The sequence below is a fragment of the Schumannella sp. 10F1B-5-1 genome, from assembly GCF_006517535.1.
Lineage (GTDB): Bacteria > Actinomycetota > Actinomycetes > Actinomycetales > Microbacteriaceae > Schumannella.
In genome coordinates this window covers 220,474-275,345 of the sequence record NZ_VHQH01000040.1, presented here as the reverse complement: position 1 = coordinate 275,345, position 54,872 = coordinate 220,474, and the positions used below count along the sequence as shown (strand labels likewise).

Sequence of the window (54,872 nt, the reverse complement as noted above, 5' to 3'; positions counted from 1 at the left end):
GATCGTCGGTCGGTCAGAGGCTGTCGATCCAGTTGCGCAGCAGGCGGATGCCCGCCTGCCCCGACTTCTCGGGGTGGAACTGGGTCGCGGCCAGGGGCCCGTTCTCGACGGCCGCGAGGAAGCGGCCGCCGTGGTCGGACCAGGTCAGCTTCGGGCTCGTGTGCTGGGGCGAGGGCGGGAGGTCCCAGCTGCGGGCGCCATAGGAGTGCACGAAGTAGAAGCGCTCGTCGTCGAGGCCGTCGAACAGCACCGAGCCGACGTCGGGCTCGACCGTGTTCCAGCCCATGTGCGGCAGCACCGGGGCCTCGAGCTCGTCGACCGTGCCAGGCCACTCGCCCAGGCCCTCGCGCTCGACGCCGCGCTCGACCCCCTTCTCGAACAGCACCTGCATGCCGACGCAGATGCCGAGCACCGGTCGGCCGCCGGCCAGGCGACGCCCGATCAGCTCGCCGCCGCGCACCGTCTGCAGCGCATCCACGACCGCGGCGAAGGCGCCGACGCCCGGCACCAGCAGGCCGTCGGCCTCCATGACCGCGGTGCGATCGGCCGTGAGCGCGACGTCGGCGCCGGCGGCCTCCAGCGCCTTGACGGCGGAGTGGACGTTGCCGGAGCCGTAGTCGAGCACGACGACGGAGGGTCGGGTCACAGGGCGCCCTTGGTCGAGGGCACGCCGCTGACCCGCGGGTCGGGCTCGACGGCCTCGCGGAACGCGCGCGCGAAGGCCTTGAACTGCGCCTCGGCGATGTGGTGCGGGTCGCGGCCGGCGAGCACCGTCAGGTGCACGCTGAGCCCGGCGTGGAAGGTGATCGCCTCGACGACGTGGCGGATCATCGAGCCGGTGAAGTGACCGCCGATGAGGTGCAGCGCGAAGCCCTCGGGCTCGCCGCTGTGCACGAGGTACGGGCGGCCGGAGACGTCGACCACGGCGCGGGCGAGCGCCTCGTCGAGCGGCACGTGCGCATCCCCGAATCGGCCGATGCCGGTCTTGTCGCCGAGCGCCTGACGGATCGCCGTGCCCAGCGTGATGCCGGTGTCCTCGACCGTGTGGTGCACGTCGATGTCGATGTCACCCGTGGCCTTCACGGTCAGGTCGACCAGCGAGTGCTTCGCGAAGGCGGTGAGCAGGTGGTCGAAGAACGGCACCGTCGTGTGGATGTCGGACTGACCCGTGCCGTCGAGGTCGAGCGAGAGCTCGATGCTCGACTCGCTGGTCGTGCGGGTCAGCTGCGCGGTGCGGCCTGCGGTCATGCCTGCGATCCTACCGAGGCGCCGTCGCCCGCCCCGTCCGCGGCGCCGTGCGCCCCGCCGGCACCGAGCGCCGCGAGCTGCTCGAGGAAGTAGTCCGTCTCCTGCGCCGTCCCTGCCGTGACCCGCAGCGTGTTCGGGATGCCGACGTCGCGGATCAGGATGTCGCGCGCGAAGAGCGCCTCGAAGGTCGCGTTCGGGTCGTCGACGTCGCCGAAGAAGACGAAGTTGGCGCTCGAGGGATACGGCCGGTAGCCGAGCTCCGGCAGCGCGGCGACGAGACGGTCGCGCTGGGCGGCGATGTCGTCGACCATCGCGAGCATGGTCGGCGCGTGCTCGAGAGCCGCGACGGCCGCCGCCTGGGTCAGCGCCGACAGGTGGTAGGGCAGGCGGACCAGGCGCAGCGCGTCGATGACCGCCGGATCCGCGGCGAGATAGCCGACACGGGCACCGGCGAAGGCGAAGGCCTTGCTCATGGTGCGCGACACCAGCAGGCGCTCGCGCCCCGGCAGCAGGCTCAGCGCGCTCGGCTGGTCCTTCGGCATGAACTCGGCGTAGGCCTCGTCGACCAGCACGATGCCGGGCGCCGCGTCGTAGACCGCCTGAACCACATCCACACCCAGCGGCGTGCCCGTCGGGTTGTTCGGGGCGCAGAGGAAGACCACGTCGGGCTGCAGCTCGGCGACCTGGCGTGCCGCCGTCTCGGGCGACAGCTCGAAGTCGGCATCGCGCTCACCCGCGACCCACTGCGTTCCGGTGCCGCTCGCGATGATCGTGTGCATCGAGTAGGTGGGCGGGAACCCGAGCAGCGTGCGGCCCGGACCGCCGAAAGCCTGCAGAACGTGCTGCAGCACCTCGTTCGACCCGTTCGCGGCCCAGATCTGCTCGGGAGCGATGCCGTGGCCGAGGTACGCCGCGAGGTGCTCGCGCAGCTCGGTGAACTCCCGGTCGGGGTAGCGGTTGACGCCGAGCACGGCGCGGGCGACCGATTCGACCACGTGGCGCGCCACGTCTTCAGGCACGGGATGCGTGTTCTCGTTGACGTTGAGCTGGTAGCGCACGCTGGCCTGCGGCGCGCCATAGGGCGTCTTGCCGCGCAGGTCGTCTCGGATCGGGAGCTCGGAGAGCGATGTCACCCGGCGAGTCTAGAGCGGCTCCGCGTGCGGCTCCGCCCTGGCGTCGTCCGAGGTCGCGCTCCCGGAATCCGGCAGGGCGCGCAGGAACTCGTGCACCTGCTCGGCCGGGATCTCGCAGGGCTTGAGCAGCACGCCCGCCGCGGTGCGCCAGACGTTCGCGCTCAGGTACCCGCGCCCGCCGAGTCGCTCGGCGGCCAGCGTCGTCGAGCGGCCGCCCGCATGTTCGGTGCGGGTCACACCCCACGGCTCTCCGGCGATCTGGATGCGCGACCAGCCCAGCGGCAGGGCATCGAGCCGGGCGAGCTCGCCGGCATCGAGCACACCGGGATCGGGGTCGCCGACACCGAGCGCACCGAGATCGGGGTCGCCCGCATCGAGCGCGTCGGGATCACGGCGATCGGAGGGCGACTCGGGCACGAGCGCAGGCTAACGAAAGGCGGCCCGCCTCCGCGGGGGACGGAGGCGGGCCGGACAGCCGGCCGCGAGGGGTGCGGCGGCCACGAGCGCCGGTGGGAAACCGGCGGACGATCGGTGGAACCGGGTCAGTTGCTGTACTGCGTCGGGATCGCGAGCAGGTCGTTCGGCTCGAGGCTCGCCGAGTCGAGCTGGTTGAGGTTGATGATCGCGGCCGCGACGTCGCGCGGGTCGCTCTCGGGCGCGACGCGCTCGGCGATGCTCCAGAGCGTGTCGCCCGACTGCACGCGGATGTGCTCGAAGGTCGTCGACGAGCTCGTCGACGTGGCGACCGCGTCGCCGCCGCCGAGCACCAGCACCGCCGCGCCGAACACGAGCGGGATCGCGATGAGGGCGGAGAGCACCATCTGGCCGCGACGCGTGATGCGCAGGCGCGCTGCGCCCGGACGCGGAGCCGCCGTCGCGGGCGACGTGAACGACGCGGGTGCGAGGGAGATGGTGCTCATGGTGACCTCCTGAGGATGGACAGCTTCGCCGCCGGTGCTCGGCCGGGAGCACCGGCTGCGAAGCTGTGTTCCGAACATATCTTCTATCGAACGTATGTTCAAGTCGGACCTCCGAATCGGCCCGGAATCCCGGATCGGAACGGCGACACGCTCGAACAGATGTTTGAGCAGACCTCCCGAACCGGATACAGTTCCGAATGTCTGGAGACAGCTTCCCGACGACCACCGACATCCGCCGGTACCGGCCCGAGAACGCGGGCTCAGCGCCTCGCGCGGAGCCCCGCATCCCGAGCCGGCCGCGAGCCGGAACGACCGAGAGGACCGCGCGCATGAGCGACGCCACGACCGACAAGGGCGGCACCCGCCGGCGCAAGAGCCTGAGCGAGAAGCAGCTCGCGATCCTCGAGTTCATCGGCCAGCAGGTCGCCACCCGCGGCTACCCGCCGAGCATGCGCGAGATCGGCGATGCCGTCGGCCTGGCCTCGCTGTCGAGCGTCACGCACCAGCTCAACCAGCTTGAGCTGAGCGGCTATCTGCGCCGCGACCCCAACCGACCCCGTGCGCTCGAGGTGCTGATCGACCTGCCGTCGACGTCGTCGGCCGTCGACTCCGCTCCCCCGGTCGGCGACGCCGCGATGGTGCCGCTCGTCGGCCGTATCGCCGCGGGCGTGCCCATCACGGCCGATCAGCAGATCGACGAGGTGTTCCCCCTGCCGCGCCAGCTGGTCGGCAAGGGCGACCTCTTCATGCTCAAGGTCGTGGGCGAGTCGATGATCGACGCGGCCATCTGCGACGGCGACTGGGTCGTCGTGCGCACGCAGAACAACGCCGAGAACGGCGAGATCGTCGCCGCGATGCTCGACGGCGAGGCGACCGTCAAGGTGTTTCGCCAGCGCGACGGACACACCTGGCTGCTGCCGCGCAACTCGGCGTTCGAGCCGATCCTGGGCGACCAGGCCGAGGTGCTCGGCAAGGTCGTGGCGGTGCTGCGCGCGGTCTGACCCCGCCGGACGGCGCAGCGAGGGTGCCGCGACGCGGTCGAGCGACCGCGCCGCCGCACCTCAGGCGCGGGCGAGCGGCTCGGCCAGCATCGACTCCAGCTGCCGCGCCACCGGCTCCATCGCGAGCAGACGCACGCGCGTGCCCTCCTCGACGTACTCGGTGTCGACGATCCGCGCGTTCGCGTGAGCGAACGAGACCACGTCACCGCGGTCGTAGGGCACCAGCAGCTCGAGCTCGACGTCGGGCTGCGGCAGCAGCTGCGCGATGCGCTCCTGCAGCTCGGCGACGCCTTCGCCCGTGCGCGCCGACACGAAGATCGCACGCGGTTCCAGTCCGCGCAGCACAAGCCGCGCATCCTCGTCGATCAGGTCGGCCTTGTTGAAGACGACGATCTCGGGCAGGTCGCGCGCCTCGACCTCGCCGATCACATCGCGCACGGTCGTGAGCTGCGAGGCGGGGTCGGGATGCGCACCGTCGACGACGTGCACGATCACGTCGGAGTCGCGCACCTCCTCGAGGGTGGAGCGGAAGGCCTCGACGAGCTGGTGCGGCAGGTTGCGCACGAAGCCGACCGTGTCGGCCAGCGTGTAGAGACGTCCATCGGGGGTGCGGCTGCGGCGCACCGTCGGGTCGAGGGTCGCGAACAGGGCGTTCTCGACGAGCACGCCCGCCCGCGTGATGCGGTTGAGCAGACTCGACTTGCCCGCGTTCGTGTAGCCGGCGATCGCGACGCTCGGCACGGCGTAGCGGTTGCGGTTGGCGCGCTTCGCCTCACGGGCGGGCGCGAAGCCCTTGATCTGGCGGCGCAGACGCGCCATGCGGGTGTGGATGCGGCGGCGGTCGAGCTCGATCTTCGTCTCACCCGGTCCGCGGCTTCCCATGCCGTTGCCCGCGCCCACCTGGCCACCGGCCTGGCGGGACATCGACTCGCCCCATCCGCGCAGTCGCGGCAGCAGGTACTCGAGCTGCGCCAGCTCGACCTGGGCCTTGCCCTCGCGGCTCTTGGCGTGCTGGCTGAAGATGTCGAGGATCACGGCCGTGCGGTCGATGACCTTCACCTTGACCGCGTCTTCGAGCGCACGGCGCTGGCTCGGCGCCAGCTCGGCGTCGGCGACGACGGTGTCGGCGCCGCTGGCCGCGACGATCGCCGCCAGCTCCTCCGCCTTGCCGCGGCCGATGTAGGTCGCCGGGTCGGGATGCGGGCGCCGCTGCAGCAGTCCGTCGATCACGACCGCGCCGGCCGTCTCGGCGAGCGAGGCCAGCTCGCGCAGCGAGACCTCGGCATCCTCGAGCCCGCTGCCCGAGTAGACGCCGATCAGCACGACGTTCTCCAGTCGCAGCTGCCGGTACTCGACCTCGGTGACGTCGTCGAGCTCGGTCGAGAGGCCCTGGACGCGGCGCAGTGCCGCGCGCTCCTCGCGATCGAACTGGTCGCCGTCGCGGGAATCGTCGTAGTGGTCGTCGTCCTGCAGGCTCACCGAGCGCGCGCCGAAGCGCGCCACGGAGGCTCGGCTCTGCTCCGCGGCGAGCACGCGGTCGATGGCGGAGTCCGACGGACGCTCGATGGCGTCGTCGCCCCGCGATTCCTCGTCGTATCCGGTCATGATTCGGTCAACCCTAGTTCCTCGGCTCCGGTAGGTTTCCAGCATGTCCGGCGAGCACTACTTCTCCCCCCAGCCCGGGAGCGAATTCGTGCCGCGCACGATCCCCGTCACGCTCGCCGGTCGACGGGTCGAGGTGACCACCGCCGGCGGCGTGTTCAGCCCCGACCGGATCGATTCCGGCACCTCGGTGCTGCTGGGCGCCGTGCCCGCTCCCCCGCCCGGCGGGCACCTGCTCGACCTGGGCTGCGGATGGGGCCCGATCGCGCTCAGCCTCGCCCTCGACGCTCCTCGTGCGACCGTGTGGGCGGTCGACGTGAACGAGCGGGCGCTCGACCTGGTGCGGCGCAACGCGGAGTCGCTCGGACTCGACAACGTCAACGCCGTGACCCCGGATGCTGTTCCCGACGACGTGCGATTCCGCGCGATCTGGTCGAATCCGCCCATCCGCGTCGGCAAGAACGAGCTGCACGCGCTGCTGCTGCAGTGGCTGCCGCGACTCGACCGGGGCTCGGATGCCTGGCTCGTCGTGGCGAAGCAGCTCGGATCTGACTCGCTGCACCGCTGGCTCGAAGGCGAGCTCGGTCGCGACACGACCGTGCTGCGCGCCGCGACGAGCAAGGGATACCGCGTGCTGCGGGTGCGACGCCGCGCGGCCACGGGCGCGGACGCGACGACGGACTGACGCGCGCCGAGGGGCCTCGCCGCGTTCGATTCGCGCTGGCGGCCCTAGCCGAGCGTGCCGCGGTAGACCAGCTCGGCCGGGCCGCTGAGCTCGACGCGCGCGGCGCCGCCGCCGACCCCGCCGTCTCCCCCGTCGGCCGCAGCCCGGGTCACGCGCACGCCGACCGTGCCACCCGGCACGTCGACGAGCCAGCGGTCGATCGTGTCGCCGGCGAAGTGGCGCACGGCGAGGGCGGCCGCAGCCGCCCCGGTGCCGCACGACAGGGTCTCGCCGCTGCCGCGCTCGTGCACGCGCATCCGGATGCGACCCGTGCCGTCCTGCACGAGGGGCTCGGCCGGCACGACGAACTCGATGTTCGCCCCGTGCGGCGGGATCGGGGCCACGCGCGGGGCGCGGTGCAGGTCGAGCGCGTCGAGCTCGGCGTGATCGGCGAGCACGACCACGATGTGCGGGTTGCCGACGTCGATGCCGAGCCCCGGCCGGTCGACCTCGAGGCCGTCCGCGGCGACGGTGGGCTCCCCCTCCTCGACGCGGAAGACCCCGAGATCCACGGCCCAGCCGTCGACCTCGCGGCGCAGGCGGCGCACGCCGCTGCGGGTGCCGATCGAGACGGTCTCGCCCACCGCGATGTCGGCGAGGCCCTCGGTCACCAGGTACTCGCCGAAGACACGGATGCCGTTGCCGCACATCTCGGCGATGCTGCCGTCGGCGTTGCGGTAGTCCATGAACCACTCGGCGCTCGCGTCGTCGGCGAGCAGCGCACGGCCCTCGTCGAGCCGCTCGGAGCGGATCGCGCGGATGACGCCGTCGCCCCCGACGCCGAAGCGACGGTCGGCCAGGGCGGCGGCGTCGAAGGTCAGCTCGCCCTGCGGGTCATTGAGCAGCACGAAGTCGTTGCCGGTGCCGTGTCCCTTGGTGAAGGGCAGAGCGGTCGACGAGGCGGAGCCGGGTGCGGCGTCGGCGGGGAGGGTGCTGCTCACCTGCTCAGGCTACCGGCGGCATCCCGTGACCCGCTCCGGCCGGCATCCGCGTTCCGCTCCGGGCGGCGTGCTGCGTCGGCGGGCCGACGGTGGTGAGGCGGTGCGGTGGCGGTGGCGGTGGCGGGCCGAGTCAGCCGGCCGCGGGCGACGCAGCCGAGCGGATGCGATCGAGCGCGACCTCGACCCGGTCGGGGACCAGCGCGTCGATCCAGTGCGTGTCGGGGTAGCGGCGGAACCAGCTGACCTGACGCCGCGCGTAGCGCCGCGTGAGCGCCGCCGCATCGGCGATCGCCGTCCCCGCGTCGACCTCGCCGTCGAGCTGAGCGAGGGCCTGGGCGTAGCCGATCGCCCGCGCGGCGGTCACCCCGAGGCCGGTCGGGCGCAGCGCGGCGACCTCGTCGATCAGGCCGGCCGCCCACATCCGCTCGACGCGACGATCGAGACGCTCGACGAGGAGCGATCGGTCGAGCTCGAGGCCGATCGTCACGGCGGGGCGCCACAGGGACTCCGAACCGGGCTGGCCGGTGCGGAACGGCCGTCCGGTCAGCTCGATCACCTCGAGGGCGCGCACGAGCCGACGGCCGTTGCTCGCGCCGATCTCGCGCGCCGATTCGGGGTCGATCTCGAGCAGGCGGCGGTGCAGCATCCCGGGTCCACGCTCGTCGAGTTCGGCCTCGAGCCGCCCCCGGATCGCGGCGTCCGTTCCGGGGAAGTCGTAGTCGTACAGCACCGCCGACACGTAGAGGCCGCTGCCGCCCACCAGGATCGGCTGTGCGCCGCGCGCGCGGATGTCCTCGATCGCCGCCCGGGCATCGCGCTGGTAGGCGGCCACGCTCGCCTCGTCGCGCGGGTCGAGCACGTCGAGCAGGTGATGCGGAACGCCGCGGCGCTCGGAGGTGCTCAGCTTGGCAGTGCCGATGTCCATGCCGCGGTAGAGCTGCATGGCGTCGGCGTTGACGATCTCGGTAGGCACGCCCTGCGCCGCGAGCCGCTCGGCGAGATCGAGCGAGAGGTCGGACTTGCCGGTGCCGGTCGCGCCGATCACGGCGACGATCGGCGACGGATCGCCATCAGCGGCGCGTGGGCTCGACTCGGCGGATGCGGGGCTGGTCACGGGTGCGGAGGTCGCGGGAGTGCGGGTCGAGGCCGACCGCCGGCTCAGAGGCCGGGGCGCAGCGGGATGCCGTCGCGCAGCGACGGGAGGCCGAGGCTGACGCCGGCGCCGTTCGCGGCGGGCGCGTGGGCGGGCACGGCGCAGCTCTCGGCCTGGTCGCGATCCCAGGCGTCGCCGGCGCGCGTGCGACGCACGGGGATGGGCGATCCGTCGGCCGAGTCGGCGATCAGGTAGAACGGCGCGGCGCGGCTGATCACGACCGAGGCGACGTCGCCCGGGCGGGGCTCGACGCTGCCGGGCGTCATCTCGAAGTGCACGAGACGGCCGTCCTCGGCGCGGCCTGAGAGTCGGTGCGTGTCGGCGTCGCGGCGCCCCTCGGACGGCGCGACGAGCACCTCGACCGCGGTGCCGACGAGCTTCTGGTTCTCCTCGTGCGAGATGCGCTCCTGCAGCTCGATCAGGCGTTCGTAGCGCTCCTGCACGACCTGCTTGGGCAGCTGATCGGGCATGGTCGCCGCGGGCGTGCCCGGGCGGATCGAGTACTGGAACGTGAACGCCGACCCGAAGCGGGCCTGCTCGACGACCCGCATCGTGTCCTCGAAGTCCTCGTCCGTCTCGCCGGGGAAGCCGACGATGATGTCGGTGCTGATCGCGGCGTGCGGCAGCTTGGCGCGCACACGGTCGAGGATGCCGAGGAAGCGCTCGGAGCGGTACGACCGGCGCATCGCCTTGAGCACGCGGTCGGAGCCGGACTGCAGCGGCATGTGCAGCTGGGGCATCACGGCCGGCGTCTCGGCCATCGCGTCGATCACGTCGTCGGTGAAGGCGGCGGGGTGGGGACTGGTGAAGCGGATGCGTTCGAGTCCCTCGATCGCGCCGGCCGCCCGCAGCAGCTTGCCGAAGGCGAGACGGTCTCCGAACTCGACGCCGTAGCTGTTGACGTTCTGCCCGAGCAGGGTGACCTCGATCGCGCCGTCGTCGACGAGCAGTCCGATCTCGCTGAGGATGTCGCCCGGCCGCCGGTCGCGCTCCTTGCCGCGCAGGCTGGGCACGATGCAGAAGGTGCAGGTGTTGTTGCAGCCGACGGAGATGGAGACCCAGCCGCTGGCCGCGGACTCGCGCCGCGTGGGCAGCGTGGACGGGAAGACCTCGAGCGCCTCGAGGATCTCGAGCTGCGCATCCCCGTTGTGGCGGGCGCGCTCGAGCAGGGTGGGCAGCGAGCCCATGTTGTGGGTGCCGAAGACGACGTCCACCCACGGGGCCTTGTCGAGGATGACCGACTTGTCCTTCTGGGCGAGGCAGCCGCCGACGGCGATCTGCATGCCCTCGTGCTCGCGCTTCGCGGCGGCGAGGTGACCGAGCGTGCCGTAGAGCTTGTTGTCGGCGTTCTCGCGCACGGCGCAGGTGTTGATCACCACGACGTCGGCCTCGACCCCGTCGCCGGCCCGGGTGTAGCCCGCCGCCTCGAGCGAGCCGCTGAGCCGCTCGGAGTCGTGCACGTTCATCTGGCAGCCGAAGGTGCGCACCTCGTAGGTGCGGCTGCGGCTGCCCGCGGGCTCGGGGACGGTGTCGAGCAGGGTCATGGTGCGATGAGTCTAAGACGCCGGGATGACGGTGCTGTTTCGGCCGACCGGCTCGGCCCGGCCGGCCGGTTCGATCGGGCCGGCTCAGCTGAACCGCACGCCGGAACCGCGTCGACTCGGCGCGAGCGCCGCATCGACGGCCGTGCGCACCGTGCTGCCCGAGTACCCGCGGCGAGCGAGATACGACGACAGCCTCCGCACCGCGGTCTCGTGATCGAGGGACCGCAGCTGGGCCGCCCGCTTGATCGCGAGCTCGCGCGCGCGAGCGAGTTCGTCGCCGCTGTCGACCAGCTCGAGCGCGTACTCGATGGCGGCGGGCGAGAGCAGTCGGCGGGTGAGCTCGGCGGCGATGGCCGTGCGACCGAGGCCCTTGCGCTCCTGGAGCGTGCCGACGAGCTGCTGGGCCAGAGCCGCATCGTCGATCAGGCCGACGGATTCCAGCCGCGCGAGCTCGGACGCGACCGACTCCTCGTCGAGCTCGCGAGCGCCGAGCACCCGCTCCATCTCTCGGCGCGACATGCCGCGTCGCGTGAGCGCGTGCATCGCGACGTTCTCGGCGTTGCGCGCGGCCTTGGCGGCGGCGCGCTCGGCGGCCTGCTCCTCGCGCGCGAGCGGGCCTGAGCCGAGGGAGCCTCCCGACTCGTCGTCGGCGCCCTCGTCGTCGAACTCCGCGTCATCGAAGGAGCTGCGTCGCGAGGGCGTGACCTCGTGCTCGACTCCCGGCGTCGCCCACCCGCTCGCGGCATCGCCCTCCCGGCTCGTCGATGCGGCCGAACCGCGCGCCGGGTGGCGCGATGCGCCCATCCGCGCACGACGGCGCTCGAGCAGTTCGTCGACCTCGCCCAGCACGCTGCGCAGGGTCGGCAGGTCGTCGTCGCCCGCGGTACCGCGGGAGTCCCCGCTCGCCGGCGCGGACACGGCTTCGGCGCGGGCTCCGGGCAGCCAGGTCACCGGAGCGAGATGGCCCGGACCCGCGGCCGGCTGCTGCTGATCGTCGTTGTCGGATGCGCTCATGGCGAGTCCTCCCGTGCGGCTGACGTGATGGTGCGGCAGGCGGGGTGGTCGATTCCGCATCGGCATCGACCACCCGACCCTGTCAGGCGTTCGCGGCCTTGCGAGCCTTCAGCTCGTCCTGCAGCGAGGCGACGTTCTCGGCCGCGGCAGCCTGAGCCGCCTCGGCCTGAGCCGCCTTGCCGGCCTCGCCGACGCCGAGCTTGCCGAGGATCTTGGTCTCGATCTCCTGCGCCATGTCGGGGTTCTGCAGCAGGAAGTTGCGGGCGTTCTCTTTGCCCTGCCCCAGCTGGTCGCCGTCGTAGGTGTACCAGGCGCCCGACTTCTTGACGATGCTGTGCTCCACGCCGTAGTCGATCAGGCTGCCCTCGCGCGAGATGCCGACGCCGTAGAGGATGTCAAACTCGGCCTGCTTGAAGGGCGGAGCCATCTTGTTCTTGACGACCTTGACGCGGGTGCGGTTGCCGACGGCGTCGGCGCCGTCTTTCAGGGTCTCGATGCGACGGATGTCGAGTCGCACCGAGGCGTAGAACTTGAGCGCCTTGCCGCCCGCGGTGGTCTCGGGGCTGCCGAAGAACACGCCGATCTTCTCGCGCAGCTGGTTGATGAAGATCATCGTGGTCTGCGTCTGGTTCAGACCACCCGTGAGCTTGCGCAGCGCCTGGGACATGAGTCGGGCCTGGAGGCCGACGTGCGAGTCGCCCATCTCGCCCTCGATCTCGGCGCGCGGCACGAGCGCCGCCACCGAGTCGACGACGATGAGGTCGATCGAGCCCGAGCGCACGAGCATGTCGGCGATCTCGAGCGCCTGCTCCCCCGTGTCGGGCTGCGAGACGAGGAGGGCGTCGATGTCGACGCCGAGCTTCTTCGCGTACTCGGGGTCGAGCGCGTGCTCCGCGTCGATGAAGGCCGCGATGCCGCCGTTGCGCTGCGCGTTCGCGATGGCGTGCAGGGTCAGCGTGGTCTTACCCGACGACTCCGGGCCGTAGATCTCGATGATGCGGCCGCGGGGCAGACCCCCGATGCCGAGCGCGACATCCAGCGCGATGGAGCCGGTGGGGATGATCGCCACGGGTGCGCGCTCGTCGCTGCCGAGCCGCATGACCGTGCCCTTGCCGAACTGACGGTCGATCTGCGCGAGAGCGGTCTCGAGGGCCTTCTCGCGGTCTGCTGCTGTGGGCATGTGCCGGTACTCCTTCTGCTGGGCGAGCGTGCTGCTCGCGATCGGTGCGCCCGTCTTCTGTCGTCCCCGTCAGGCCGGTGATGCCAGGCCTTCTGCTTCCGACAGGGCTGTCGAGCCGTCTGACTTCGACGTGGTCGACGCTAGGCCCGCCCACCGACATCCCGAGGGATCGACGGGCGGAACCAGCACAACTCGTCTTCGAAAGAGGCTGTGGAGGAATGCTACCGAGAAGCGAACAGATGTTCGAGTGATCCGGCGTCGGCGTGTCGCGGCGTTCGAACGCCGAGTCGCCGGCGTCGCCGGAGGTACCGGATGTCCGGCACGCCGGAGCGGCTCAGTCGCGCGGGTCGGGAAGACCGACACCGTGCCAGCGCTCGCGCGGCACGTCCCGGGCCCGGCACAGCGCGAGCCACACATCGCGCGCGGGGACGCCGGCGGCCAACGCGGCGCGCGGGGTGCGGTCGCCGAGCTCGACCAGCTGGGAGTCGTCGATCAGCACGCGCCCGAAGCCCTCGCCGAACTCGTCGGCGACGGCGCGCTGGAACTCGCTGACCTTCATCCCCACCACGCTAGCCCGCACCGCCGACCGGCGCCGCCCCGCGATGCCGCGCACGCCCCCACGACACGACGAAGCCCCGGCCGATCCGGCCGGGGCTTCGTGATGTCTCGTGTGTCCGCTCGCGCGGATCCGGGTCAGCGGACCGCGAATCCCGCGTCGAACTCGGCGACCAGCTCGTCGGGCAGCGTGTCGGGCACGACCGGGGTCACGCCCTCGAGAACCGCCAGACGGTCGCCGACCTCGCGCATGATGGCCGAGATCGGGGTGTCGAGCGCCTCCGCCACCGAGGCGAGGATCTCGGAGCTGGCCTCCTTCTGGCCCCGCTCCACCTCGCTGAGGTAGCCGAGGGCCACACTGGCCTTGCTCGCGACCTGACGCAGGGTCATGGCCTTCTGCAGTCGCACGTCACGGAGGACATCGCCGATTTCCTGTCGAACCAGAACCATGGTGATCCTCCTTCACTGTCTCGCCTCACCGGGAGGCCCAAGATAGCGCTCTCGATGCGAGAACTCTAACCAGCCCGGGCTGTCAAAGCCGTGTGAGACCGTCACATGTAACGTGATCGAAACGGCGCTCATTCCCCAGACCCCAGTGCGGGGGCGGGATGCGCTCCGCCGGGTCAGCGCGAGCTCTCGAGCACCTCGTCGAGCAGGTCGAGAGCCGCCGCGACGGCGTCGGCGCGGATGCGTGCGCGGTCGCCGGCCAGCAGGAGCTCGCGCACCTCGACGCGCTCGTCGAGAGCGACCGCGACGAAGACCGAGCCGACCGCACGGCCGTCCTGCGGATCGGGCCCGGCGACGCCGGTGGTGCCGATCCCGAGGCGCGCGGCTCGGCCGTCGACCGCCAGCGCGCTCCGCACGCGCTGTGCGAGCTGGGCGGCGACCTCGGGATGCACGGCTCCGTGCCGCTCGAGCAGCCGCGCATCCACGCCGACGATGTCGCGCTTGAGCGGCGTCGCGTAGGCGACCGCTCCCCCGTGCAGCACGGCCGAGATGCCGGGCACCGTGACCAGCTCGGCGACCACGAGGCCGCCCGTGAGCGATTCGGCGACGGCGGTCGTGAGGCCGCGGGAGATCAGCTCGGCGCCGAGCTCGGCGACCGGACGGGTCACGCGCGCGGCTCGGTGCCCGCGTCGGCGCCCGACGCCGCGTCGCCCGTCGAGGCGGGTCCGGCGGGCTTGGCGGCGCGGCCGACGCGCGCGGCCTCGACCAGGTACTCGATGCCGCTGCCGACCGTGAGCAGCACGGCCAGCGTCATCAGCCCGGTGTTGACCCAGTGCATCCAATCGCCCAAGAGCGACCACAGCGGCACGAGCGCGAACGACACGGCCACCGCCTGCACGACGGTCTTGATCTTGCCCCAGATAGAGGCAGCGATCACCCGGTCGCGCAGCGCGATGAAGCGGAACACCGTGATGCCGAACTCGCGCACGAGGATCACGATCGTGACCCACCACGGCAGCTCGAGCAGGATCGAGAGGCCGACCAGCGCGCCGCCGACCAGGATCTTGTCGGCGATCGGATCGACCAGCTTGCCGAAGTCGGTGACGAGGTTCTGACGCCGGGCGAGGAAGCCGTCGACCGAGTCGGTGAGGATCGCGACGAGGAACAGAGCCGCGGCGACCCAGCGCAGCACGCCGTCGTCGCCGCCGTCGGCGAGCAGCAGCCAGATGAAGACCGGGGCGAGCAGGATGCGCACGACCGTGACGATGTTCGCCACGTTGCCGAGGCTGGCCTGGGTGTCGCCGTGCGAGGCGACGCGACCGCGCATCGGGTTCGTGCGGGGTGCGGAGGAACCGGGACCGCCGGCCGAGCCGCCCGTGGGCGAACCGCCCTGCGGGGAGGAGGAGAGAGCCACGCCTACCCCCTGCCGGTCAGATTCCAGGCATCCTCGTCCGAGTCGCCGTCGACCTCAGGATAGCCACTCGTCATCGCGGCCACGGGGTCGTCCAGGGGATCCCCGGCAGCGCTGCCGCCGGTCGCTCCGCCACCCGGACGCGACGGCGCCGACGCGGCAGCAGAGCCACCCGAACCCGAGCCGGGCGCCGGCTCGCCGCGCAGTCGCGCGAGCACCTCGGGAAGCTGGTCGGGCGTGACGAGCACGTCGCGGGCCTTCGATCCCTCGGACGGGCCGACGATCTCGCGCGACTCGAGCAGGTCCATGAGGCGGCCGGCCTTGGCGAAGCCGACGCGCAGCTTGCGCTGCAGCATCGAGGTCGAGCCGAACTGGGTGCTGATGATCTGCTCCGCGGCGGCCAGCAGCAGCTCGAGGTCGTCGCCGATGTCGGCGTCGATCTCGCGCTTCTCGACCACGGCGGCGACATCCTCGCGGTAGTCGGGCTGGGCCTGCTTCTTGACGAAGTCGACGACCTGCGCGATCTCCGACTCCTGCACCCAGGCGCCCTGCACGCGCACCGGCTTGCCGGCGCCCATCGGCAGGAAGAGCCCGTCGCCCTGGCCGATGAGCTTGTCGGCGCCGGGCTGGTCGAGGATGACGCGCGAGTCGGTCATGCTCGACACCGCGAAGGCGAGACGCGACGGAACGTTGGCCTTGATGAGACCAGTGACGACGTCGACCGACGGGCGCTGCGTGGCCAGCACGAGGTGGATGCCCGACGCCCGCGCCAGCTGGGTGATGCGCACGATCGAGTCCTCGACGTCGCGCGGCGCGACCATCATGAGGTCGGCGAGCTCGTCGACGACGACGAGCAGATAGGGATAGGGCTGCAGCACGCGTTCGCTGCCCGGCGGGAGCTGGATCTCGTTGGCGAGGATCGCGCGGTTGAAGTCGTCGACATGGCGGAACCCGAACGACGCGAGGTCGTCGTAGCGCATGTCCATCTCCTTCACGACCCACTGCAGCGCCTCGGCGGCCTTCTTGGGGTTCGTGATGATGGGCGTGATGAGGTGCGGCACGCCCTGGTAGATCGACAGCTCGACGCGCTTCGGGTCGATCAGCACGAGGCGCACCTCGGCCGGCTTCGCGCGCATGAGCAGCGAGGTGATCATCGAGTTGATGAAGCTCGACTTTCCTGAGCCGGTCGCGCCGGCCACGAGGATGTGCGGCATCTTCGCCAGGTTGGCGACGACGAAGCCGCCCTCGACGTCTTTGCCCAGGCCGATCGACATGGGGTGCGAGTTCTTGACCGCGTTGCCCGAACGCAGCACATCGCCGAGCGACACGATCTCGCGGTCGCGGTTCGGGATCTCGACGCCGATCGCGCTCTTGCCCGGGATCGGCGACAGGATGCTGACCTCGTTCGAGGCGACCGCGTAGGCCAGGTTCTTGGCGAGCGCCGTGACGCGCTCGACCTTCACCCCGTGGCCGAGCTCGATCTCGTAGCGCGTGACCGAGGGACCGCGCGTGAATCCGGTGACCTTCGCATCCACCTGGAACTGCCCGAGCACGCTCGTGATGGCCGCGATGATCTCGTCGTTCGCCGCCGTGCGCGCCTTCGGCGGCGTGCCGGCCGACAGCGCGGCGGGCGGGGGAAGACGGTAGGGGCGCTTCGGCGCGATCGGGCCTCGCGGGGGACGCGCCGCGACCTCGGGCTGCTCGCCCGTGTCGGCGTCGTCGCGGATGCCGACGGCGGTCGCGGGGACCTCGCCCGTGAAGCGCTGCACGGCCTCTTCGGCGCGCGCGAGCTCGTCGAGCAGGTCGAGGTCGATGCCGCCGTCGTGCGAGGTCGGCGTCGGCTCGATGACGTCGGTCGCGGCCGTTCCGCCGGCGCCGAAGCCCGCACCCGCGGGCGCGGCGGGCTCGTCGCCCTGCGCCGCATCCACGACCGGGGTGTCGAAGGCGTCGACATCTTTCTTCTTGCCGCGACGCCACCACGGCATCGAGGTCTCGTCCTCCATGTCGAGCCCGAGGTCGGAGAACACGCCGAACTCGCCGGTTCCGCTCGCGCCGCCCGCCGCGTCGGCGCCGTCGCCCTTCGCCGACTTCTCCTTCTCGGGCAGCGCCTCGCCGAACAGCCAGGCGTAGAGCTCGCGCAGACGGCGGCCGATGCGGTTCGGCGGCGTCTTGGTCATGATGAACAGCGAGATCACGAGCAGGAACCCGACGACGGGCGCCGAATACCAGGGCGACCCGAGCGAGGCGAGCGGCTGGGCGATCACCCAGCCGATGACGCCGCCGCCGGTCGCGAGCACGGGCATCCCCTCGGCCGGTTGCGGGAGGCCGCCGACCAGGTGGCAGATGCCGCTCACGCTGATGAGGAAGAGCACCAGGCCGATGCCGATGCGGGTGTTGTCGTGCACGCTCGACGGATGCCGGAACAGCCAGACGGCGAACAGCAGCATGATGACGGGCAGGGCGAACGCGACGCGGCCGAAGAGCCCGCCGAAGGTCCAGACCTCGATCGCCTGCGCGATCTCGTTGCGCTGCAGGAACCACTCGACCGCAGCGCCCGCGATCGCGAGCAGCAGGAGCAGGAACGGGACGCCGTCGCGGCGCTCCTCCTTCTCCAGGCCCTCCTTGCCGAAGAGGCGCGCGGCGCCGCCCGCGATGTGCGCGAGGCCGAGCCAGGCGCGGGACAGCAGCCCCTGCTCGGGAGCCTGCTTCGCGGCGGCCTTCGTCGCGGGGAGCTTCTTCGTCACCGCCTGGGTGCGCGAGGTTCCGCGCGCGCCCGAGCCGCTCTTCGCGCCGGAGCGCGCGCGGGAACCCGACCGGGTGCTGGTGGCCATGGGGTCACGGTAGCCGCGAGCACCGACGCGGCCAGGGAGGCGCGGCGGGGACGCGCCGTTCGGCATTCGGCGTGCGCCGCGCATCCACGATCACAGGCGGATCGCGTCGATCGGCTTGACCCGCACGGCCACGAGCGCCGGCACGAGCCCGGCGAGCGCGCCGACCGCGGCCGACGACCCGAGCCCGATCAGGGCGGCGGAGATCGGGAAGGGCGGAACGTCCTGCACGCTCGAGGTGATGAAGCCGATCACGGTCGGGTTCTTGAGCACGGCCACCGCGATGGCGACGCCGATCAGCCCCGCGACGACCGTCGCGACCACGCTCTCCATCATCACGCCGAAGAACACGCGCCCGGCTGTGGCGCCGAAGCTGCGCCGGATGCCGATCTCGCGCACCCGGTAGCGCACCGTGACGAGCGAGATGTTGACGAGTCCGAGCGCGCCGAGCAGCAGCACCAGACCGGCGATGCCGCCGACCGCGAGCTTGAGCGGCAGGTAGGGGTCGTATCCGCCCAGCTGCGCCGCGTAGTCCATGCGGCTCGGGTTGATCTGCCAGCCGTCGCCGAGGGCGAGCGACATCGCCGAGGCGATGCGCGGCATGAGCTTCTTCGCCGTCGACGGCGGCACCCAGGCCTCGTAGCTGGGCTGCGGGATGTAGGCGCCCGGCCCGTCGTCGATGCGGGTGAATCCGGTCTTCACGAAGTCGTCGTAGAGCATCGTCATCGACAGGCACTGGCCGTCGCACGTCTCGCCGGTGACGCCGATCACGACGGCGGTCGACGGGGAGGTCCCGCTGAGCTCGAAATGCGGATGCGTGCGCAGGTCGGGCGAGCCGAGCTCCTTCCAGAGGTCGGTGCTCACGATCACCGCCGGCGCGAAGCGGTCGGCGTCGTCGGCGTCGAACCAGCGGCCCTCGCGCACGGCAATGCGGTGCATCGTGCCGTAGTCGGGGTCGACGGCCATGATCGGCATCTCGGTGACGCCGCGCGGCAGCTCGACCGAGCCGGAATCCTGCAGCACCCGGCTGGTCCAGTCGATGCCGTAGCGATCGGCGGCGTCCTGGAACGCCGTCGTGGTGAGCGACGGGTCGGGGCTCTTCATGCCCGTCGAATCGCTCGGCATGAAGGTGAGCAGCGCCGGGCGGCCCTGGTAGCGCTCCTGCTGCTCACGCTGGGACTGCTCGGCGACCGCACCCAGCGCGGTCACCGCCGTGAGCGCCGCGACGGCGACGGCGACGCCGATCAGGCTCAGCATCACGCGCAGACGGCTGACGCGCAGCTCGCCCCACGCCTCGACGAGGGCGGCGGCGATCGAGGTGATGAAGCGCATCAGAGCCTCTCCCCCGGGAACGCCGACGGCATCGCGACCGGCGGCGAGGATGCGGCGGGCCACGCGGGCGCGACCGGCGACGGAGCCGCTGCGGCCGAGGTGCCGACCGGCACTGTCGCGCCGACCGCCACGTCGGCGTCCGTCGGGGTCAGCACTCCCGCATCCAGCCGGTAGTGCCGGCGCGCGAGCGCGGCGACGTTGCGATCGTGGGTGATCGTGATGAGCGCCGCGCCGGAGTCCTCGGCGACCTGGTCGAGCAGCGCCATGACGCGCTCCCCGGTCTCCACGTCGAGGGCGCCGGTCGGCTCGTCGGCGAGGATCAGCCGCGGACCGCGGACGAGAGCGCGGGCGATCGCCACGCGCTGCTGCTCGCCGCCCGAGAGCTGGGTGGGCAGCGCATCCAGTCGGCCGCCGAGCCCGACCCGGTCGAGCATGTCGGCGGCGAGACGCCGGCGACGCCAGAACTGCGCCGGCGGCGCGTAGAGCAGCGGGGTCACGACGTTCTCGATCGCGGACCGGCCGGGCAGCAGGTTGAACTGCTGGAAGATGAAGCCCACGTCGCGGCCGCGGCGGCGGTCGCGCTGACCCGAGCGCATGCGCTCGAGCGGCACGTCGTCGAACACGAGGCGGCCGGAGGTCGGCTCATCGAGCAGGCCGAGCAGGTTGAGCAGGGTCGACTTGCCCGAGCCCGAGCGGCCGACGATGCTCACGTGGTCGCCGACCTCGACCTCGAGGTCGACGCCGCGCAGGATGTGCAGGGGCTCGGCGTCGGGCAGTTCGACCGTGCGAGTGACCTGCTCGAGACGCAGCAGCGTCACAGCTCAGCCCTGCGCGCCGTCGGCGGGCGCGGCCGGCGCGCCGGGCACGAACTCGAGGATCTCGTCGCCCTCCGCCAGGCCCTCGGTGATCTCGACCTTCTTGCCGTCGCTCAGGCCCAGCTTGACCGGCTTCTCGACGGGGTCGCCGCCCTTCGGGTCGGGCACGTAGACGACGCCGCTGCCCGCGGAGCCCTGCACCGCGGTGGCGGGAACCGTCAGCACGTCGGACGCGACGCCGCCGGCGATCACGAGCTTCGCCGCGAGTCCGGTGAACACCGTCACGCCGGCCGGCACCGCGCACCGCACGGTCGTCGTGGCCGTGGATGCGGAGCCGTCGCCATCGGCACCGGATGCGCTCGACGCGGTCGACGCGCCGGCGCCGTTCAGCGGCGTCGTGATCGTCAGGTTCGTGCAGGTGAACGGGGCGGGGCCGTTCGTGATCGTCACGGTCGCCTCACTCGGGCGGTTGAGCAGACGGTACTGGTCGCTCGCGGCGAGGCTGCCGCTGACCGAGAAGGTCGGCGGCGCGACCTGGCCGATCGCATCCCCGACCTGCACCTGCTGGCCGACGATGATCGGCAGCGCCGACAGCGCTCCGGCCGCGCCGGCCGTCACCGTGACGGTCTTGCGCACGGGCTGGCCGTCGGGCGTGACGGTCTCCGAGCGGATCACCGCGACCGGGGTGTCGGCCGCGACCTGCGCCCCGACCGCCGCCGAGACCTTCGTGATCTCGCCGGCGAGCGTCGCCTTGACCGGAACGGCCGGATCGGCGGAGACCGTCGCATCCAGCTTGACCTCGTTGGTGATCGTGCCGCGGGCGACAGCGACAGTCGGATCGACGATCTGGCCCGTCGGCTGCGCGGAGTCGCCGCCGTCGTCGGAGAGCCCGTCGATGAAGGCGAGCTTGACGAGCGCGACCGCGATGATCGCGAAGACGAGGAGTCGGAGGATCGGGAAGACCCATTTCCGTGCGATGCCCATGGGACCTCCGGGGTGTGACGAATGCTCCGTTCACCCTATGCGGGGGCTGTGCGCAGAAGATCATCCGACAGGACGAGATGACGCGCGTGTCGCTCCTCCCCGAGAGCGAGAACGCCCGGTCCACGCCGGCGGGAGGCGGTGGACCGGGCGTCGGGCGCGTTCCGCGCTCGCTCCCGAGAATCCGGGAAGCGCGACCGCGGCGTCGCGGGGCCTCAGGCCTCGATGACGACCGGCACGATCATGGGCCGACGACGGTGCTGCGTGTTGACCCAGCGGCCGACCGTGCGCCGCACGACCTGGCTGAAGCCGTGCTGGTCGCGGGTGCCGTTCTGCGCGGCCTCGGTGAGCGCGGCGATGATCTTCGGCTTCACGTCGTCGAAGACGTTCTCGTCCTCCGCGAAGCCGCGCGACTGGATCTCAGGCCCCACGATGACACGGCCGGTCTGCTTGTCGATCGCGACGAAGATCGAGATGAACCCCTCCTCGGCGAGGATGCGGCGGTCCTTCAGGTCGGCGTCGGTGATCTCGCCGACGGTCGAGCCGTCGACGTAGACATAGCCCAGGTCGAGCTGGCCGACCACGTTCGCCAGGCCGTCCTTCAGGTCGAGAACGATGCCGTTCTCGCCGATGAAGGTGTTCAGCTCGGGCACACCCGTCTCGACCGCGAGCGCGGCCGACGCCGTCAGGTGACGCGCCTCGCCGTGCACCGGCAGCACGTTGCGCGGCTGCAGGATGTTGTAGCAGTAGAGCAGCTCGCCGGCGGCCGCGTGACCCGACACGTGCACCTTGGCGTTGCCCTTGTGCACGACCTTCGCGCCGAGCTTGGTGAGTCCGTTGATCACGCGGTAGACGGCGTTCTCGTTGCCCGGGATCAGGCTCGACGCGAGGATGACGGTGTCGCCCTCGCCGATCTCGATCTGGTGATCGAGGTTCGCCATGCGCGCCAGCACCGCCATCGGCTCGCCCTGCGACCCCGTGCTCATGAACACGACCTGATCGTCGGGCAGCTTCATCGCCTTCTTGGCGTCGATGAGGATGTCGTCGGGCATGCGCAGGTAGCCGAGGTCGGCCGCGATGCCCATGTTGCGCACCATCGACCGGCCGATCAGGGCGACCTTGCGGTTGTTCTTGGCCGCCGCATCCAGAACCTGCTGCACCCGGTGCACGTGGCTGGAGAAGCTCGCCACGATCACGCGGCGCTTCGCCTTGGCGATCACGCTCTCGATCACCGGGCCGATGTCGCGCTCGAGCGGGGTGAACCCGGGCACATCGGCGTTCGTCGAATCAGGCAGGAAGAGGTCCACGCCCTCCTCGCCGAGCCGCGCGAAGGCGCGCAGGTCGGTGATGCGCTCGTCCAGCGGCAGCTGGTCCATCTTGAAGTCGCCCGTGTGCAGCACGAGACCCGCGGGGGTGCGGATGGCGACCGCCAGCGCATCCGGGATCGAGTGGTTGACCGCCACGAACTCCGTCTCGAACGGACCCAGCTTCTCGATCTGGCCCTCGTGCACGACGTGCGTGTAGGGCTTGATGCGGTGCTCTTTGAGCTTCGCCTCGACGAGCGCCAGCGTCAGGTTCGAGCCGACCAGGGGGATGTCGGCGCGCAGGCGCAGCAGGTACGGCACGGCGCCGATGTGGTCCTCATGGCCGTGCGTGAGCACGACCGCGACGATGTCGTCGAGTCGATCACGGATCGGCGCGAAGTCGGGCAGGATCAGGTCGACTCCGGGCTGGTGCTCTTCGGGGAAGAGCACGCCGCAGTCGACGATGAGGATCTTGCCGTCGAACTCGTAGGCCGTCATGTTGCGGCCGATCTCGCCGAGACCGCCGATCGGGATGACTCGCAGGGTGCCCGGCTTCAGCGGGGCGGGATCGTAGACGTCGGTGGCGGGCATTCTGTCCTTGTGTTCGTGGCCGGAGCGCCCGGCCGGTTTCAGCGCGTGGTGCCGGCGACCTTGGGCAGCGCGCCGCCGGCGGCGGCGTTGCGGTCGGGCCGGAAGTTGGTGAAGTCGACGCCGTCGATGGCGCCGACGAGGGCGAGCTCGTCTTCGATCTGCGCGGCCTCCCACTCCTCCGGCCCCACGAGCGGCAGGCGCACGCGCGGGCTGGAGATGCGGCCGAGGCCGTGCAGGATGTACTTCGCCGCGACCGTGCCGGGCACGTGGGTCATGACGGCGCGCACGAGGGGCTCGAGAGCCTGGTGGGCGGCCGTCGCGGTGGCGAGGTCGCTCGCGTTCACGGCGTCGATGATCGTGCGGTACGGCGCCGAGGCGATGTTCGCGGTGACGCCGATGAGTCCGGTGGCGCCGATCGCCAGGTGCGGCAGCACGTTCGCGTCGTCGCCGGAGAAGTACATCAGGTCGGTCTGGTTCAGCACGCGGCTGACCTCGCTGAAGTCGCCCTTCGCATCCTTGATGGCGCGCACGTTGGGGTGCTTCGCGATGCGCACGATGGTCTCGTACTTGATCGGCACGCCCGTGCGACCCGGGATGTCGTAGAGGATCACCGGCAGGTCGGTCGCGCCGGCGACCATGCGGAAGTGGGTCAGGATGCCGGCCTGCGTGGGCTTGTTGTAGTACGGCGTGACGATCATCAGCCCATCGGCGCCGGCCTTCTCGCTGGCCTTGTAGAGCTCGATCGCGTGCGCGGTCTCGTTCGAGCCGCCGCCCGTGATGATCTTGGCGCGACCGCCGCTGACGCTCTTCGCGACCTCGACGAGCTTGATCTTCTCCGGGTCCGTCAGGGTGCTGGTCTCGCCGGTGGTGCCGGTCACGACGATGCCGTCGGCGCCATCCTGGATGCAGCGGTCGATGTGCTTCTCGACGTCGTTCCAGTCCACTTCGCCGTCGGCGGTGAACGGGGTCACCAGCGCGACGAGGACCTGACCGAACGGGTTCTCAGAAGTCGACACGAGTCCAGGCTAGCGGAGCGGGGCGTGCGCGCCCGCGCGGTGAACCGTCTCAAGGAGTTGCTGTAACTCGTGGGGCCGGTGTTGCTCGTCAGCCTCACGAGTTACAGCAACTCCTTGAGACGGTTCGGCCGCACGCGAGCAGAGGCGTGGCGGGGCATCTCAGTCAGATCCGGTGGTCGCCGCGACCGAGCGCCGACCGGAGCGCGGCCTCGACGGATGCCCAGTCGTGCATGACCTGACGGTAGGTGAAGCGCAGGATGCGGTAGCCGGCCGCGATGAGACGGGCATCCCGATCGGCGTCACGTTCCCGCTCGTGGAACTCGCGGCTGTCGATCTCGACGACGAGCCGGTCGCCGAGCACCGCATCCACCCGATCGGGACCGACCCAGACCTGCTGACGGATGCGGATGCCGAGCCTCGATGCCCGACGGACGAACAGCGTCTCGGTGCCGCTGCCGGCGAGCGGAGTCGCTCTCGAGAGCAGCGCCCGGAGGTGATCGGGCAGGTGACGAGTCAACTGATCGAGCTCGCGCTGTCGCAGCACCTTCTTCTCGAGGGCTGATTCGACCACGACCAGCGCGACTTCGGGTGTCTGACACCGCGCGACATCGACCAGCATCTGCACTCGTCCCGCGAGCAGGCGACTTCCGGATGCCGTCCGCAGCGTGGATTCAGTCGACCAGTGGATGACGGCCTCACCGGGGGTGAGGCGTCGCGTCGCATCGCGTGGGGATCGCAGCTGAGCGGCGCCGGTCGAGACTCCGACGTGCAGCACCGGCGGTGGTTCCGGAACCCAGAGCCCCCGATGCGCTGCGGCAGAGAGGCAGGTCAGCCGGCCGCCCACGCGCGCAGCCCGGACGAGCGGGGCGGGCGTTTCCGAGGCGGAGTACCAGCCCTTGCGGACGTGCGTGAGCTCATGACCGAGAACAAGTTCGCGGATCTGGAGACGCGTCAGCCCCGCGGCGTGAAGCTCTGCGGTGGAGATCAGGCCGCCTCGCCGGGCGATCTCGCGACGGATTCGGTCCACGGTCCGAATCTGGCGGGTGCTCGGACGACGCGACGCGGCAGAGCCTCGTCCGGGGACAACCCGTTCAGCGTCTCGGTTGTGGAGGAAGCCCGCTCGCGCTGCTCAGCATCCACTCGCCTGAACCGTCTCAAGGAGTTGCTGTAACTCGTGAGGCTGTTGAGCAACGTCAGCCACATGAGTTACAGCAACTCCTTGAGACGGTCAGGTCGGGATGCGGGGAGCCGGGCGCGAGGAGCGGACGCCGGGGATCAGGGGGCGACGCGGCCGTTGGCCTCGAACGCGGCGTGGGTGAGCGGCATGAGGGGCTTCCACAGCTCCTCCATCTTCTCGGCCGCCATCTCGATCTCGCGCTGCGGGAAGGAGGGGAAGTGCGAGTCCTCGCGCTTCGTGCGCAGCGACAGGAAGTTCATGAGCGATCGCGCATTCACCGTCACGTACATCGACGAGTAGATCGACAGCGGCAGCACGGCGCGGGCGACCTCACGGGCGACGCCGGCGGCGAGCATCCGCTGGTAGCTCTCGTAGGCGGCCGTGGCGACGCCGCGGCTCTCGGCGACGACGAGCTCGTGCTGCTCGGGCGTGCCCTCTTCGAAGACGTAGGCGCCGGGCTTGCCGACCTGCACGAGGCGGCGCTCGGGCGCGGGCACGTAGAAGACGGGGCGCAGCTCGCGGTAGCGACCGCTCTCCTCGTTGTAGGACGCGATGCGGTGGCGCATGAACTCGCGGAACACGAAGATCGGCGCCTGCACGTAGAAGGTGAGCGAGTTGTGCTCGAAGGGCGAGCCGTGGCGGTCGCGCATCAGGTAGTTGATGAGGCCTCGGTCGCGGTCGGTGGCCTCGGTTCCGGCTGCGGCCGCATCCAGGGTCTTCTCGCCCTGCGTCGAGACGCGGGCGGCGAACAGCACGTCGGAGTCGGCGGCGCTCGAGCGCACCAGCTCGACGGCGATGTCGGAGCGGAACACCGGCTCCGGCGCGGTCGTCGAGGGGGTGGATGCGGCGGCGGACGAGGCGGGGGCGGAAGCGTCGGACACGGCCATCACCCTAACGGTCGGTGCACCCGCGTAGGGTGAGGCGCACCCCGGCCGACCTCGGCCGACGGCGCCGACCGCGGCATCCCCCGAGCTCGCGCGAGCTCCGCATCGAGGAGGACCCCATGGCAGTGACCAGCGAGGCGACGACGCTCTGGTTCGGCGATCTGGCCGGCGGCAGCGGCACCACGAGCCTCGACAGCTCGGATGCGGCGGAGTTCCCCGTCACCTGGGCCGCCCGTGCCGAGGGCGTCGCCGGCAAGACGAACCCCGAGGAGCTGCTCGGCGCGGCGCACTCGGCCTGCTTCTCGATGGCGCTGTCGCACGCGCTCGGCGAGGCCGGCACCCCGCCGGAGAGCCTGCAGGTGACGGCCGCCGTCACCTTCGTTCCCGGCGAGGGCATCAGCGGCAGCCACCTGCTGGTCAGCGCGAAGATCCCGGGCATCACCGAGGCCGACTTCGCCGCCGCCGCGGAGGACGCCAAGAGGAACTGCCCGGTGTCGCAGGCGCTCGCCGGCATCCCGATCACGCTCGAAGCCAGCCTGGCCTGAGGTTCCGGATGCCCGCCTCACGTCGTGTCCTGATCTCCGGGGCGTCCGGCCTCGTCGGCTCGGAGCTCACCCGAGCGCTGCGCGCCGCCGGCGACGAGGCGCTGCAGCTCGTGCGGCGCCCGGCCCGCAACTCGGAGGAGCGGGAGTGGGATCCCGCCGCCGGACGTCTCGACGCCGCCGCCCTCGACGGGGTCGATGCGGTGGTCAACCTCTCGGGCGCCTCGATCGGCCGCATCCCGTGGACGCCCGCCTACCGCCGCGAGCTGCGCGACTCGCGGCTCGCGGCGACCCGCACGATCGCCGAGGCCCTCGCCGCGGCCGGTCGCGGGCCGTTGACGCTCATCAACGCCTCGGCGGTCGGCTTCTACGGCGATCGTCCGGGCGAGCGGCTGACCGAGGACTCGACGCCGGGATCGGGATTCCTGCCCGAGCTCGTGAAGGACTGGGAGGCCGCCGCGCACGGCGCCCCCGACCGCACGCGCGTCGTCACGATCCGCTCGGGCGTCGTCGTCGCGCACGGTGGCGGATTCGGTCCGGTGCGCCAGCTGACGCAGTTCGGCCTCGGCACGCGCTTCGGCTCGGGCGGGCAGTTCTGGCCGTGGATCTCGCTGCACGACGAGGTCGCGGCGATCATCCACCTGCTCGGCTCCGACATCGAGGGCCCCGTCAACCTGGTCGGCCCGACGCCGGCGACGAGCGACCGGGTCACGCGCGTCTACGCGCAGCAGCTGCACCGCCCGCGCGCGCTGCCCGCGCCGGAGTTCGCGGTGCGGATGCTCGGCGAGGCCGGGCAGCGTCTGCTGCTCGACAGCATGGAGGTCGTGCCGACGCGGCTGCGCGCCGACGGCTTCCGCTGGCGTGACAGCGAGATCGACGACGCTGTCGCGGCGGTCGTGCGCGGGGACGCGTAGGCGCCGGACTCCGGTACGCGGGCCGACGGCGCGCGCTCAGCGCGAGAAGCGGATGGCCTGCCGCGTCGCCCAGCGCGCGCGACGGCGGTCGCCGCTCGCGTCGTAGACCAGCCCGAGCCGGAACCACGCGCGCCAGTCATCGGGCGCCTGCTCGACGGCCTCGCGGTAGCGCGGGAACACGGCATCGGCGGCGTCGGGGTCGACGCGTCCGCTCGCGAGGACCGGCAGCGGCTCCGACGGCATGCCGCCCTCGGTCTCGAGCCGCGCCGCGAGCCGGTCGGCGCGCACGGCGAACAGCAGCTCGGCCGCGAGCGCCCAGATGCCGAGCAGCGGCAGCACGATCAGGGCGACGCCGAGCGCGATCGTGATGGGCTGCGCGATCGAGATGAGCAGCACGGCGTAGCCGATCGCGAACACCAGGTAGAGCAGCAGCAGCGCCGCCATGACGATCGCGGCGACACGGGCGCGCAGCAGGGCTCCGGGGCGCCGCGGTGCGCTGCCTGCCGAGGCCGCGGTCGACGGCTCGGATGCCGTGAGTGACTCCGCCGGCGAAGCGGGCTCGGGTTCGGGCGCGGTGCGGTCGTCGCCCGACTCAGGCATCCAGGCCCAGAACCGCGTCGAGTCCGACCGTGAGTCCGCGGGCGGCGGGCAGCGCGCGCAGCGCCGCCAGGATCCCCGCCTCGTAGGAGCTGGGCGAGATCGTCTGGTGGGTCAGCCGCAGCACCTCGCCGTCGCCGCCGAACACGACCTCCTGCTGGGCGACGATGCCGTTCATGCGCATGCTGTGCACCGGGATGCTCGCCACCTGCTGCCCGCGGGCGCGCTGATCGGCGTGCGGGGCGGCGACCGGACCGAGCTCGGCGCGGGCGGCCGTGATCAGCTCGGCCGTGCGGGTCGCGGTGCCCGAGGGCGAGTCGATCTTCGAGGAGGCGTGCGCCTCGATGATCTCGACCGAGTCGAAGAAGCGGCCGGCGATCGTGGCGAAGCGCGTGGCGAGCACCGAGCCGATCGAGAAGTTCGGCACGACGATGACGCCGAGGTCGGGCAGGTCGGCGAGGCGGCGGCCGAGCGATGCGAGCCGCTCCGCGTTCCAGCCCGAGGTGCCGACGAGCACCGGCTTGCCCGCGGTCAGCGCCGCGTCGACGATCGTGGGCGAGACGACGGGCACGGTCACGTCGAGCACGAGATCGGCGTCGGCCAGCGCATCCAGCGAGTCCTTCGACGACAGCGCGGCGGCGACCTCGAAGTCGTCGCTGCGCTCGATCAGCTCGATCGCGAGCCGCCCCATCCTGCCCGTGGCGCCGACGACGGCGACTGCTGCGCTCATGCCGCCAGCCTATCCGCGGTGGACTGCTCGATCCGGCGCGCGCGAGCCGCCCCCGCGCCTAGCCTGGGGAAGTGATCGCCTTCCGAACCGTGCCCGTCGACTCCCCCGAGGCGAACGAGCTGCTCACCGAGTACTTCTCGAGCCGCGAGCTCAGTTTTCCCACGAACCAGGGCGTCTACCGGGTGAAGCTGCCCGACCCGGCGGCGTTCACGGGCGACCGCGGCATCTTCCTGCTCGCCGACGACGACGAGCTCGGGCTGCTGGGATGCGGCGGGGTGCGTCGCATCGACGACGGACCCCTCGGCGCGCGGTGGGAGATCAAGCACCTCTACGTGCGGCCGGCGGCGCGCGGGCAGCGCCTGGGGCGTCGTCTGCTCGAGGAGCTCGAGCGCCGCGCCGTCGAGGCCGGCGCCGCCGAACTCGTGCTCGACACGAACGACAGCCTCGAGGCGGCCGGCGGCCTCTACCGCAGCTCGGGCTACGTCACGATCGAGCCCTACAACGACAACCCCAACGCGACGACCTGGTACGCGAAGCCGGTCACCGCGCCCGCCGCCGACTAGCGACTCAGTAGGGCTGGTCGACCGGCAGGCCCGTGCGCAGCTCGGCCGGCAGGTGGCCGAGGTCGTTATGGGTCAGCAGCACGGGCGGCTTCGCCGAGCGCACCCGGATGATCGTGAGCCCGCAGTTCGCCTGGTTCACGCCCATCCATCGCCAGGCGGCCGCCCCGAAGGCGTGCGCGACGAAGGCGGCGATGACGAAGTTGTGAGTGATCAGCAGCTCATGCCGGTCTTCACGCGAGGGGGTCATCCACTCGGCGAGGGCGTCGGACATCTGCGCCTCGCCGGCGTCGATCTCCTCGGGGGTCACACTGCGGAAGAAGGCCTCGAAGGCGTGCGGCATATCGGGCGAGGGGCCCGAGGGGATGCAGTCCATCAGCAGCGTCGACGGCTCGGCCTCGAGCGAGGGCAGCCGCTCGGTCATGATCTGAGCGGTCTCCTGCGCACGCTGCAGCGGCGAGGTGAAGGCGGCGTCGAAGGGCACGCCGCCGAGGCGCTCGGCGATCGCGCGCGCCTGGCGCACGCCGCGCGGGCTCAGCGGGCCGTCGGGCAGACCGAATTCGGCGTCGCGCTGCTCGCCGTGGCGCACGAGGTAGAGGAAGCGGGACAACTCGGGGCTCCTGGATGCGGTGGTCGGTCGGGCGGCTGGGGTCAGACGGCTGAGGGGCGGCTCAGGCGGCGGACTCGGCGGGCTCTCCCCCGCCGTCGATCCCGTCGATGCCGGTGAAGTCGGCGGCGGATACGGCGCCCACCGCGGCGAGGCTCAGCGGGCGATCGGCCAGCTCGGCCGCGAGGGCGCGCACGTCGTCGAGCTCGACCTCGTCGAGGCGGCGCAGGCTCTCGTCGAGGTCGACGAACTCCCCCGTGCCGAGCTCGCTGCGGCCGAGACGGCTCATGCGGGTGTCGCTGTCCTCGAGCGCGAGGGCGGCGCCGCCGGCCATCTGGCCGCGGGCGCGCCGCAGCTCCTCGGCCGTCACGCCGTCGTGGGCGATCGCGCGCAGTTGGCCGAGCATGAGGTCGACGACCTCGGGCGCGTTGCGCGGCGCGCAGCCGGCGTAGAGACCGAAGACGCCCGCATCCGAGTAGGCCGAGGCGTAGGAGTAGACCGAGTAGGCGAGGCCGCGCTTCTCGCGGATCTCCTGGAAGAGCCGCGACGACATCCCGCCGCCGAGCACCGCGTTGAGCACGCCGAGCTCGCTGCGACGGTCGTCGGCCGCGTTGATGCCGGTCGTGCCGACGTAGACGTTGACCTGCTCGAGCGGGCGGTCGACGACCACGAGGCCGGAGCCGCGCTGGATGCTCGCGAGGCCGTCGGCACGGCGCGCGGCCGGGGCGGCGGCGGCGTCGAGGTCCCAGCCGGCGGCGCGCAGGCCCTGCTCCACCCAGCCGACGAGGGCGACGTGGTCGACGGCGCCCGCGACGGTGATGACGAGCTCGCTCGGCGAGTAGTGGCAACGGTAGTGCTGCAGCACCGCATCCCGGCCGACGGCGCGGATCGAGTCGGGGCTGCCGCCGATGGGGCGGCCCAGCGGATGCGCGCCGAGCACGGCCTCGACGAAGCGCTCGCCGGCCACGTCGCCCGGGTCGTCGTCGGCCATCGCCAGCTCTTCGAGGATGACGCCGCGTTCGCTCTCGAACTCCTCGGCGTCGATCACGCTCGAGGTGACCATGTCGGCGAGCACGCCGACGGCCATCTCGAGGTCGAGGTCGCGCACCTTGGCGTAGTAGCAGGTGTGCTCTTTCGCGGTGAGGGCGTTGTTCTCGCCGCCGACCGCGTCGAAGGCGACCGCGATGTCGAGGGCGCTGCGCTCGGCCGTGCCCTTGAACAGCAGATGCTCGAGGAAGTGGGTGGAACCGAAGCCGCCCTCGGTCTCGTCGCGCGAGCCGACCGCGACCCAGAAGCCGACGGTGGCGCTCTGCGCGCCCGGCACGCTCTCGCTGAGGATGCGCACGCCGCTGGGCAGCACGGTGCGACGCACGCGGGAGCCGCCGGCGGCGGCCACATCGAGCTCGGGCAGATCGAGCGGGAGACGGACAGCTCTGTTCATGGCCCTGCGAGCCTACGTCACCCGTCCGACGCCCGACCTCGGGGCGAGCACGGTCGACCCGTCCCCCGAATTGGGGACCAGGAATTGCGGACAGACAGACTCGTCTGTCTGTCCGCATCGCTTATGCTCATCACGCGGACCGGCGGAGCGGCCCGTCGCACCGGCCGAGGCGAGCCGGGGTCGTCCCCTCGACCCGGAGCACCACGCCAGTCCCGATCGGCCGGACGGGAACCGCTCCGTCGCCCCCGCATGGTCGCGATCGTCTCCCCCGGAGGCGATCGTGACGCGCCCAGGATCAGGAAGTGGCCGGAACCGCGGCCCGTCAGAAGGACAGCCCGTGCCGATCACCTCGCCGCTCACCTCGAGCACCCGGCCCATCGCCCCGGCGAAGCTGCGCATCCTGCAGACCGCGGATGCGCTGTTCACCTCCGAGGGCATCCGCAACGTCGGAATCGACCGCCTCATCGGCGAGTCGAAGGTGACGAAGGCGACCTTCTACAAGCACTACGGCTCGAAGGACCGCCTGATCCTCGACTACCTCGGCTACCGCCACGAGCTCGAGAACGGGCGCATCGACGATCGCGCCGCCGGCAGCCCCGAGGGCGTCGTGCGCGCCGTCGTGGAGCTCGCGATCACCGACATCGAGGCCGAGGGCTTCCGCGGCGACCCCTTCACGAACGCCGCCGCCGAGTTCCCCGAGACCGGCCACCCCGCCCGCGCGATCGTGCGCGAGCACCGCGAGCTGCTGGCCGAGCGAATCGACGACGCGCTGCGCGAGCTCGGCCACCCGATGGCCGGCGAGGCCGCCGACGACCTCGTGCTGGCTCGCGACGGCGCGCTCAGCGGAGCGTTCTCGGGCGACGCGATCGCCGCGAAGAGCGCCCTGCAGCGCAGCCTCGACCGCACGCTGGCGGCCACCGCCTGAGACGGCGCACCTCGACTCCCGCACCGGCGGATGAGGTGAAGTCACAGCCCGCCGGTGCGGTGACCTCCCGCGCCGCTCGGCGGAGCTGACGCGGATGCGGCTCCGGGATGCGGTCGGCTAGAAGCCCTCGCTGGCGCGGTCGAGCCGCTCCACCTGCTGACGGGTCAGCTGTAGCGTCGCGGCCTGCGTCAGGTCGAACACCTGCTCGGGCGAGCTCGCCGAGACGACGGGTGCCGTCACGAGCGGCTTCGAGAGCAGCCAGGCCAGCGCGACCGTCGCGGGCGCCGCATCCCGCTCGCGACCGATGTCGCGCAGGGTGTTGACGACCCGCGCGGCGCTGCGCGAGAACAGCTGCGCCAGGCTGCGGCCGCGCGAGCCCTCGGGCAGTTCGCGGCGGCTGCGGTACTTGCCGCTCAGCGCGCCGCCGGCGAGCGGGAACCGCGGCATCATCGCGAGCCCCTGTTGCGCGGCGACCGGCGCGATGTCGCGCTCGAACTCGCGCCGGAACAGCAGGCTGTACTGGTTCTGCACCGCGATCATGGGCGCGACTCCGAGGTGAGCGCAGGCGACGCGCGCGAGGAACAGGCGCTCGCCCGTGTGGTCGGATCCGCCGAACCAGCGCACCTTGCCGGCCCGGATCAGGTCGTCGACCGCGAGCAGGGTCTCGTCGAACTCGACCTCGGGGTCGTCGATGTGCAGGTAGAGCAGGTCGATGCGGTCGGTCTGCAGCCGCTGCAGCGACGCCTCGACGGCGCGCACGATCGTCCGCCCCGACAGCCCCGGATGCTCGGCGCTCTTGCCCACTTTGGTCGCCAGCACCATCTCGTCGCGCACGCCGCGGTCGCGCATCCACTGCCCGATCATGGTCTCGCTGCGGCCGGCGGCGTAGGAGTCGGCCGTGTCGAGGAAGTTGCCGCCCTGCAGCCGGTAGGCGTCGAGCACGCCGTTCACGACGGGACCGTCGGCGGTCCAGCCGAAGACGTTGCCGCTGAGCGCGACCGGGAACACGCGCAGATCGGAGATGCCGACGCGACGGCGGCGCGCGGCGCCCTCGCCGACGATCGCGGCGGTCTGTGCCGTGGTGGGGACGGTGGGCACCGCGCCCGTGGAGAGCGCGGTCGCCGAGTGCGTCGAGGCGGGCGGGCGCGGCGCGGCGTCTGCGCGCTCCGACCCGTCGCTCATGCGCCTCTCCCCTGGCTCGCGAGCCGGGCCGAGCGCGGGATGCGCAGGGCCCGATTGCGATGCACATTAGCGCCGGCCGGCGACACGCCCGCGAACGCCGCGCGAATCGTTACCGATCCTCGATCTTCGTCTGGCCGAGACCGTCGGGCCGCCCGTCGTTCCCCGACATCTGAGGTCTGACTGTCAGTGCTGTGGATGCGCGGCGCCCGCCCCGGCCGGACCCCTAGCCTGACCGCGGGAGCGCCCGGCCGGGCGCCCGCGACGACGAGGAGAGCGCATGAACGACCCGAACTGGCGACTGCCCGAGGTCCCGTCCTTCGACCTGACCAGCACCGACGTGGAGCACGGCGGCGCGCTGCCGACGAGCGCCCGCTCGGGCATCATGGGCGCCGGCGGCGACGACCGCTCGCCCGCGCTCGCCTGGAGCGACGCCCCCGAGGGCACGCAGAGCTTCGTGCTCACCTGCTACGACCCCGACGCCCCGACCGGCAGCGGCTTCTGGCACTGGTCGGTGCGCGACATCCCGGCCTCGACGACGTCGCTGCCCGCCGACGCGGGGAACCCGGATGCGGGGCTGCTGCCCGCGGGCGCCGTCACCGGCCCGAACGAGGTGAAGCTGCAGCGCTTCCTCGGCGCCGCCCCGCCCTCGGGCCACGGCGAGCACCGGTACTTCTTCACTCTGACGGCGCTCGACGTGCCGACGCTCGAGGTCGACGCCGACGCGAGCCCCGCGGTGATCGGCTTCACGATGCTCGGGCACGTGCTCGGGCGCGCGCAGCTCGTCGGGGTGACGTCGACGCCGTAGGCGCGCATCCACGGACCGTCGGCCCCACGCCGACACGACGAAGGGCCCGGCCCCGCGCGAAGCGGAGCCGGGCCCTCTCGTGTGCGATCCGGAGATCAGCCCTCGGCCGGAGCCTCCGGGCCATCGGCCGACTGGGCCGAGCTGTCGGTGTCGGCAGCCTCGGTCTCCTCGATCACCGGGGCGAGCGAGAGCTTGCCGCGGTCGTCGATCTTGGTGATCTCGACCTGGATCTTCTGGCCCACGCCGAGCACGTCCTCGACGTTCTCGACGCGCTTGCCGCCGGCGAGCTTGCGCACCTCGCTGATGTGCAGCAGGCCGTCCTTGCCGGGCAGCAGCGAGACGAAGGCGCCGAAGGCGGCGATCTTGACGACCGTGCCCAGGTAGCGCTCGCCGATCTCGGGCTGCAGCGGGTTGCCGATCGCGAGCACCTGCGCGCGGGCCGCCTCGGCCGAGGGGCCGTCGACCGCGCCGATGTAGACGGTGCCGTCCTCCTCGATCGAGATGTCGGCGCCGGTCTCGTCCTGGATCGCGTTGATCGTCTTGCCCTTGGGGCCGATCAGCTCGCCGATCTTGTCCACCGGGATGTTGACCGAGATCACGCGGGGCGCGGTCGGGGCCATCTCGTCGGGGGCGTCGATCGCCTGGTTGATGACCGAGAGGATCGCGGTGCGCGCGTCCTTGGCCTGCTTGAGCGCGCCATCCAGAACCGACGACGGGATGCCGTCGAGCTTGGTGTCGAGCTGGATCGCGGTGACGAACTCGCTGGTTCCGGCGACCTTGAAGTCCATGTCGCCGAGGGCGTCCTCGGCTCCCAGGATGTCGGTCAGCGCGGCGTAGCGGGTCTCGCCGTCGACCTCGTCGGAGACGAGGCCCATCGCGATGCCGGCGACGGGGGCGCGCAGCGGCACACCCGCGTTGAGCAGCGACAGCGTCGAGGCGCAGACCGAGCCCATCGAGGTCGAGCCGTTCGAGCCCAGGGCCTCGGAGACCTGACGGATCGCGTAGGGGAACTCCTCGCGGCTCGGCAGCACCGGCACGAGGGCGCGCTCGGCGAGGAAGCCGTGCCCGATCTCGCGACGCTTCGGCGAGCCCACGCGGCCGGTCTCACCGGTCGAGTAGGGCGGGAAGTTGTAGTGGTGCAGGTAGCGCTTCTTGGTGACGGGCGACAGCGAGTCGATCTGCTGCTCCATCTTGAGCATGTTCAGCGTGGTGACGCCCAGGATCTGGGTCTCGCCGCGCTGAAAGATCGCCGAGCCGTGAACGCGCGGGATGACCTGCACCTCGGCGTCGAGCGCGCGGATGTCGGTCAGGCCGCGGCCGTCGATGCGCACGCCGTCCTTCAGGATGCGGCCGCGCACGATCTTCTTGGTGACCGACTTGTAGGCGGCGCTCACCTGGCCGTTGGCGTCGGCCGGCAGCTCGCCCGCCTCGACCTTGGCGGCGACGGTCGCCTTGACGCGGTCCTTGAGCGCGTCGTCGGCGTTCTGGCGCTCGAGCTTGTCGGCGATCTGGTAGATGCCGACGAGCTCGTCGTAGGCCTCGCCCGCGACGACGTCGTAGGTGGCCTGGTCGTAGGCGAGGAAGACCGGGTACTCCTGGATCTCCTTCGCCGACTGCGCGGCGAGCTCGGCCTGGGCCTTGACGAGCTGCTTGAGGAACGGCTTGGCGGCCTCGAGGCCCTGGGCGACGACGGCCTCGTCGGGCTTCGTGGCGCCGGCGCGGATGAGCTCCCAGCTGCCCTCGGTGGCCTCGGCCTCGACCATCATGATCGCGACGTCCTCGGTGCCGTCGGCGGCGGTGACGACACGACCGGCGACGGTCAGGTCGAAGACGGCCTCGGCGAGCTGCGAGTGCTTCGGGAACGCGACCCACTGGTCGTCGCCGCCGTTCGAGCCCGGCATGAGGGCCAGGCGGATGCCGGCGATCGGGCCGCTGAACGGCAGACCCGAGATCTGGGTCGAGGCCGAGGCGGCGTTGATCGCGAGGGCGTCGTAGAACTCGTCGGGCGCGATGCTGAGCACCGTGATGACGATCTGCACCTCGTTGCGCAGGCCGTCGACGAACGACGGGCGCAGCGGCCGGTCGATCAGACGGCAGACGAGGATCGCCTCGGTCGAGGGGCGGCCCTCGCGGCGGAAGAACGAGCCGGGGATCTTGCCGGCGGCGTAGGAGCGCTCCTCGACGTCGACGGTCAGGGGGAAGAAGTCGAAGCCCTCGCGCGGGTGCTTGCCGGCGCTCGTGGCGCTCAGCAGCATCGTCTCCTCGTCGAGGTACGCGGCGACCGCGCCCTGCGACTGCTGCGCGAGGCGTCCGGTCTCGAAGCGCACGGTGCGCTTTCCGAAGCGGCCGTTGTCGAGCACCGCCTCGGCGAACTTGATCTCGGGACCCTCCATGGGTCTCTCCTTTGCTTTCCGCGATGCGCGCGGAATACCTCAGGAGCAGGAGCGGGCGAAGAACGCCGGCACGCGCAGGAGTGCGCGTCACGGCCGGGCGTGGCTCTGGCCAACAGTAGAAGCGCTCCGAGCCTCAGACGCTCGGAAGACCACCACCGGTGACCAGCTTCGCGCCGGTCTGCTCCGATTGTGCGGCCACCGGACGGTGGCCACGGGAAGCGTAGCAGGTGAGGGTTTCCCGGGCCGGGAGGCTCAGGCGACGAGCGCGTCGACGGGGTGCTCGTGCCGGCCGAGGCCGCGGTAGTCCCAGCCCGCGGCACGCCAGGCGGTCGCGTCGAGGCAGTTGCGCGCATCCAGGATCAGTCGCGCGGGCGTCGCCGCGGCGAGCGCCGCCGGGTCGAGGTCGCGGTACTCGCGCCACTCGGTCAGCACGAGCACCGCATCCGCCCCCGCGACCGCGTCGACGGCCGCATCGACGCAGCGCAGCTCGGGTCGCGCGACGCGCACCTTCGCGACGGCGTGCGGGTCGTGCGCCACGACCTCGGCGCCGAGCAGAGCGAGCTCGGTCGCGACCGACAGCGCCGGCGAATCGCGGATGTCGTCGGAGTCGGGCTTGAAGGCGAGTCCCAGCACCGCGATGCGACGGCCGCGCAGCCCGCCACCCAGCGCGGTGCGCAGCAGCTCGACGGCCCGGTGGCGGCGGCCGAGGTTGATGCGGTCGGCCTCACGAAGAAGCGAACCGATCGAGTCCTCGCCCAGCTCGGCCGCGCGGGCGCCGAAGGCCCGGATGTCCTTGGGCAGGCAGCCGCCGCCGAAGCCGAGCCCGGCGCCCAGGAAGCGCCGGCCGATGCGCGCGTCGTGACCGATCGCATCCGCCAGCAGGGTGACGTCGGCGCCGGTCGCCGCGCACACGTCGGCGACGGCGTTGATGAACGAGATCTTGAGGGCGAGGAAGGAGTTCGCGCTGACCTTGACCAGCTCGGCGGTCTCGCGGTCGGCGACGATGCGCGGGACGCCGGCGGCGAGCTGGGGCGCGTAGACGGCGTCGAGCAGGGCGGTCGCGCGCTCGGCCGCGGCCGGCTCGTCGCCGACGCCGTAGACGAGGCGGTCGGGACGCAGGGTGTCGTCGACCGCGTGGCCCTCGCGCAGGAACTCCGGGTTCCAGACCAGCTCGGCGCGGCCGCCGAGAAGCGGGGCCAGGCGTCGTGCCGTGCCGACGGGCACGGTCGACTTGCCGACGACGAGCGCTCCGGGCGCCAGGTGCGGGCGCAGCGCGGTCAGCGCCGCCTCGACGTAGCCGAGATCCGCCTCGTCGCCGCCGAGACGCTGCGGCGTGTTCACCGCGACGAAGTGCACCTCGGCGTCGGCGGCGTCGGCCACCTCGGCGCTGAAGCGCAGACGCCCGGCGCGCATCCCCTCGCCCAGCAGGGCCTCGAGACCCGGCTCGTGGAAGGGCACGCGACCGGCGCGCAGCGCGGCGATCCGCTCCGGATCGACGTCGACGCCGATCACGTCGTGACCCTGCGACGCCATGGCGGCGGCGTGCACCGCGCCGAGATAGCCGCAGCCGATGACCGAGATGCGCATGGATGCTCCTTCTGCCGTGATCCGGCGGATCGGGGGTGTGCGGGGTCGGCGTGGTGGGCGCGGGGTGCCGGCTGCTCAGACGTCGCGCTCAGACGCCCGTGCTCTGCTCGCCCGCGACGAGGTGCACCGCGGCGGCGTGCTTCGCGACGAGCCCGTCGCCGGCGCGACGGCCGCGCACGCGGCGTCCCGCCCACGGCGCGGCGTGCTGGAGGAGCCAGCGCGCCGTCGGCAGACGCTCGCCGGGAGCGTCGGCGTCGGGCCGCGCGGGGCGGCCGTCGGCGCTGACGTGCACTGCCGCATCCAGGGCCTCGAAGGCCCCGGCGCCGGGCACGCCCAGCGCCGCCGCCGCGCGGTAGCAGAGAGTGCGGTGGCCGATCGAGCTGAGGTGCACGCGATCGGCCGCCCAGTCGCCGGCGTCGGCGAAGGCGCCCGAACCGCCCACGTCGACGAAGCGCGCGCCCGAGGCCGCGCACTGCACGGCGAGCTCGCGGTTGAAGCGGCGGAAGCGCGCCCGCAGCGGCCCGAGCCCGCGGTACGACGGGGCGAACACGCCGATCACCAGCACGTCGGCGCCCGTCGCGCGCAGCCGGGCGACGCCGGCGCCCAGGCGCCGCGCCAGCGCGATCGGATCGGCGTGCAGCCGCACCAGGTCGTTCGCGCCGACCAGCACGCTCACCAGGTCGGGTGCCATCGCGAGGGCCTTCGGCAGCTGCTCGTCGAGCACCTCGTCGACCCGCTTCGAGCGCACGGCGAGGTTGGCGTAGTCGAGCGACCGCGTCGCATCGGCGCTCGCCAGCAGGTTCGCGAGGCGGTCGGCCCAGCCGCGCCACTCCCCCGCCGCCTGCCGCGAGGCGTCGCAGAGCCCCTCGGTGAGCGAGTCGCCGAGGGCGACGTAGCGGGTCCAGCGGCGCGGCGCGATGCGGCTCGGCACGACGGCGCCGCGCGCGGCCCGCACGTCGTCGTAGTGCTCGAGCAGCTCATCGCCGAGGCGCTCCCAGGTGCGGGCGGCGACGGAGGCGCGTGCGGCATCCGCGAAGGCCCGGCGCTTGGCGTCGTCGCCGATCAGGTCGGCGACGCGGGCGCGCAGATCGACCAGGTCGCCCGGCGTGTACAGCCAGCCGGTGCGGCTCGACTGCACGAGGTCGAGCGGACCGCCGCGTCCCGTGGCGACGACCGGCACCCCGCTCGCGAGCGCCTCCTGGATCGTCTGGCAGAACGTCTCGTGCTCGCCCGGGTGCACGAACAGATCGAACGACGCGACCGTGCGCGCCAGGTCCACGCCCGAGCGGAAGCCGAGGAAGCGCGCCTCGGGCAGCGCCCGCTCGAGCAGGGGACGGCTGGGGCCGTCGCCGACGACGACGAGGCGCACGCCCGGCATCCCCTGCAGCGCGGCGAGGTCCTCGACCTGCTTCTCGGGCGCGAGCCGCCCGACGTAGCCGACGATGAGCTCGCCGTCCGGGGCGAGCTCGCGGCGCAGCGCCTCGTCGCGGCGGTGCGGCGCGAACAGCTCGGCGTCGACGCCGCGGGCCCACAGCTTGACCCGCTCGATGCCGAGCGCCTCGAGCCCGGCGATCGCGGCCGACGACGGCGCGAGCGTGAGGTCGGCGGCGTTGTGCAGGCGGGCGAGGTGGCGCTCGAGCAGCCCCTCCGAGGCTGGCAGACCGTACTTCGCCGCGTAGCCCGGGATGTCGGTCTGGTAGATCGCGACGCTCGGCACCCCGAGCGCCTCGGCGGCGCGCAGCCCCTGCCAGCCGAGCACGAACGGCGCCGCGAGGTGCAGCACGTCGGGCTTGAAGTCGGCGAGCGACGTCGTCAGCGTGCGCGTCGCGGCGAGGGCCACCCGCACCTCGGGATAGCCCGGCCACGGAACCGAGCGGTAGCCGGTGAAGCCGGCGCCGTGCAGGCGTCCGGTCTCGAGCGGCGTGCGCCCCGGACCCGGGGCGAGCACGAGCGCCTCATGGCCTCGTGCCTCGAGGTGCTTCAGCACCCGCAGCATCGAATTGGTGACCCCGTTCATCTGGGGCAGGAACGATTCGGCGACCAGCGCGACCCTCACGACTCACAGCGTCGCCGACGCGCGACGCCCGCCGCGCCGGAACCGGCCGAGGTCACCGATGCTTCGCCGGATCGTCGCCGACCGGTCGCCGACGCGACGCCGCCCGGTCGCCGCACGCGGGCCATCGGCGCCGACCCGGCAGCCGCGCGTCCGACATCCGCCGTTCACCCGGCCCGGCGACGCTGACCGCGTGAGCGAACCGTGGATGGCCGACCTGGCCGCCTCGCCGTGGCTGCTGCCGGCGCTGTTCGCCCTGGTGGTCGTCGACGCCTTCGTGGTCGTGCTGCCGAGCGAGACGCTGGTCGTCGCTCTCGGCTCGCTCGCCGCATCCACGGGATCGCCGGCGCTGTGGGCGGTCGTGCCGGTCGCCGCGCTGGCTGCCGTGATCGGCGACAGCGCGCTGTTCGGCATCGGCCGGCGGGTCGGCCTCGACCGGTGGGCGTGGATGCGCCGCGGACGCCTCGGCTCGGCTCTGGCGCGAACGCGCGCGACCGTGCGCCGACGCCCGGCCGTGCTCGTGTTCACGGCGCGGTACATCCCCTTCGCCCGCATTGCCGTCAACCTCACCGCGGGAGCGTCGGGGCTCGCCTACCGCCGCTTCCTGCCGCTCTCGGTCGCGGCGGGGATCGGCTGGGCGCTCTACAACACCGGCGTCGGCGCGGCCTTCGGCGCGCTGCTGCGCGACCGGCCGCTGCTCGCGGTGGGCTGCTCGGTCGTCGTGGCGATCGCGCTGGGCGTGGGGATCGACGCGCTCGTGTCGCGGTGGGGCCGCCGGCGCGCATCCACCGCACCGAGCGCACCGAAGACGTCGCCCGACGCCGACTGACGCCGCGTCGACTCACCGTCGGGTCTGTCCCCCGAAGACGGGCTCATCCGGGACAGCACTGAGACCGAACCACTGTCCGAGGCGGTGGTGACCCGATGATCACCGGCTCCTGAGCGGAGGGGGCGCGAGCTCCGGTCCCGGCGCGCCGACTCCCCTGCGGCCCCGGGACCGGATCGCGGTGGATGCGCGACGCGCGAGCCCGCCGAGATCAGGCCGAGCGCGTCGCCGCGGCTCCGCCGCTCGGGTCGAAGCCGACCGGCAGCGCGAAGGGGTCGGCCGGCGCGACGCGACGCGAGCGGCGCACGGCGTCGGCGAGGTCGGAGCCCGCGCGGTCGATGCGCTCGGCGAGCGCCTCATCGCCGCCCCAGTCGCCCGACGCCGCGTAGACGGCCGTCGCCAGCGCATCCGCGCGCAGGTAGGCGAACAGCGGGCGCAGGGCGTAGTCGATCGCGAGCGAGTGCCGCTCGGTGCCGCCGGTCGCGCCGAGCAGCACGGGCATGCCGCGCAGGGAATCCTTGTCGAGCACGTCGATGAACGACTTGAACAGCCCGCTGTAGCTCGTGGTGAAGATCGGCGTGACGGCGATGACCCCGTCGGCGGCGGTGAGCGCGTCGATCTCGGCCTGCAGGCTCGCGCTGGCGAAGCCGGTCAGCAGGTTGTTCGTCACGTCGATCGCGTGGTCGCGCAGCTCGATCACGCGCACGTCGACCTGCTCGCCGTCGAGGGCGAGCTCGCGGGCGGCGGCCTCGGCGAGGCGGTCGGCGAGCAGACGGGTCGACGAGGGCTGCGAGAGTCCGGCCGAGACGACGACGAGCGAGCGGGACATGCGGCGATCCTTCCGGGATGCCTCTCCCGCGGCCCGGGCGGATCGCCCGGACGAGGAAGAGGGTCGATGCGTATGCATCGACCCTCTCAACCGGGACGCGATCCCGGCTATTCCCCCGCGCTCATCGGCGGCGCGACACGGCGCGCGAGCCGCGCGGCGCGCGAGCCGCGCCGCCGGACTCAGTGCCCGCGCCCGGCCAGCTCGCGCTGACCCGGGCCCGCCGCATCCCCGTCGTCGGCCGTCGTCAGATCGTTGACCGCCGTGTGCGGATCCTGCCGCGCGAACCGCGCCTCGTCGAAGGGCTTGCGGCCGTGCAGCACCTCGCGCACCCGGTCGGGGTCGATCTGCCGCGTCCAGGTCCCGATCAGCAGCGTTGCGACCGCGTTGCCGGTGAAGTTCGTCAGCGCGCGGGCCTCCGACATGAACCGGTCGACGCCGACGATCACGCCCACGCCGTCGACCAGATCCGGCCGGTAGGTCTGCAATCCGCCCGCGAGCGTCGCGAGCCCGGCGCCGGTGACGCCTGCCGCGCCCTTCGAGGCGATGATCATGAACACCAGCAGGCCGATCTGCTCGCCGATCGACAGCGGCGTGCCCATCGCCGTCGCGATGAACAGCGACGCCATCGTCAGATAGATCGCCGTGCCGTCGAGGTTGAACGAGTAGCCGGTCGGCACCGTGATGCCGACCACCGGCTTCGCGACGCCGACGTGCTCCATCTTCGCGATCAGTCGCGGCAGCGCCGCCTCCGACGACGAGGTCGCCACGATCAGCAGGTACTCGCGGCCGAGGTACTTCATGAGGCGGAAGATGTTGACCCGCGTGAAGGCGTAGAGCAGACCGCCGAGCACCACCACGATGAACAGGATGCAGGTGATGTAGAAGCCGACCATGAGCGTCGCCAGGCTGAGCAGCGCCCCCGCGCCCGTGTTGCCGACAACCGCCGCGATCGCGCCGAACGCTCCCACCGGGGCCAGCCACAGGATCATGGTCAGGATGCGGAACACGAGCGTCTGGATCGAGCGGATCGCATCCAGGATGCCCGTCGCGCGGTCGCCCATGCGCTGCAGCGCGAAGCCGACCAGCAGCGCCACGAGGAGGGTCTGCAGGATGCTGCCCGACACGAGCGACGACACGAGCGTCGTCGGGATGATGCCGAGGATGAAGTCGGAGGTGGTCGTCGCCTCCGTGTTCTCGGTCTCGTAGTGCGCGTTCGAGAGGTCGAGGCCCTCACCCGGGTGGATGATGTTGCCCACGATGAGCCCGATCGCGAGCGCGAAGGTCGACATGACCAGGAAGTAGACGACCGCGAGCCCGCCGACCTTGCCGACCGTGGCGGCCTTGGCGATGCTGCCGACGCCGAGCACGATCGTGCAGAAGATGACCGGCGCGATCATCATCTTGATCAGGTTGACGAAGCCCTTGCCGACCGGCTCGAGCGTCGTGGCGAAGTCGGGGAAGAGGATGCCGACGAGCGCGCCCAGCACGACCGCGGCGATGACGAGGATGTAGAGCCAGTGGTTGCTCTCGATGCGGCGCAGGCCGCGGCGGGGGGACGGTAGCGTCATTGCCATGTTCCGGTGATTCCCATCCGGTCGACACGACGTCGTGTCGGCCCTCGTGACAAGGTGATCGCCCCAGAGTGGTCGCGCCCGCGGGCCGGCGGAACTTGTGTTCATATCGGTTGCAGGAGCGAGGATGCCCATGACCGGGTCGCGCGCGGTGAGCATCGCGGGTCGCGTGTTCGCGGTGCAGCTGGCCGCGGCCGTGCTCGTCGCCGGCGCCCTGCTGGCGGTGCTGGCGGTGGATGCGCAGCGCTCCGCCGAGCGCGACGCCGCCGAGACCTCGCTGTCGGTGGCGCGCACGGTGGCCGTCGATCCGCGGGTGCGCGCCGACGTGGACGCGGCCGATGCGACGGAGCGGCTCGAGCCCTACGCGCTCGAGCTCGTCGACGAGGCGGGCGTCGACTTCGTGACGATCATGACGCCCGACGGGATCCGGGTGACGCATCCGGATCGCAGCGAGATCGGCAAGCTCTTCCGCGGCACGATCGCGCCGGCGCTGCGCGGTGAGGAGATCACCGAGACCTTCACGGGCACGCTGGGCCCGTCGGTGCGCGCCGTGGTGCCGATCGAGCGTGACGGCGCCGTGGTCGGGCTGGTATCGGCGGGCGTCACGACGGCGAACGTCGGCGGCATCGTGGCGGGGCGCGTCCCCTTCGTGATCGTGGTGACGCTCGCGGTCGTGCTGGTCGGCGCGGTGACCGCGTTCGTCGTGCAGCGCTCGCTGCGGCGCACGACCGGACGGCTGGCGCCGGCCGAGCTGCGGCGGATGGTCGGCTACTACGAGTCGGTGCTGCACGCGGTGCGCGAGGGCCTCGTGCTGAGCGACCGCGAGCACCGCGTCGTGCTCTACAACGACGAGGCCGCCGAGCTGCTGGGTCTGCCGCCGGCGGGGACGGTCGCGCTGCCGGCGTCGGCCGAGTCGCTCGGGGTCGGCGCCGCCGTGGCGGGCCTGATCGGCTCGGGGCGGCGCGTGGTCGAGGAGACGCACCTCGAGGGCGCGACGCTGCTGCTCGTGAATCAGGAGCCCGCCGAGCCCGCGGTCGGCTCCCCCGCCGACGCCGGCGGCTCGGTCATGACCCTGCGCGACCAGAGCCGGCTGCAGCAGCTGATCGGCGAGCTCGATTCGACGCGCGGCATGCGGGATGCCCTGCGCGCCCAGGCGCACGAGCACGCCAACACCGTGCACACGCTCGTCGGGCTGCTCGAGCTGGGCCGGGTGGAGCAGGCGATCGAGCTGGCCTCGGAGTCGACGCGCACGAGCCAGGAGCTGGCCGACCGGATGCTCGCGACGGTCGACCATCCCGTGCTCGGCGCGCTGCTGCTCGGCAAGACGGCGCAGGCGAACGAACGCGGCGTCGAGCTGACGGTGTCGGCCGCGCCGGGGGCCGTGCCGCCGCTGACGGCGTCGGCGCTCGTGTCGGTCGTCGGCAATCTGGTCGACAACGCGATCGACGCGGCGCTCGCGGCGGAGGCGCCGCGCCGGGTCGAGGTCGTGCTGCGGCACGCGGATGCGGAGACCGACGGCGACCGACCCGCGGTCGAACTGCGGGTGACCGACACGGGCCGCGGCATCCGCCCCGATCTGGCCGCCACGATGTTCGATCTCGGAGTGACCAGCAAGAGCGATCCCGGCGGCGCGCACGGCAACGGCCTCGCGGTCGCCCGGGCGACGGCGCGCGCGGCCGGCGGCGATGTCGTCTTCGCGCCCGGCACGCCGACGACCGTGGTCGCGAGCTTCCCCGTGCCCGTGCCGGCCTCGACGACGGGAACGCCTGCATGATCCGCGTGCTCGTGGTCGACGACGACCTGCTGGCCGCCGAAGCGCACGCCGCCTACGTCGAGCGCGTCGACGGCTTCGCGGTCGTGGCGGTGGCGCACAGCGCGGGTGAGGCGCACGCGGCGCTGACGACCGTGCATCCCGGCGCCGTCGACCTGGTGCTGCTCGACCTGACCCTGCCCGACGCGCACGGCCTCGAGCTCGCGCGCCGGCTGCGCGCCGAGCGGGTGCGCGTCGACATCATGGCGATCACGGCCGTGCGCGACCTCGAGGCGGTGCAGACGGCCGTGTCGGTCGGCGTCACGCAGTACCTGATCAAGCCCTTCGGCTTCCCGGCGCTGCGCGAGCGGCTCGAGCAGTACCGGGCATTCCGCGACGGGCTCGCCGGCGACGCGGCGACGACGCAGGGCGACGTGGATGCACTGCTCGCCCACCTGCGCCCGGCCGGCGCCGCGGCTCCCCTGCCCAAGGGCCTCACGGCCACGACGCTCGACGCCGTCAGCTCGGCTCTGCGCACCGCGGCGCAGCCGCGCTCGGCGAGCGAGCTGGCCGCCGCCCTGGATCTCTCGCGCGTGACCGCCCGCCGCTACCTGGAGCACCTGGCCGAGCTCGGGCTGGCCCGGCGCTCGCAGCGCTACGGCACGCCCGGGCGACCCGAGGTGGCCTACGCGTGGGCAGGCGCGAGAGGCGACTGACTCACCTCGTCACCCCCCGCGGGGCGGATCCGCGCCGAGCAGGGCCGTGCCCGAGGGCAGCGCCCGGATCTCGACGCGGCGGATGTCGTCGCGCGCCAGCGCGGTCGACGCGGTCAGCCGCACGTCGTCGCGATCCGCGACCCGCCAGGTCGAGATCTGGCTCTCCTCGCCGTCGCGGTCGATCACGTAGAGCCCGTAGAGCCAGCCGCCGGCCGGCGGAGTCGCCCCGCCCTGGCCGTAGCCGCAGTCCATGTCGATGCGCGTGCCCCAGCCCTCCGGCGTCAGGTGCACCGAGGCGCTCAGCGACGAGTCGACGACGCGGTCGAGCGCGATGGCGGGCGTTCCCCCGCCGGCCGTGTCCGAACCGGGAGACGTCGACGCGCCGCCGGCGAGCCGCGCGAGCGTCAGCGGGATCGCGACGACGAACGCCACGACGGCGAGCGCCGCCGCGAGTCCGACCAGTCGTCGGCGACGCCGCCGCCGACGATCGCGCGCGACCACGTGCGCGACGAGGTCACGCGGCGGGGTGGCGGCGACCGCGAGCACGTCGGGTCGCGCATCCACGGAATCGGCGTCGGGGTCGGTGTCGGCGTCGGCGTCGGCGTCGGCGTCGATCGACGCCGCCCGCTCCGCCGTCAGCCGGCCGAGCAGCCCCGGCATCGGCGCCAGCGCGCCGATCGCCGCACGGCAGCGCTCGCAGACCTCGAGATGCGCCTCGTACTCGCGGCGCTCGGCCGAGTCGAGCGCGCCGAGCACGTAGGCGGCATCCCACTGGGCGTAGCGCTCGTGATCGGGTGCCATCAGCGCGTCACCCCTCTCTCCTGCAGGGCGAGCCGCAGTGCTCGCAGTCCGTAGTGCAGTCGCGACTTCACCGTTCCCGGCGGGATGTCGAGCTCGCGGGCGACCTCGGCGATGCCGCGGCCGCCGTAGTAGGCGTGCACGAGCACGCTGCGGTGCTCGACGCTCAGCGTCGCGAGGGCCTCGGCGACGAGCAGCGACTCGAACACCCGATCGGTGCGGTCGGGCTCGGCGAGCTCGGGCGGCTCGTCGACCACGAGCTCGTGGCGGTGCCGGGCGCTGCGCGCCTGGTCGATCACGAGGTTGCGGGCGACCGTCAGCATCCAGCTGCGCACGCTCTCGGTCTGCTGCAGGATGCGCGGGCTGCGCCAGGCGCGCAGCAGCGTCTCCTGCACGACGTCGTCGGCGCCCGCGTGGTCGCCGGTGAGGTGCACGACATAGCGCCACACCGCCGTGGCGTGGGCGTCATGCAGCTCACGCAGCCGCGTGGCGTCGTCGACGGTCATGGCACCTCCTGACCTCTCAACGGGATAGCACGCCGAGAGGTTCAGGAGGCGCGGTCACGAGAATCCGTCGGCAGGTCAGGCGCTGACGGCCTCGGCCGCGTCGGCGCCCGACGCGGCCGTCGACGCGCCGGCCTCGGCGAGCGCCGCGTCACGGCGGGCGACGAGCAAGTCGTGCGTCGGCGCATCCGGAACCGTCGCCGGGCGGTTCGTCGCGAACTCCTTGCGCAGCGCCGGCACGACCTCGCCGCCGAGGATGTCGAGCTGCTCGAGCACGGTCTTGAGCGGCAGGCCGGCGTGATCCATGAGGAAGAGCTGGCGCTGGTAGTCGCCGAAGTGCTCGCGCATGCCGGCGTAGCGGTCGATGACCTCCTGCGGGCTGCCGACCGTGAGGGGCGTCTGGGCGGTGAAGTCCTCGAGCGAGGGGCCGTGACCGTAGACGGGCGCGTTGTCGAAGTAGGGGCGGAACTCGTTCACCGCATCCTGCGACTTCGCCCGCATGAAGACCTGACCGCCGAGGCCGACGATCGCCTGCTCGGCCGTGCCGTGGCCGTAGTGGGCGTAGCGCTCGCGGTAGAACGCGATGAGGCGCTGGTAGTGCTCCTTGGGCCAGAAGATGTTGTTCGCGAAGAAGCCGTCGCCGTAGTAGGCGGCCTGCTCGGCGATCTCGGGGCTGCGGATCGATCCGTGCCAGACGAACGGCGGCACGTCGTCGAGCGGACGCGGCGTCGACGTGAAGCCCTGCAGCGGCGTGCGGAACTGGCCCGACCAGTCGACGACATCCTCGCGCCACAGGCGGTGCAGCAGCGCGTAGTTCTCGATCGCGAGCGGGATGCCCTGGCGGATGTCCTGGCCGAACCACGGGTACACCGGGCCGGTGTTGCCGCGCCCGAGCATGAGGTCGACGCGACCGCCGGCGACGTGCTGCAGCATCGCGAAGTCCTCGGCGATCTTCACAGGGTCGTTCGTGGTGATGAGCGTCGTGCTCGTCGTGAGCTGCAGGGTCGTCGTCTTCGCGGCGAGCCAGGCGAGCGTCGTGGTCGGCGACGACGACCAGAACGGCGGGTTGTGGTGCTCGCCGAGCGCGAAGACGTCGAGCCCGACCTCTTCGGCGTGCAGCGCGATCGTCAGGGTGTCCTGGATGCGCTGGGCCTCGCTGACGGTGGTCTTCGTCGTGGGGTCCTCGGTGATGTCGCTCACCGTGAAGATGCCGAACTGTGTGCCGGTCATGGCGTCGCCTCCTGGATGCCGATCCGATTTCTATGCGTTTGCATCGATCGTAACCGCTGGCACCGGGACGGCATTCCCGCGGGCTCGGAACCGCGTGGGACCCGGAGCCGCGGCGGGCTCAGAACCCCAGCCGCCCCAGCTGCTTCGGGTCGCGCTGCCACTCCTTCGCCACCTTCACGCGGATCGACAGGAACACCTGCTTGCCCACGAGGGGCTCGATCTGCGCTCGTGCCTTCGCGCCGATCTCCTGCAGCCGCTCGCCGCCGCGGCCGATCACGATGCCCTTCTGGCTGTCGCGCTCGACCCAGAGGTTGGCGTAGACCTCGAGCAGGTCCTTGTCGTCGCGGTCGACCAGGTCGTCGATCGTCACGGCGAGCGAGTGCGGCAGCTCGTCCTGCACGCCCTCGAGGGCGGCCTCGCGCACGAACTCCGCGATGCGGGTGTCGAGCCCCTCGTCGGTCACCGCATCCACCGGGTAGAGCCGCTCCGACTCGGGCAGCAGCTTGATCAGCTCGCTCGTCAGCAGGTCGAGCTGGATGCGGTTCTGCGCCGAGACGGGGATGATCGTCTCCCATTCGCGCAGCTCGCTGATCTGTAGCAGGCGCTCCGCCACGAGCGGACGCGGGGCGGCGTCGATCTTCGTGACGATGGCGATCTTCTTCGCCCGCGGGTGCTGGTCGAGCTGCTCGTTGATGAACCGGTCGCCCGGCCCGAGCTTCTCGTCGGCCGGCAGGCAGAAGCCGATCACGTCGACGTCACCGAGCGTGGTCTGCACGACGTCGTTGAGGCGCTGCCCGAGCAGGGTGCGCGGGCGGTGCACGCCGGGGGTGTCGACCAGGATCAGCTGGCCGTCGACGTGGTGCACCACGCCCCGGATCGCGCGGCGGGTGGTCTGCGGCTTCGACGAGGTGATCGCGACCTTCTCGCCCACGAGGGCGTTGGTCAGCGTCGACTTGCCGACGTTGGGGCGACCCACGAAGGTCGCGAACCCGGCGCGGAAGACATGGTGGCCCATCAGCTCTGCTCCTTGGCACGAGTGCCGCGCGGCGGCGTGCGCACGCCGCCGGCGGGGGTGTCGGTGCCGAACGCCTCCTCGGCGTCGGCGAGGTCGGGGTCGCGCTCGACGAGCACGGTGCGCAGGCGGCCGCGGCGGCCGTCGGTGCGCTCGGCGGTCAGCACGAGGCCCGAGAAGGTGACGGTCGAGCCGACCTCGGGCAGGCGGCCGAGCACCTTGGTCAGCAGTCCGCCGACCGAGTCGACGTCGTCGTCGTCGAGCTCGATGCCGAACAGGTCGCCGAGCTCGTCGGTGGCGAGGCCGGCGCGCACGCGCCAGCGCCCCTCCTCGAGCTCGGTCGCGTCGGCGACGTCGCGGTCGTACTCGTCGGAGATGTCGCCGACGAGCTCCTCGATCAGGTCCTCGAGCGTCACGAGCCCGGCGATGCCGCCGTACTCGTCGACGACCATCGCGAGGTGGTTCGCCTCGCGCTGCATCTCGCGCAGCGTGTCGTCGGCCTTCTTCGACTCGGGCACGAACTGCGCCGGGCGCGCGAGGTCGGTGACGGGCACGCCGTCGGCGTCGCGGCGCCCCTCGTGCAGCAGGCGGGCGACATCTCGCAGGTAGAGGATGCCGCGCACGTCGTCGACGCCGTCGCCGATGACCGGCATGCGCGAGACGCCCGTGCGCAGGAACTGGCCCATCGCCTGCCCGGCGCTGACGTCGTCGTCGACCGTGACCATATCGGTGCGCGGGATCATCACCTCGCGTACGACCGTGTCGCCCCACTCGAAGATCGAGTGGATGAGCTCGCGGTCGTCCTCCTCGAGCACCTCCGCCTCGGTGGCCTCGTCGACCATCGAGAGCAGCTGCTCCTCGCTCGAGAACGTCACCGTCGACGGGCGCCCGGGCGTCACGCGGTTGCCGAGCGCGACGAGCAGGTCGGCGACGGGTCCGAGGATCACGCGGATGCCTCGCACGAGCGGCGCGGCGAACGCGATCACGCCGCGGGCGTGGGCCCGGCCGACGCTGCGCGGGCTGGAGCCGACGAGCACGAACGAGGCGCCAGTCATGATGAGCACGCTGAGCAGCAGCACCCACCACCACTCCTCGATCACGGTGGTCAGCGCGAGCGTCACGAGCACGGCCGCGCCGGTCTCTGCGACGACCCGGAGGAAGTTGACCGCGTTGACGTGGGCGCCCGCGTCGTCGGAGATCGCCAGCAGCGACCGTCGCGAGCGGCTGCGCGAGGCGAGATCGACGAGGTCGACCCGACTCAGACTGCCGAGTGCCGCATCCGTCGCCGCGAGCAGGCCGCCGAACGCGACCAGCACGACCGCGATGCCGAGGAAGACGCCGATCATGGCGTCTACCGTCGTCGCTCGGCGACGGAGAAGCCGAGCAGGATGTCGCGCTGGATGCCGAACATCTCCTTCTCCTCGTCGGGCTCCGCGTGGTCGAAGCCGAGCAGGTGCAGCACGCCGTGGGCGGTCAGCAGGCACAGCTCATCGAGCGTGGAGTGCCCGGCGGTGACCGCCTGGGCCGCGGCGACCTGCGGGCAGAGCACGATGTCGCCGAGCAGCCCGGGCGGGGTGAGCTCGTCGTCGCTGCCGGGACGCAGCTCGTCCATCGGGAAGCTCAGCACGTCGGTCGGGCCGGGCTCGTCCATCCACTGCACGTGCAGCTGCTCCATGGCGGCCTCGTCGACCAGCTGGATCGCCAGCTCGGCGTCGGGGTGCACGCGCATGTGGTCGAGCGCGAAGGCGGCCAGGCGCTGGATCGCGGCGACATCCGCATCCATGCCCGATTCGTTGTTGATCTCGATCGACATCAGCGGCCTCTCTGCCACGGCGGGCGGCGGTCTTGCGGGGTGTGGCCGCGGCGCTCGGCGCGGTTCGCGCCGTCGCGGGCGCTGTCGCCCCGGGCGGCGTCGCGCTGGTCGCGCTCGAAGCGGCGGGCCTGCTGCTGCTCGTCGTACTCCGAGTAGGCGTCGACGATGCGGCCCACGAGGCTGTGCCGCACGACGTCGTCGCTGGTCAGCCGGGCGAAGTGGATGTCGTCGATGCCGTCGAGCACGCGCGTCACCAGACGCAGCCCGCTGGCCCCCGCGGGCAGGTCGACCTGCGTGATGTCGCCCGTGACGACCATGCGGGTGCCGAAGCCGAGACGGGTGAGGAACATCTTCATCTGCTCGGGCGTCGTGTTCTGCGCCTCGTCGAGCACCACGAACGCGTTGTTCAGCGTGCGACCGCGCATGTAGGCGAGCGGCGCGACCTCGACCGTGCCGGTCGCGAGCAGCTTCGGCACGATCTCGGGATCCATCATCTCGTTGAGCGCGTCGTAGAGCGGCCGCAGGTAGGGGTCGATCTTGTCGGTCAGAGTGCCGGGCAGGAACCCGAGCCGCTCCCCCGCCTCGATCGCCGGCCGGCTCAGGATGATGCGCTCGACCTCCTTGCGCTGCAGGGCCTGCACGGCCTTCGCCATGGCGAGGTAGGTCTTGCCGGTTCCGGCGGGGCCGATGCCGAACGTGATCGTGTTCTCGTCGATCGCATCCACATAGGCGCGCTGGCCGGCGGTCTTGGCGCGGATGACCTTGCCGCGGCTCGACAGGATGACCTGGCTGAGCATCTCGGCCGGGCTGCCCTCGCCGCGGTCGAGGATGCGCGCCGAACTGGTCACGTCGACCGGGCCGAGGTCGGCCCCGTCGCGCACCATCGTCACGAGCTCATCGACGAGCGTGCGGGCGGCGCGCACCTCGCGCGTCTCGCCCTCGAGGGTCACGTGATTGCCGCGCACGTGCACGGTCACGTCGGGGTACTGCTTCTCGATCGTGGTCAGCAGGCGATCCTGCGGGCCGAGCAGCCGCACCATGGCGACGCCGTCGACCTCGATCTCGGCGCGGTCGGCTCCGCCGATCGGGCCGGTGCTCCGTGCTGCGGAGCCGGGAGTGGTGCCGTCAGGCAAGGTGTCCTTCCTCGAGGCCGCCGCCCAGCACGTGCGCGTGCACATGGAAGACGGTCTGGCCGGCCTCGGCGCCGGTGTTGAAGACGAGTCGGAACTGGCCGCCGCAGAGCTCGTCGGCGAGCGACGAGGCGGTGGCCACAAGATGGGCGAGCAGCGCAGGGTCGCCCGCGGCGAGCTCGACGACGTCGCGATAGGCGTCGGTCTTGGGGATCACGAGCAGGTGCACGGGCGCCTGCGGCGCGATGTCGCGGATGGCGATGACCCGGTCGTCGTCGAACACGATGTCGGCCGGGATCTCGCCCGCGATGATGCGGCTGAAGATCGAGGGGGCGGTGTCGTCGGACATGCCCCCATCTTAATCGGCGGCGGGGTGCTGCCGCAGGCCTCAGGACTCGAGGTCCCAGAGCCCGCGATACCAGTGGATGCGCTCCGCATCCGGCTCGATTCCGTACGCGGCATAGAACGCGGCGTCGTGGCCGGGGCCGTAGTTCCACTCCAGGCTCATCGAGGCGACGGCGAGGTCGGCCCAGCGGTCGCCCGGCGCGAGGTCGCCGAGGTCGACGTGGGCGAGGAATCGCCCGGCGTCGTCGAGCAGCGTGTTGGGCGCGCAGGCGTCGCCGTGCACGAACACGCGGTCCTGCTCGCTCACCGGCGGTCGCGGTCCGAGCGCCGCGGGTGCGCGATTCACCCACGTCTCGGCCGTCCAGCCGGCGGGCACCGCGTCGAGCGGCAGAGCGTGCAGGCGGCGCAGCCCCGCGGCGATCGCGGCGACGGCGGCCTCGGGGCGCGCGCGGTTGCGGTCGGTGACCGCGGTCTCGCCGGCGAGGGCCGCCGTCACGAGCCAGCCGCCGTCGGCGTCAGCGCCCGAGTCGAGCACGACCGGCGAGGGATGCCGCGGCGCGAGCCAGCGCATCCGCTCCTCCTCGCGCCGCAGGGCGGAGACGAGCGGCGGCGGCGACCACTTCACGACCCGGTCGGCGACGCGGAAGGTCAGCCCGTCGAGCGAATTGCGCCAGAGGAACATCGGCTCGGCGCCGAGCTCCGCGGCCAGACGCGCGACGACGGTCGGCGCGGTGACGCGGCTCGCATCCTGCTGGTAGCTGAGATCGGGCGCCGCGGTCAGGTCACGGCCGCGCTGCTCGTGCAGGTCGTCGCTCATCGCGCACCGTCACCAGCGCCCGAGCCGGGATGCCAGCACGGCGACGGCGGCGGGTCCGGCCGTCGAGGTGCGCAGCACCTCCGGCCCGAGACGCACGCCGATCGCGCCGGCCTCGGCGAGCGCGGCGAGCTCGCGGGGCGCGATGCCGCCCTCGGGTCCGACGACGAGCGTCACACGCCCCTCCGACGGCAACTCCACCTGCGATATCGAGGCCTCGGCCTCGGGGTCGAGCACGAGCACCAGCCCCGGGGTGCGCGTCAGCTGCGCTGTCGAGACCGGCTCGGTCACCTCGGGGATGCGGGTGCGGATGCTCTGCTTCGCCGCCTCGCGCGCGATCGACTCCCAGCGGGCGCGGCCCTTGACGGCCTTCGCCGCATCCCAGCGGGTGACCGAGCGCTCGGCGGCCCACGGCAGGATCCCGGCGATGCCGAGCTCGGTCGCCGCCTGCACGGCCATCTCGTCGCGGCCGCCCTTGGCGAGCGCCTGCGCGAGCCAGAGCTGCGGCAGCGGATCGGCCTCGAGGCGCACCGCATCCACCTCGAGCACCAGCTCGCTCGGCTCGGCGCTGACGACCGGCCCGGTCACGATGACGCCGTCGCCGTTGCCGATCGACACGCGCTCGCCGACGCGCGTGCGCGCGACCTTGACGGCGTGCGCCGCCTCCTCGCCGCGGATCGCGACGCGGGCGCCGACGACGGCCGCGGCCGCCTCGAGCTCGGGGTTCAGGTAGAGCCAGGCCATCGCGGAGCCCCGCTAGAGGTTGAGGAAGCGGTCGCGCAGCTTGGCGAACAGCCCCTGCTGGAAGGTCGAGAACTCCGGCTTGATCGGAGGGCGGCTCTGCGCGAACTGCTCGAAGATCGCCTTCTCCTTCGAGTTCAGGCGCACGGGCGTGATGACCTGGACGCCGACCTTGAGGTCGCCGCGACCGCCGCCGCGCAGGTGCGTGATGCCGCGCTCCTTGACTGTGATCACCTCGGCGCTCTGCACGCCCGGCTTGATGTCGATCTCGACGTCGCCGTCGAGCGAGGCGAGCGTGACCTTCGTGCCGAGCACGGCATCCGTCATCTGCACCTCGAGGGTCGCCAGCAGGTCGTCGTTCGAGCGGCTGAACACGTCGTGGTGGCCGACCTTGACCTCGAGGTAGAGGTCGCCGTTCGGGCCGCCGGCCGGACCGGCCTCGCCCTCGCCGGGCAGGTGGATGCGCATCCCCGTGTCGACCCCGGCCGGCACGTCGACGCCGACCTTGCGCTTGGCGCGCACGCGGCCCTGACCGGCGCAGGTGACGCACGGCGAGGGGATGACGGTGCCGAAGCCTCGGCAGGTGCCGCACGGGCTCGAGGTCATGACGTTGCCGAGCAGCGAGCGCACGGAGCGCTGGATCTGCCCGGTGCCGCG

Annotated in this window: 55 protein-coding genes (1 of these 55 running past the window's edge); 11 read left to right on the top strand and 44 right to left on the bottom strand. The window is 72.2% G+C overall.

The features are described from left to right. Positions 1-13: 13 nt before the first annotated feature. The 5 genes from hisH to FJ658_RS14770 all read right to left on the bottom strand — a co-directional run bounded on the left by hisH (position 14) and on the right by FJ658_RS14770 (position 3,301). Positions 14-646: an imidazole glycerol phosphate synthase subunit HisH gene (gene hisH / locus FJ658_RS14785; RefSeq protein WP_141146146.1), complete on the bottom strand. Its 633-nt coding sequence runs from the start codon at positions 644-646 to the stop codon at positions 14-16. Beyond that, complete coding sequence (hisB, locus tag FJ658_RS14780; RefSeq protein ID WP_141146145.1) at positions 643-1,248, bottom strand: imidazoleglycerol-phosphate dehydratase HisB; 606 nt, start codon at positions 1,246-1,248, stop codon at positions 643-645. The genes hisH and hisB overlap by 4 nt, the downstream gene beginning before the upstream one ends. Further along, positions 1,245-2,381, bottom strand: coding sequence for a histidinol-phosphate transaminase (locus FJ658_RS14775; RefSeq protein ID WP_141146144.1), 1,137 nt, complete (start codon positions 2,379-2,381; stop codon positions 1,245-1,247). Before FJ658_RS14775 ends, hisB begins: the two co-directional genes overlap by 4 nt. Before the next feature lie 9 nt (positions 2,382-2,390). Then, positions 2,391-2,798, bottom strand: coding sequence for a hypothetical protein (locus FJ658_RS16205; protein ID WP_181408474.1), 408 nt, complete (start codon positions 2,796-2,798; stop codon positions 2,391-2,393). Between the two features lie 125 nt (positions 2,799-2,923). After that, positions 2,924-3,301, bottom strand: coding sequence for a LysM peptidoglycan-binding domain-containing protein (locus FJ658_RS14770; RefSeq protein ID WP_141146143.1), 378 nt, complete (start codon positions 3,299-3,301; stop codon positions 2,924-2,926). Between the two features lie 329 nt (positions 3,302-3,630). On the opposite strand from FJ658_RS14770, the gene lexA reads away from it, so the two are divergent. Next, positions 3,631-4,302 (top strand): transcriptional repressor LexA, encoded by a 672-nt coding sequence (gene lexA, locus FJ658_RS14765; protein ID WP_141146142.1) that lies wholly within the window; start codon positions 3,631-3,633, stop codon positions 4,300-4,302. A gap of 60 nt (positions 4,303-4,362) precedes the next feature. Here the strand turns inward: lexA and hflX are convergent, their stop codons facing one another. Further along, positions 4,363-5,907, bottom strand: coding sequence for a GTPase HflX (gene hflX / locus FJ658_RS14760; RefSeq protein WP_141146141.1), 1,545 nt, complete (start codon positions 5,905-5,907; stop codon positions 4,363-4,365). A gap of 43 nt (positions 5,908-5,950) precedes the next feature. Here hflX and FJ658_RS14755 point away from each other — a divergent pair, with 43 nt between their 5' ends. Beyond that, entirely contained in the window at positions 5,951-6,589 is a 639-nt protein-coding gene (locus FJ658_RS14755) for a class I SAM-dependent methyltransferase (RefSeq protein ID WP_141146140.1), read from the top strand. 44 nt (positions 6,590-6,633) lie between these two features. Here FJ658_RS14755 and dapF read toward each other — a convergent pair whose 3' ends face one another. From dapF to FJ658_RS14675, 16 genes are all read right to left on the bottom strand, one after another. After that, positions 6,634-7,569 (bottom strand): diaminopimelate epimerase, encoded by a 936-nt coding sequence (gene dapF / locus FJ658_RS14750; RefSeq protein ID WP_141146139.1) that lies wholly within the window; start codon positions 7,567-7,569, stop codon positions 6,634-6,636. Between the two features lie 130 nt (positions 7,570-7,699). After that, complete coding sequence (gene miaA, locus FJ658_RS14745; RefSeq protein ID WP_141146138.1) at positions 7,700-8,683, bottom strand: tRNA (adenosine(37)-N6)-dimethylallyltransferase MiaA; 984 nt, start codon at positions 8,681-8,683, stop codon at positions 7,700-7,702. A 44-nt stretch (positions 8,684-8,727) separates the two neighbouring features. Next, positions 8,728-10,266, bottom strand: a complete 1,539-nt coding sequence (miaB, locus tag FJ658_RS14740) for a tRNA (N6-isopentenyl adenosine(37)-C2)-methylthiotransferase MiaB (RefSeq protein ID WP_141146137.1) — start codon at positions 10,264-10,266, stop codon at positions 8,728-8,730. Positions 10,267-10,350: 84 nt separating this feature from the next. Beyond that, positions 10,351-11,280, bottom strand: a complete 930-nt coding sequence (locus FJ658_RS14735) for a regulatory protein RecX (protein ID WP_141146136.1) — start codon at positions 11,278-11,280, stop codon at positions 10,351-10,353. A gap of 82 nt (positions 11,281-11,362) precedes the next feature. Next, positions 11,363-12,460 carry a recombinase RecA gene (gene recA, locus FJ658_RS14730; RefSeq protein ID WP_141146135.1) on the bottom strand — a complete coding sequence of 366 codons (1,098 nt, stop codon included), beginning with the start codon at positions 12,458-12,460 and terminating at the stop codon, positions 11,363-11,365. Positions 12,461-12,794: 334 nt separating this feature from the next. Next, on the bottom strand, positions 12,795-13,019 hold the full coding sequence (locus FJ658_RS14725; protein WP_181408473.1) for a DUF3046 domain-containing protein: 225 nt from the start codon (positions 13,017-13,019) through the stop codon (positions 12,795-12,797). Positions 13,020-13,153: 134 nt separating this feature from the next. Then, positions 13,154-13,465, bottom strand: a complete 312-nt coding sequence (locus tag FJ658_RS14720) for a helix-turn-helix domain-containing protein (protein WP_141146134.1) — start codon at positions 13,463-13,465, stop codon at positions 13,154-13,156. A gap of 173 nt (positions 13,466-13,638) precedes the next feature. Next, positions 13,639-14,130, bottom strand: coding sequence for a CinA family protein (locus FJ658_RS14715; protein WP_141146133.1), 492 nt, complete (start codon positions 14,128-14,130; stop codon positions 13,639-13,641). Continuing rightward, complete coding sequence (gene pgsA / locus FJ658_RS14710; RefSeq protein ID WP_141146198.1) at positions 14,127-14,789, bottom strand: CDP-diacylglycerol--glycerol-3-phosphate 3-phosphatidyltransferase; 663 nt, start codon at positions 14,787-14,789, stop codon at positions 14,127-14,129. Before pgsA ends, FJ658_RS14715 begins: the two co-directional genes overlap by 4 nt. An 89-nt stretch (positions 14,790-14,878) precedes the next feature. Further along, positions 14,879-17,704 carry a DNA translocase FtsK gene (locus FJ658_RS14705; RefSeq protein ID WP_141146132.1) on the bottom strand — a complete coding sequence of 942 codons (2,826 nt, stop codon included), beginning with the start codon at positions 17,702-17,704 and terminating at the stop codon, positions 14,879-14,881. Between the two features lie 90 nt (positions 17,705-17,794). Beyond that, positions 17,795-19,033, bottom strand: a complete 1,239-nt coding sequence (locus FJ658_RS14700) for an ABC transporter permease (protein ID WP_141146131.1) — start codon at positions 19,031-19,033, stop codon at positions 17,795-17,797. Further along, positions 19,033-19,851, bottom strand: a complete 819-nt coding sequence (locus FJ658_RS14695) for an ABC transporter ATP-binding protein (protein ID WP_141146130.1) — start codon at positions 19,849-19,851, stop codon at positions 19,033-19,035. Before FJ658_RS14695 ends, FJ658_RS14700 begins: the two co-directional genes overlap by 1 nt. Before the next feature lie 3 nt (positions 19,852-19,854). Next, positions 19,855-20,832, bottom strand: a complete 978-nt coding sequence (locus FJ658_RS14690) for a hypothetical protein (RefSeq protein WP_141146129.1) — start codon at positions 20,830-20,832, stop codon at positions 19,855-19,857. A 212-nt stretch (positions 20,833-21,044) separates the two neighbouring features. Beyond that, on the bottom strand, positions 21,045-22,724 hold the full coding sequence (locus tag FJ658_RS14685; protein ID WP_141146128.1) for a ribonuclease J: 1,680 nt from the start codon (positions 22,722-22,724) through the stop codon (positions 21,045-21,047). A 38-nt stretch (positions 22,725-22,762) separates the two neighbouring features. Then, entirely contained in the window at positions 22,763-23,740 is a 978-nt protein-coding gene (gene dapA, locus FJ658_RS14680) for a 4-hydroxy-tetrahydrodipicolinate synthase (protein ID WP_141146127.1), read from the bottom strand. A gap of 163 nt (positions 23,741-23,903) precedes the next feature. Next, entirely contained in the window at positions 23,904-24,311 is a 408-nt protein-coding gene (locus FJ658_RS14675; protein ID WP_181408472.1) for an endonuclease domain-containing protein, read from the bottom strand. Between the two features lie 345 nt (positions 24,312-24,656). Here FJ658_RS14675 and FJ658_RS16200 point away from each other — a divergent pair, with 345 nt between their 5' ends. Then, positions 24,657-24,911, top strand: a complete 255-nt coding sequence (locus FJ658_RS16200) for a hypothetical protein (RefSeq protein WP_181408471.1) — start codon at positions 24,657-24,659, stop codon at positions 24,909-24,911. A 104-nt stretch (positions 24,912-25,015) separates the two neighbouring features. Here the strand turns inward: FJ658_RS16200 and thyX are convergent, their stop codons facing one another. Beyond that, on the bottom strand, positions 25,016-25,729 hold the full coding sequence (gene thyX, locus FJ658_RS14665; RefSeq protein ID WP_255447760.1) for an FAD-dependent thymidylate synthase: 714 nt from the start codon (positions 25,727-25,729) through the stop codon (positions 25,016-25,018). A 191-nt stretch (positions 25,730-25,920) separates the two neighbouring features. Between thyX and FJ658_RS14660 the strand changes: the two genes are divergently transcribed. Beyond that, a complete protein-coding gene (locus tag FJ658_RS14660) occupies positions 25,921-26,346 on the top strand; it encodes an OsmC family peroxiredoxin (RefSeq protein ID WP_141146124.1) in 426 nt (141 codons plus the stop codon). Positions 26,347-26,354: 8 nt separating this feature from the next. Beyond that, the gene (locus FJ658_RS14655; protein ID WP_141146123.1) at positions 26,355-27,257 is read left to right on the top strand and encodes a TIGR01777 family oxidoreductase; all 903 of its coding nucleotides are present in this window, start codon (positions 26,355-26,357) and stop codon (positions 27,255-27,257) included. Positions 27,258-27,293: 36 nt separating this feature from the next. Here the strand turns inward: FJ658_RS14655 and FJ658_RS14650 are convergent, their stop codons facing one another. Both FJ658_RS14650 and dapB read right to left on the bottom strand, forming a co-directional pair. Further along, on the bottom strand, positions 27,294-27,857 hold the full coding sequence (locus FJ658_RS14650; RefSeq protein ID WP_370454813.1) for a tetratricopeptide repeat protein: 564 nt from the start codon (positions 27,855-27,857) through the stop codon (positions 27,294-27,296). Beyond that, a complete protein-coding gene (gene dapB, locus FJ658_RS14645) occupies positions 27,850-28,584 on the bottom strand; it encodes a 4-hydroxy-tetrahydrodipicolinate reductase (RefSeq protein ID WP_141146122.1) in 735 nt (244 codons plus the stop codon). Before dapB ends, FJ658_RS14650 begins: the two co-directional genes overlap by 8 nt. Positions 28,585-28,655: 71 nt before the next feature. Between dapB and FJ658_RS14640 the strand changes: the two genes are divergently transcribed. Then, positions 28,656-29,147 carry a GNAT family N-acetyltransferase gene (locus FJ658_RS14640; RefSeq protein WP_141146121.1) on the top strand — a complete coding sequence of 164 codons (492 nt, stop codon included), beginning with the start codon at positions 28,656-28,658 and terminating at the stop codon, positions 29,145-29,147. Between the two features lie 4 nt (positions 29,148-29,151). Here FJ658_RS14640 and FJ658_RS14635 read toward each other — a convergent pair whose 3' ends face one another. Next, positions 29,152-29,754: a histidine phosphatase family protein gene (locus FJ658_RS14635; protein ID WP_141146120.1), complete on the bottom strand. Its 603-nt coding sequence runs from the start codon at positions 29,752-29,754 to the stop codon at positions 29,152-29,154. Between the two features lie 61 nt (positions 29,755-29,815). Continuing rightward, positions 29,816-31,192: a pitrilysin family protein gene (locus FJ658_RS14630; RefSeq protein ID WP_141146119.1), complete on the bottom strand. Its 1,377-nt coding sequence runs from the start codon at positions 31,190-31,192 to the stop codon at positions 29,816-29,818. Between the two features lie 337 nt (positions 31,193-31,529). On the opposite strand from FJ658_RS14630, the gene FJ658_RS16195 reads away from it, so the two are divergent. Then, complete coding sequence (locus tag FJ658_RS16195; protein WP_181408470.1) at positions 31,530-32,117, top strand: TetR/AcrR family transcriptional regulator; 588 nt, start codon at positions 31,530-31,532, stop codon at positions 32,115-32,117. Between the two features lie 117 nt (positions 32,118-32,234). Here FJ658_RS16195 and FJ658_RS14620 read toward each other — a convergent pair whose 3' ends face one another. After that, positions 32,235-33,299: an aldo/keto reductase gene (locus FJ658_RS14620; RefSeq protein WP_181408469.1), complete on the bottom strand. Its 1,065-nt coding sequence runs from the start codon at positions 33,297-33,299 to the stop codon at positions 32,235-32,237. Positions 33,300-33,576: 277 nt separating this feature from the next. Between FJ658_RS14620 and FJ658_RS14615 the strand changes: the two genes are divergently transcribed. Continuing rightward, a complete protein-coding gene (locus FJ658_RS14615; RefSeq protein WP_141146117.1) occupies positions 33,577-34,104 on the top strand; it encodes a YbhB/YbcL family Raf kinase inhibitor-like protein in 528 nt (175 codons plus the stop codon). Between the two features lie 95 nt (positions 34,105-34,199). Here the strand turns inward: FJ658_RS14615 and FJ658_RS14610 are convergent, their stop codons facing one another. From FJ658_RS14610 to FJ658_RS14600, 3 genes are all read right to left on the bottom strand, one after another. Next, complete coding sequence (locus tag FJ658_RS14610; protein WP_141146116.1) at positions 34,200-36,497, bottom strand: polyribonucleotide nucleotidyltransferase; 2,298 nt, start codon at positions 36,495-36,497, stop codon at positions 34,200-34,202. A gap of 252 nt (positions 36,498-36,749) precedes the next feature. Continuing rightward, positions 36,750-38,084, bottom strand: coding sequence for a UDP-glucose/GDP-mannose dehydrogenase family protein (locus FJ658_RS14605; RefSeq protein WP_141146115.1), 1,335 nt, complete (start codon positions 38,082-38,084; stop codon positions 36,750-36,752). Positions 38,085-38,172: 88 nt separating this feature from the next. Next, positions 38,173-40,140: a glycosyltransferase gene (locus FJ658_RS14600; RefSeq protein ID WP_141146114.1), complete on the bottom strand. Its 1,968-nt coding sequence runs from the start codon at positions 40,138-40,140 to the stop codon at positions 38,173-38,175. Between the two features lie 190 nt (positions 40,141-40,330). On the opposite strand from FJ658_RS14600, the gene FJ658_RS14595 reads away from it, so the two are divergent. Beyond that, on the top strand, positions 40,331-40,966 hold the full coding sequence (locus FJ658_RS14595) for a DedA family protein (protein ID WP_255447756.1): 636 nt from the start codon (positions 40,331-40,333) through the stop codon (positions 40,964-40,966). A 208-nt stretch (positions 40,967-41,174) separates the two neighbouring features. Here FJ658_RS14595 and FJ658_RS14590 read toward each other — a convergent pair whose 3' ends face one another. Continuing rightward, positions 41,175-41,792: an FMN reductase gene (locus tag FJ658_RS14590; protein WP_141146113.1), complete on the bottom strand. Its 618-nt coding sequence runs from the start codon at positions 41,790-41,792 to the stop codon at positions 41,175-41,177. 179 nt (positions 41,793-41,971) lie between these two features. Beyond that, the gene (locus FJ658_RS14585) at positions 41,972-43,360 is read right to left on the bottom strand and encodes a cation:dicarboxylate symporter family transporter (RefSeq protein WP_370454812.1); all 1,389 of its coding nucleotides are present in this window, start codon (positions 43,358-43,360) and stop codon (positions 41,972-41,974) included. A 136-nt stretch (positions 43,361-43,496) separates the two neighbouring features. On the opposite strand from FJ658_RS14585, the gene FJ658_RS14580 reads away from it, so the two are divergent. Further along, entirely contained in the window at positions 43,497-45,137 is a 1,641-nt protein-coding gene (locus FJ658_RS14580) for an ATP-binding protein (protein WP_181408468.1), read from the top strand. Continuing rightward, on the top strand, positions 45,134-45,829 hold the full coding sequence (locus FJ658_RS14575; protein WP_141146110.1) for a response regulator: 696 nt from the start codon (positions 45,134-45,136) through the stop codon (positions 45,827-45,829). The genes FJ658_RS14580 and FJ658_RS14575 overlap by 4 nt, the downstream gene beginning before the upstream one ends. Positions 45,830-45,838: 9 nt before the next feature. Here FJ658_RS14575 and FJ658_RS14570 read toward each other — a convergent pair whose 3' ends face one another. The 11 genes from FJ658_RS14570 to dnaJ all read right to left on the bottom strand — a co-directional run. After that, complete coding sequence (locus tag FJ658_RS14570) at positions 45,839-46,630, bottom strand: zf-HC2 domain-containing protein (protein WP_141146109.1); 792 nt, start codon at positions 46,628-46,630, stop codon at positions 45,839-45,841. Further along, a complete protein-coding gene (locus FJ658_RS14565; RefSeq protein ID WP_141146108.1) occupies positions 46,630-47,133 on the bottom strand; it encodes a sigma-70 family RNA polymerase sigma factor in 504 nt (167 codons plus the stop codon). Before FJ658_RS14565 ends, FJ658_RS14570 begins: the two co-directional genes overlap by 1 nt. A gap of 75 nt (positions 47,134-47,208) precedes the next feature. Further along, positions 47,209-48,360 carry an LLM class flavin-dependent oxidoreductase gene (locus tag FJ658_RS14560; RefSeq protein ID WP_141146107.1) on the bottom strand — a complete coding sequence of 384 codons (1,152 nt, stop codon included), beginning with the start codon at positions 48,358-48,360 and terminating at the stop codon, positions 47,209-47,211. 118 nt (positions 48,361-48,478) lie between these two features. Beyond that, positions 48,479-49,375 carry a GTPase Era gene (gene era / locus FJ658_RS14555; RefSeq protein ID WP_141146106.1) on the bottom strand — a complete coding sequence of 299 codons (897 nt, stop codon included), beginning with the start codon at positions 49,373-49,375 and terminating at the stop codon, positions 48,479-48,481. Continuing rightward, positions 49,375-50,718, bottom strand: a complete 1,344-nt coding sequence (locus FJ658_RS14550) for a hemolysin family protein (RefSeq protein WP_141146105.1) — start codon at positions 50,716-50,718, stop codon at positions 49,375-49,377. The genes era and FJ658_RS14550 overlap by 1 nt, the downstream gene beginning before the upstream one ends. A gap of 5 nt (positions 50,719-50,723) precedes the next feature. Next, positions 50,724-51,185 (bottom strand): rRNA maturation RNase YbeY, encoded by a 462-nt coding sequence (gene ybeY, locus FJ658_RS14545; RefSeq protein WP_141146104.1) that lies wholly within the window; start codon positions 51,183-51,185, stop codon positions 50,724-50,726. Then, positions 51,185-52,318: a PhoH family protein gene (locus tag FJ658_RS14540; protein ID WP_370454810.1), complete on the bottom strand. Its 1,134-nt coding sequence runs from the start codon at positions 52,316-52,318 to the stop codon at positions 51,185-51,187. The genes ybeY and FJ658_RS14540 overlap by 1 nt, the downstream gene beginning before the upstream one ends. After that, on the bottom strand, positions 52,311-52,664 hold the full coding sequence (locus FJ658_RS14535; protein WP_141146102.1) for a histidine triad nucleotide-binding protein: 354 nt from the start codon (positions 52,662-52,664) through the stop codon (positions 52,311-52,313). Before FJ658_RS14535 ends, FJ658_RS14540 begins: the two co-directional genes overlap by 8 nt. A 39-nt stretch (positions 52,665-52,703) precedes the next feature. Next, positions 52,704-53,477, bottom strand: a complete 774-nt coding sequence (locus tag FJ658_RS14530) for a phosphotransferase (RefSeq protein ID WP_219995781.1) — start codon at positions 53,475-53,477, stop codon at positions 52,704-52,706. A 9-nt stretch (positions 53,478-53,486) separates the two neighbouring features. Next, positions 53,487-54,218 carry a 16S rRNA (uracil(1498)-N(3))-methyltransferase gene (locus FJ658_RS14525; protein ID WP_141146101.1) on the bottom strand — a complete coding sequence of 244 codons (732 nt, stop codon included), beginning with the start codon at positions 54,216-54,218 and terminating at the stop codon, positions 53,487-53,489. 12 nt (positions 54,219-54,230) lie between these two features. Continuing rightward, positions 54,231-54,872 carry the 3' portion of a molecular chaperone DnaJ gene (gene dnaJ, locus FJ658_RS14520; RefSeq protein ID WP_141146100.1) on the bottom strand. The gene runs 468 nt beyond the window's last position, so the window shows 642 of its 1,110 coding nt (coding positions 469-1,110); its start codon lies off the right edge, out of view — the gene reads right to left on this strand; the stop codon is at positions 54,231-54,233.

Bases quoted from the DNA above. Each gene is read 5' to 3' on its own strand.
- FJ658_RS14530 (WP_219995781.1), bottom strand. From the start codon at position 53,477: ATGAGCGACGACCTGCACGAGCAGCGCGGCCGTGACCTGACCGCGGCG.
- hflX (WP_141146141.1), bottom strand. From the start codon at position 5,907: ATGACCGGATACGACGAGGAATCGCGGGGCGACGACGCCATCGAGCGT.
- FJ658_RS14560 (WP_141146107.1), bottom strand. From the start codon at position 48,360: ATGACCGGCACACAGTTCGGCATCTTCACGGTGAGCGACATCACCGAG.
- FJ658_RS14585 (WP_370454812.1), bottom strand. From the start codon at position 43,360: ATGACGCTACCGTCCCCCCGCCGCGGCCTGCGCCGCATCGAGAGCAAC.
- FJ658_RS14700 (WP_141146131.1), bottom strand. From the start codon at position 19,033: ATGCGCTTCATCACCTCGATCGCCGCCGCCCTCGTCGAGGCGTGGGGC.
- FJ658_RS14580 (WP_181408468.1), top strand. From the start codon at position 43,497: ATGACCGGGTCGCGCGCGGTGAGCATCGCGGGTCGCGTGTTCGCGGTG.
- FJ658_RS14770 (WP_141146143.1), bottom strand. From the start codon at position 3,301: ATGAGCACCATCTCCCTCGCACCCGCGTCGTTCACGTCGCCCGCGACG.
- FJ658_RS14660 (WP_141146124.1), top strand. From the start codon at position 25,921: ATGGCAGTGACCAGCGAGGCGACGACGCTCTGGTTCGGCGATCTGGCC.
- FJ658_RS14575 (WP_141146110.1), top strand. From the start codon at position 45,134: ATGATCCGCGTGCTCGTGGTCGACGACGACCTGCTGGCCGCCGAAGCG.
- FJ658_RS14705 (WP_141146132.1), bottom strand. From the start codon at position 17,704: ATGGCCACCAGCACCCGGTCGGGTTCCCGCGCGCGCTCCGGCGCGAAG.
- dapB (WP_141146122.1), bottom strand. From the start codon at position 28,584: ATGAGCGCAGCAGTCGCCGTCGTCGGCGCCACGGGCAGGATGGGGCGG.
- FJ658_RS14590 (WP_141146113.1), bottom strand. From the start codon at position 41,792: ATGTCCCGCTCGCTCGTCGTCGTCTCGGCCGGACTCTCGCAGCCCTCG.
- FJ658_RS14690 (WP_141146129.1), bottom strand. From the start codon at position 20,832: ATGGGCATCGCACGGAAATGGGTCTTCCCGATCCTCCGACTCCTCGTC.
- FJ658_RS14535 (WP_141146102.1), bottom strand. From the start codon at position 52,664: ATGTCCGACGACACCGCCCCCTCGATCTTCAGCCGCATCATCGCGGGC.
- FJ658_RS14610 (WP_141146116.1), bottom strand. From the start codon at position 36,497: ATGGAGGGTCCCGAGATCAAGTTCGCCGAGGCGGTGCTCGACAACGGC.
- miaB (WP_141146137.1), bottom strand. From the start codon at position 10,266: ATGACCCTGCTCGACACCGTCCCCGAGCCCGCGGGCAGCCGCAGCCGC.
- FJ658_RS14620 (WP_181408469.1), bottom strand. From the start codon at position 33,299: ATGAGCGACGGGTCGGAGCGCGCAGACGCCGCGCCGCGCCCGCCCGCC.
- FJ658_RS14720 (WP_141146134.1), bottom strand. From the start codon at position 13,465: ATGGTTCTGGTTCGACAGGAAATCGGCGATGTCCTCCGTGACGTGCGA.
- ybeY (WP_141146104.1), bottom strand. From the start codon at position 51,185: ATGTCGATCGAGATCAACAACGAATCGGGCATGGATGCGGATGTCGCC.
- FJ658_RS14550 (WP_141146105.1), bottom strand. From the start codon at position 50,718: ATGATCGGCGTCTTCCTCGGCATCGCGGTCGTGCTGGTCGCGTTCGGC.
- pgsA (WP_141146198.1), bottom strand. From the start codon at position 14,789: ATGCGCGGTCGCGTCGCCTCGCACGGCGACACCCAGGCCAGCCTCGGC.
- FJ658_RS14605 (WP_141146115.1), bottom strand. From the start codon at position 38,084: ATGCGCATCTCGGTCATCGGCTGCGGCTATCTCGGCGCGGTGCACGCC.
- FJ658_RS14565 (WP_141146108.1), bottom strand. From the start codon at position 47,133: ATGACCGTCGACGACGCCACGCGGCTGCGTGAGCTGCATGACGCCCAC.
- lexA (WP_141146142.1), top strand. From the start codon at position 3,631: ATGAGCGACGCCACGACCGACAAGGGCGGCACCCGCCGGCGCAAGAGC.
- FJ658_RS14735 (WP_141146136.1), bottom strand. From the start codon at position 11,280: ATGAGCGCATCCGACAACGACGATCAGCAGCAGCCGGCCGCGGGTCCG.
- FJ658_RS14630 (WP_141146119.1), bottom strand. From the start codon at position 31,192: ATGAACAGAGCTGTCCGTCTCCCGCTCGATCTGCCCGAGCTCGATGTG.
- FJ658_RS14615 (WP_141146117.1), top strand. From the start codon at position 33,577: ATGAACGACCCGAACTGGCGACTGCCCGAGGTCCCGTCCTTCGACCTG.
- FJ658_RS14725 (WP_181408473.1), bottom strand. From the start codon at position 13,019: ATGAAGGTCAGCGAGTTCCAGCGCGCCGTCGCCGACGAGTTCGGCGAG.
- FJ658_RS16200 (WP_181408471.1), top strand. From the start codon at position 24,657: ATGACCGAGAACAAGTTCGCGGATCTGGAGACGCGTCAGCCCCGCGGC.
- era (WP_141146106.1), bottom strand. From the start codon at position 49,375: ATGGGCCACCATGTCTTCCGCGCCGGGTTCGCGACCTTCGTGGGTCGC.
- FJ658_RS14755 (WP_141146140.1), top strand. From the start codon at position 5,951: ATGTCCGGCGAGCACTACTTCTCCCCCCAGCCCGGGAGCGAATTCGTG.
- recA (WP_141146135.1), bottom strand. From the start codon at position 12,460: ATGCCCACAGCAGCAGACCGCGAGAAGGCCCTCGAGACCGCTCTCGCG.
- FJ658_RS14525 (WP_141146101.1), bottom strand. From the start codon at position 54,218: ATGGCCTGGCTCTACCTGAACCCCGAGCTCGAGGCGGCCGCGGCCGTC.
- FJ658_RS14650 (WP_370454813.1), bottom strand. From the start codon at position 27,857: ATGCCTGAGTCGGGCGACGACCGCACCGCGCCCGAACCCGAGCCCGCT.
- FJ658_RS14570 (WP_141146109.1), bottom strand. From the start codon at position 46,630: ATGGCACCCGATCACGAGCGCTACGCCCAGTGGGATGCCGCCTACGTG.
- FJ658_RS14655 (WP_141146123.1), top strand. From the start codon at position 26,355: ATGCCCGCCTCACGTCGTGTCCTGATCTCCGGGGCGTCCGGCCTCGTC.
- hisB (WP_141146145.1), bottom strand. From the start codon at position 1,248: ATGACCGCAGGCCGCACCGCGCAGCTGACCCGCACGACCAGCGAGTCG.
- FJ658_RS14685 (WP_141146128.1), bottom strand. From the start codon at position 22,724: ATGCCCGCCACCGACGTCTACGATCCCGCCCCGCTGAAGCCGGGCACC.